This is a genomic window from Nocardiopsis halophila DSM 44494, assembly GCF_000341245.1.
Taxonomy (GTDB): domain Bacteria; phylum Actinomycetota; class Actinomycetes; order Streptosporangiales; family Streptosporangiaceae; genus Nocardiopsis_A; species Nocardiopsis_A halophila.
The window spans coordinates 1-55,142 of sequence record NZ_ANAD01000160.1; the positions used below are offsets into that span (position 1 = coordinate 1).

44 protein-coding genes and 2 pseudogenes are annotated in these 55,142 nt (G+C 71.1%); 16 read left to right on the forward strand and 30 right to left on the reverse strand.

Annotation, left to right across the window (positions count from 1 at the left end; genetic code table 11):
- Positions 1-425: 425 nt before the first annotated feature.
- The 4 genes from D450_RS0118770 to D450_RS0118785 form a co-directional block, all read right to left on the reverse strand.
- Complete coding sequence (locus D450_RS0118770) at positions 426-722, reverse strand: exodeoxyribonuclease VII small subunit (protein ID WP_017540198.1); 297 nt, start codon at positions 720-722, stop codon at positions 426-428.
- A gap of 5 nt (positions 723-727) precedes the next feature.
- Positions 728-1,954, reverse strand: coding sequence for an exodeoxyribonuclease VII large subunit (gene xseA / locus D450_RS0118775; RefSeq protein ID WP_017540199.1), 1,227 nt, complete (start codon positions 1,952-1,954; stop codon positions 728-730).
- Between the two features lie 83 nt (positions 1,955-2,037).
- Positions 2,038-2,871: a patatin-like phospholipase family protein gene (locus D450_RS0118780; RefSeq protein ID WP_017540200.1), complete on the reverse strand. Its 834-nt coding sequence runs from the start codon at positions 2,869-2,871 to the stop codon at positions 2,038-2,040.
- Positions 2,872-3,789: 918 nt separating this feature from the next.
- Positions 3,790-3,996 (reverse strand): hypothetical protein, encoded by a 207-nt coding sequence (locus D450_RS0118785; RefSeq protein ID WP_017540201.1) that lies wholly within the window; start codon positions 3,994-3,996, stop codon positions 3,790-3,792.
- A 155-nt stretch (positions 3,997-4,151) separates the two neighbouring features.
- On the opposite strand from D450_RS0118785, the gene D450_RS0118790 reads away from it, so the two are divergent.
- The 3 genes from D450_RS0118790 (at position 4,152) to D450_RS0118800 (ending at position 6,368) form a co-directional block, all read left to right on the forward strand.
- A complete protein-coding gene (locus D450_RS0118790; protein ID WP_017540202.1) occupies positions 4,152-4,625 on the forward strand; it encodes a hypothetical protein in 474 nt (157 codons plus the stop codon).
- A complete protein-coding gene (locus D450_RS0118795) occupies positions 4,622-4,954 on the forward strand; it encodes a transcriptional regulator (protein ID WP_017540203.1) in 333 nt (110 codons plus the stop codon). Before D450_RS0118790 ends, D450_RS0118795 begins: the two co-directional genes overlap by 4 nt.
- A gap of 493 nt (positions 4,955-5,447) precedes the next feature.
- Positions 5,448-6,368 (forward strand): MerR family transcriptional regulator, encoded by a 921-nt coding sequence (locus tag D450_RS0118800; protein ID WP_017540204.1) that lies wholly within the window; start codon positions 5,448-5,450, stop codon positions 6,366-6,368.
- Positions 6,369-6,392: 24 nt separating this feature from the next.
- Here D450_RS0118800 and D450_RS0118805 read toward each other — a convergent pair whose 3' ends face one another.
- Entirely contained in the window at positions 6,393-7,685 is a 1,293-nt protein-coding gene (locus tag D450_RS0118805; RefSeq protein WP_086003666.1) for a cryptochrome/photolyase family protein, read from the reverse strand.
- A 74-nt stretch (positions 7,686-7,759) separates the two neighbouring features.
- Between D450_RS0118805 and D450_RS0118810 the strand changes: the two genes are divergently transcribed.
- A complete protein-coding gene (locus tag D450_RS0118810; RefSeq protein WP_275041902.1) occupies positions 7,760-8,764 on the forward strand; it encodes a DUF523 and DUF1722 domain-containing protein in 1,005 nt (334 codons plus the stop codon).
- 69 nt (positions 8,765-8,833) lie between these two features.
- Here the strand turns inward: D450_RS0118810 and D450_RS0118815 are convergent, their stop codons facing one another.
- Positions 8,834-9,469, reverse strand: a complete 636-nt coding sequence (locus tag D450_RS0118815; RefSeq protein WP_017540207.1) for a hypothetical protein — start codon at positions 9,467-9,469, stop codon at positions 8,834-8,836.
- A gap of 299 nt (positions 9,470-9,768) precedes the next feature.
- Between D450_RS0118815 and D450_RS0118820 the strand changes: the two genes are divergently transcribed.
- Complete coding sequence (locus tag D450_RS0118820; RefSeq protein ID WP_017540208.1) at positions 9,769-10,734, forward strand: 4-hydroxy-3-methylbut-2-enyl diphosphate reductase; 966 nt, start codon at positions 9,769-9,771, stop codon at positions 10,732-10,734.
- A 145-nt stretch (positions 10,735-10,879) separates the two neighbouring features.
- Here the strand turns inward: D450_RS0118820 and D450_RS0118825 are convergent, their stop codons facing one another.
- The 3 genes from D450_RS0118825 to D450_RS0118835 form a co-directional block, all read right to left on the reverse strand.
- Positions 10,880-11,209: a hypothetical protein gene (locus D450_RS0118825; protein WP_017540209.1), complete on the reverse strand. Its 330-nt coding sequence runs from the start codon at positions 11,207-11,209 to the stop codon at positions 10,880-10,882.
- A 92-nt stretch (positions 11,210-11,301) separates the two neighbouring features.
- Complete coding sequence (locus D450_RS0118830; protein WP_017540210.1) at positions 11,302-11,817, reverse strand: DUF4245 domain-containing protein; 516 nt, start codon at positions 11,815-11,817, stop codon at positions 11,302-11,304.
- Between the two features lie 101 nt (positions 11,818-11,918).
- The gene (locus D450_RS0118835; RefSeq protein WP_017540211.1) at positions 11,919-12,557 is read right to left on the reverse strand and encodes a TetR/AcrR family transcriptional regulator; all 639 of its coding nucleotides are present in this window, start codon (positions 12,555-12,557) and stop codon (positions 11,919-11,921) included.
- Positions 12,558-12,903: 346 nt separating this feature from the next.
- Here D450_RS0118835 and glpX point away from each other — a divergent pair, with 346 nt between their 5' ends.
- Positions 12,904-13,932 carry a class II fructose-bisphosphatase gene (gene glpX, locus D450_RS0118840; RefSeq protein ID WP_017540212.1) on the forward strand — a complete coding sequence of 343 codons (1,029 nt, stop codon included), beginning with the start codon at positions 12,904-12,906 and terminating at the stop codon, positions 13,930-13,932.
- A gap of 319 nt (positions 13,933-14,251) precedes the next feature.
- Entirely contained in the window at positions 14,252-15,730 is a 1,479-nt protein-coding gene (locus D450_RS0118845; RefSeq protein WP_039820663.1) for a hypothetical protein, read from the forward strand.
- Positions 15,731-15,946: 216 nt separating this feature from the next.
- Here the strand turns inward: D450_RS0118845 and D450_RS0118850 are convergent, their stop codons facing one another.
- Positions 15,947-16,783, reverse strand: coding sequence for an ABC transporter permease (locus D450_RS0118850; protein WP_017540213.1), 837 nt, complete (start codon positions 16,781-16,783; stop codon positions 15,947-15,949).
- On the reverse strand, positions 16,780-17,706 hold the full coding sequence (locus D450_RS0118855; protein WP_239647284.1) for an ABC transporter ATP-binding protein: 927 nt from the start codon (positions 17,704-17,706) through the stop codon (positions 16,780-16,782). Before D450_RS0118855 ends, D450_RS0118850 begins: the two co-directional genes overlap by 4 nt.
- Before the next feature lie 193 nt (positions 17,707-17,899).
- Here D450_RS0118855 and D450_RS0118860 point away from each other — a divergent pair, with 193 nt between their 5' ends.
- On the forward strand, positions 17,900-19,288 hold the full coding sequence (locus tag D450_RS0118860; RefSeq protein ID WP_017540215.1) for a class II fumarate hydratase: 1,389 nt from the start codon (positions 17,900-17,902) through the stop codon (positions 19,286-19,288).
- A 174-nt stretch (positions 19,289-19,462) separates the two neighbouring features.
- Here D450_RS0118860 and D450_RS32625 read toward each other — a convergent pair whose 3' ends face one another.
- The 7 genes from D450_RS32625 to D450_RS0118885 all read right to left on the reverse strand — a co-directional run bounded on the left by D450_RS32625 (position 19,463) and on the right by D450_RS0118885 (position 28,478).
- Positions 19,463-19,918 carry a very short patch repair endonuclease gene (locus D450_RS32625; RefSeq protein ID WP_017540216.1) on the reverse strand — a complete coding sequence of 152 codons (456 nt, stop codon included), beginning with the start codon at positions 19,916-19,918 and terminating at the stop codon, positions 19,463-19,465.
- Positions 19,918-21,000, reverse strand: coding sequence for a DNA cytosine methyltransferase (locus D450_RS32630; RefSeq protein WP_026128646.1), 1,083 nt, complete (start codon positions 20,998-21,000; stop codon positions 19,918-19,920). The genes D450_RS32625 and D450_RS32630 overlap by 1 nt, the downstream gene beginning before the upstream one ends.
- Positions 21,001-21,237: 237 nt before the next feature.
- Positions 21,238-21,993, reverse strand: a complete 756-nt coding sequence (locus tag D450_RS0118870; RefSeq protein ID WP_017540218.1) for a DUF6339 family protein — start codon at positions 21,991-21,993, stop codon at positions 21,238-21,240.
- On the reverse strand, positions 21,993-22,412 hold the full coding sequence (locus tag D450_RS30570) for a hypothetical protein (protein WP_017540219.1): 420 nt from the start codon (positions 22,410-22,412) through the stop codon (positions 21,993-21,995). The genes D450_RS0118870 and D450_RS30570 overlap by 1 nt, the downstream gene beginning before the upstream one ends.
- Positions 22,413-22,885: 473 nt before the next feature.
- Entirely contained in the window at positions 22,886-24,868 is a 1,983-nt protein-coding gene (locus D450_RS33440; RefSeq protein ID WP_152520870.1) for a hypothetical protein, read from the reverse strand.
- On the reverse strand, positions 24,865-25,890 hold the full coding sequence (locus tag D450_RS0118880; RefSeq protein WP_083932700.1) for a PD-(D/E)XK motif protein: 1,026 nt from the start codon (positions 25,888-25,890) through the stop codon (positions 24,865-24,867). The genes D450_RS33440 and D450_RS0118880 overlap by 4 nt, the downstream gene beginning before the upstream one ends.
- Positions 25,887-28,478: a Z1 domain-containing protein gene (locus D450_RS0118885; protein ID WP_017540221.1), complete on the reverse strand. Its 2,592-nt coding sequence runs from the start codon at positions 28,476-28,478 to the stop codon at positions 25,887-25,889. Before D450_RS0118885 ends, D450_RS0118880 begins: the two co-directional genes overlap by 4 nt.
- Positions 28,479-29,148: 670 nt before the next feature.
- Between D450_RS0118885 and D450_RS34790 the strand changes: the two genes are divergently transcribed.
- Together D450_RS34790 and D450_RS34795 are read left to right on the forward strand one after the other, a co-directional pair.
- Positions 29,149-29,892, forward strand: coding sequence for a serine/threonine-protein kinase (locus D450_RS34790; protein WP_449289474.1), 744 nt, complete (start codon positions 29,149-29,151; stop codon positions 29,890-29,892).
- Between the two features lie 812 nt (positions 29,893-30,704).
- Positions 30,705-31,118: a hypothetical protein gene (locus tag D450_RS34795; RefSeq protein WP_017540222.1), complete on the forward strand. Its 414-nt coding sequence runs from the start codon at positions 30,705-30,707 to the stop codon at positions 31,116-31,118.
- A gap of 106 nt (positions 31,119-31,224) precedes the next feature.
- On the opposite strand, the gene D450_RS0118895 is transcribed toward D450_RS34795, so the two are convergent.
- From D450_RS0118895 to D450_RS0118920, 6 genes are all read right to left on the reverse strand, one after another.
- Entirely contained in the window at positions 31,225-31,893 is a 669-nt protein-coding gene (locus tag D450_RS0118895) for an aggregation-promoting factor C-terminal-like domain-containing protein (protein ID WP_017540223.1), read from the reverse strand.
- A gap of 314 nt (positions 31,894-32,207) precedes the next feature.
- Positions 32,208-32,825 (reverse strand): transglycosylase family protein, encoded by a 618-nt coding sequence (locus tag D450_RS35245; RefSeq protein ID WP_017540224.1) that lies wholly within the window; start codon positions 32,823-32,825, stop codon positions 32,208-32,210.
- Positions 32,826-33,153: 328 nt separating this feature from the next.
- The gene (locus tag D450_RS0118905) at positions 33,154-34,707 is read right to left on the reverse strand and encodes an alkaline phosphatase D family protein (protein ID WP_017540225.1); all 1,554 of its coding nucleotides are present in this window, start codon (positions 34,705-34,707) and stop codon (positions 33,154-33,156) included.
- A 141-nt stretch (positions 34,708-34,848) separates the two neighbouring features.
- On the reverse strand, positions 34,849-36,129 hold the full coding sequence (locus tag D450_RS0118910; RefSeq protein WP_017540226.1) for a PhoH family protein: 1,281 nt from the start codon (positions 36,127-36,129) through the stop codon (positions 34,849-34,851).
- 369 nt (positions 36,130-36,498) lie between these two features.
- Positions 36,499-37,260, reverse strand: a complete 762-nt coding sequence (locus D450_RS0118915; protein WP_017540227.1) for an isoprenyl transferase — start codon at positions 37,258-37,260, stop codon at positions 36,499-36,501.
- Between the two features lie 126 nt (positions 37,261-37,386).
- A complete protein-coding gene (locus D450_RS0118920; RefSeq protein ID WP_017540228.1) occupies positions 37,387-37,980 on the reverse strand; it encodes an RNA polymerase sigma factor in 594 nt (197 codons plus the stop codon).
- Between the two features lie 187 nt (positions 37,981-38,167).
- Here D450_RS0118920 and D450_RS0118925 point away from each other — a divergent pair, with 187 nt between their 5' ends.
- On the forward strand, positions 38,168-39,550 hold the full coding sequence (locus D450_RS0118925) for a serine/threonine-protein kinase (RefSeq protein ID WP_026128647.1): 1,383 nt from the start codon (positions 38,168-38,170) through the stop codon (positions 39,548-39,550).
- Positions 39,551-39,992: 442 nt separating this feature from the next.
- On the opposite strand, the gene D450_RS0118930 is transcribed toward D450_RS0118925, so the two are convergent.
- On the reverse strand, positions 39,993-40,682 hold the full coding sequence (locus D450_RS0118930; protein WP_017540230.1) for a hypothetical protein: 690 nt from the start codon (positions 40,680-40,682) through the stop codon (positions 39,993-39,995).
- Positions 40,683-40,813: 131 nt separating this feature from the next.
- Positions 40,814-42,788: pseudogene (locus tag D450_RS30585) on the reverse strand (thioredoxin domain-containing protein).
- Between the two features lie 744 nt (positions 42,789-43,532).
- On the opposite strand from D450_RS30585, the gene D450_RS0118940 reads away from it, so the two are divergent.
- A complete protein-coding gene (locus D450_RS0118940) occupies positions 43,533-44,495 on the forward strand; it encodes an AraC family transcriptional regulator (protein ID WP_017540232.1) in 963 nt (320 codons plus the stop codon).
- A 74-nt stretch (positions 44,496-44,569) separates the two neighbouring features.
- On the opposite strand, the gene D450_RS0118945 is transcribed toward D450_RS0118940, so the two are convergent.
- Positions 44,570-44,809 (reverse strand): hypothetical protein, encoded by a 240-nt coding sequence (locus D450_RS0118945; RefSeq protein ID WP_017540233.1) that lies wholly within the window; start codon positions 44,807-44,809, stop codon positions 44,570-44,572.
- Positions 44,810-44,814: 5 nt separating this feature from the next.
- Positions 44,815-45,672: a mycothiol conjugate amidase Mca gene (mca, locus tag D450_RS0118950; RefSeq protein WP_017556546.1), complete on the reverse strand. Its 858-nt coding sequence runs from the start codon at positions 45,670-45,672 to the stop codon at positions 44,815-44,817.
- Positions 45,673-45,872: 200 nt separating this feature from the next.
- On the opposite strand from mca, the gene D450_RS0118955 reads away from it, so the two are divergent.
- Together D450_RS0118955 and greA are read left to right on the forward strand one after the other, a co-directional pair.
- Complete coding sequence (locus D450_RS0118955; protein WP_017540235.1) at positions 45,873-46,325, forward strand: DUF4307 domain-containing protein; 453 nt, start codon at positions 45,873-45,875, stop codon at positions 46,323-46,325.
- Positions 46,326-46,579: 254 nt separating this feature from the next.
- On the forward strand, positions 46,580-47,080 hold the full coding sequence (gene greA / locus D450_RS0118960) for a transcription elongation factor GreA (protein WP_017540236.1): 501 nt from the start codon (positions 46,580-46,582) through the stop codon (positions 47,078-47,080).
- Positions 47,081-47,308: 228 nt separating this feature from the next.
- Here the strand turns inward: greA and D450_RS0118965 are convergent, their stop codons facing one another.
- A complete protein-coding gene (locus D450_RS0118965) occupies positions 47,309-48,592 on the reverse strand; it encodes a hypothetical protein (protein ID WP_017540237.1) in 1,284 nt (427 codons plus the stop codon).
- A 1,309-nt stretch (positions 48,593-49,901) separates the two neighbouring features.
- A complete protein-coding gene (locus D450_RS0118970; protein WP_026128648.1) occupies positions 49,902-51,065 on the reverse strand; it encodes an FIST signal transduction protein in 1,164 nt (387 codons plus the stop codon).
- Between the two features lie 125 nt (positions 51,066-51,190).
- Here D450_RS0118970 and D450_RS30590 point away from each other — a divergent pair.
- Positions 51,191-52,758 (forward strand): annotated as a pseudogene (locus D450_RS30590) (sigma 54-interacting transcriptional regulator).
- Positions 52,759-52,894: 136 nt separating this feature from the next.
- Positions 52,895-54,856 (forward strand): vWA domain-containing protein, encoded by a 1,962-nt coding sequence (locus tag D450_RS0118980; RefSeq protein WP_017540239.1) that lies wholly within the window; start codon positions 52,895-52,897, stop codon positions 54,854-54,856.
- Positions 54,857-55,142: the final 286 nt, after the last annotated feature.

A 55,142-nucleotide genomic window follows, 5' to 3' on the forward strand; every position in this document is an offset into this window, starting at 1 on the left:
AAGGAAAACGCGCCCGGCATGTCCGGAATGCGAAGGCTTTCCCTCCCTCCCGGAGGGGGAACGGCCCTGCAGGCGCGGTTCCAGGGCCGCTTCTCCCGGGACCGGCACGGGAGCGGGCGCAAGCCGCACCACGGCGCCGGACACCCCGACCCCAGGCGGCCCGCCGCCCGGCAAGCGGGCCGGAGCGGGGCACCTGCTGCTCCGTCGTCGCCGCCGCCCACCCCGACCCCAGGCGGCCCGCCACCCGGCAAGCAGGCCCGGGGAAGTGTCCGCCCCCTGTCGTGTGGTCGGTCCATCCCCGCTGGCGCGGGGCTCTCCCTTCGCCGCCTGCAACGCTGCAGGGCGTTATGCATTCGCGATCGAACGCGGACTGATTCCGGCCTCATCCTCGAACGCGCCGCTGTTGAGTTGTGCTCGTGCTCAATCTAGAACGGGGCGTCGCCCTCGTTCTCGGCTCCGTTCTCCGGGGTGTTCTCCTCCATGGCGACCGCCAGCTTCGCCCTCGCCCCCTCGAGCCACTGCTCGCACGTCTTCGCCAGCTGCTCCCCGCGTTCCCACAGGGCCAGCGACTCCTTGAGGGTCAGGCCGCCCGACTCCAATCGGCGGACGACCGAGTCCAGTTCCTCGCGCGCTTCCTCGTAGCTGAGTTCCGGTTCCTCACCCGTCGTCTTCTCGTCCGGCTTCTCCGGCGCCTCAGCCTCGGCGGTGCTCTTCTTCGGCATGTCCCTCACTCGTCCCCGGTCTCGTCCGTCTTCTCGCCCGCGACGGCCGTCAGGCTGTCCTCCGCGAATCGCAGCCGCAGCTCGTCGCCCTGGCCCACCTCGTCGGCCGAGCGGACCACGCCCCCGTCAGGCCCCTGAACGATCGCGTAGCCCCGCGCCAGCGTGGTCGCAGGCGACAGCGCGTGCAAGCGCGCGCGGGTGTGCCTCAAGTCGTCGCCCGCCCGGTCCAGCGACACCGTCACGCACCTGCGCGCGCGGTCCCGCAGCCCCGTCACCTGCTCGGTCAGCCGGTCCATCTCCTGCACCGGGTTGGCCAGCACCGGACGCGACCGCATCCCCTCCAGCCACGACAGCTCCCGGGCGATGCCGCCTTCGATCACCCTGCGCGCGCGGTGGCGCAGCCCCCGGATGAGCTCCAGCTGCTCCCCCACATCCGGGATGGTCTTCTTCGCCGCGTCGGTCGGCGTCGAGGCCCGGACGTCGGCCACGAAGTCCAGCAGCGGCGTGTCCTGCTCGTGCCCGATGGCGCTCACCACCGGCGTGCCCGCCGCCGCCACGGCGCGCACCATCGCCTCGTCAGAGAACGGCAGGAGGTCCTCCAGACTCCCTCCGCCGCGCGCGATGATGATGACGTCGACGCCGGGATGCCCGTCCAGCTCCTTGAGCGCCTCGGTCACCTCGCCCACCGCACGGTCGCCCTGCACCGCCACCTCGCGCACCTCGAAGCGGACCGCCGGCCAGCGGCGGCGCCCGTTCTCCAGCACATCGCGCTCGGCGGCCGAGTCCCGTCCGCAGATCAGCCCCACCGTGCCCGGCAGGAACGGCAGCGCGCGCTTGCGCGCCTCGTCGAAGACGCCTTCTGCGGCCAGGGTCTTGCGCAGCTGCTCCAGACGGGCCAGCAGCTCTCCCAGCCCCACGTGCCTGATCTCCAGCGCCAGCAGGGAGAACGTCCCGCGCGCCACGTAGAAGTCGGGCTTGGCGTGGATGACCACACGGGCGCCCGGCTCCGGCACCGGCGTCGTCGCCTGCAGGACCCGCATCGGGCACACCACGCGCGCCGACACGTTCGCGACGGGGTCACGCAGGGTGATGAACGCGGTGCCGCCTCGGCGGTTCAGCTCGGCGATCTGCCCCTCGACCCAGATCCGGCCGAGGCGCCCGATCCACCCGCCGACGGCCTGCATCACCACGCGCACCGGCTGCGGCGCTTCGGGGGTGCTCTCCATACCCATGCGTCAGAGCCTAGAGGAGCCCGACGACCGTTCCCCGTCCGGCGGGCCGTGGCCCCCGACGCGCTTTCCCCTTCCTGGCATGGTCAGCTGTCCCAGACCTCGCCGACCGCGCGCAGGACGTCCGGGGCCTGGGTCCGTCCCGCGCGCGCTGCCGGCGCGCGGTAGCGCGGGTCCAGGAGGTTGCCGCCGAAGGCCGCCACCGCCTCCCGGTCCGGAGTGATCAGCGCGGTGCGGGGCTGTCCGGGGAGTTCGGCCAGTTGGTCGGCGGGTCCCCGCACGGGGCCCGCGCCGCCGGCGATCGGGGCGAGGACGACCACGCGGTCGTACCCGGCGGCGACGTCGACGTTGGCGGCCGAATGCACGCCGCCGTCCATGTAGACCGAGGCACCGACCGGCACCGGCGGCCATACCCCCGGCACGGCGCAGCTGGCCGTGACCGCGTCCACGATGGGCACCCCGCTGTGGCGGTCGAACACCTTGCGGCCGCCGGTGTGGGCGTCGACGGCGGTGATGCGCAGGTCGCTGTCGGGCCAGGCGTGGGAGACCAGGCGGCCCGCGATGACGGCGCGGCGGTCGGCGATGGAGGCGCTGGACCGGTGGTGGGCGGCGCGGCCGATGCGCGCCCGGGCCCGGTCGGGGTCGCGCTCGGCCAGGTAGTACCAGGCGAAGCGGAGCAGCCGGGCCCGGGAGATGTGTGCGGACCGTTCCCCGTTCGGGGGCGCCAGCTGGCGTTCATAGAGCTTGGCGAGCGGCATGCCGGAGGTGATCTGCGCGCCGACCACCGATCCGGCGGAGGTGCCGACGACGAGGTCCGCGTCGGCGAGGTCCAGCCCGGCCTCCTGGAGCCAGGACAGGATGCCGATCTCCCAGGCGATCCCGGTGATCCCTCCGCCACCGAGCACCAGGGCCTTGCGCATGCCGAGCCTCCTCGCTCTCCGCCCGGACGGGCCGGGCACGACGGGGTCGTCCCGGGCCAGAATATGCCGGTCCGTGACGGCCGCCACGGACTGCGAGGGCGAGCCGCGCGACTCCGCAGGTGGGGACGGGGGACGCGCGCGGCGGTGGCCGGAGTCGGCCGTCGCGGAGGAGACGAGGAGGGCATCCGCTGGAGTGGTGCAACTGTCGGCGGCCGTGCCCGACGTCGGCGGGCGGGGCGCCGGTCAGGCCTCCGAAGGCGGCTCGGGCCCGGCTCAGAGCCGTGACGATGGCGCTGAACCGGTCGGCCGGAGATGACACCACTCCAGCGGAGGCCATCGAGACGAAGAGGATCGTCGGGCACCGGTGGCGACCGGCCGGGGCCGCCGTACGGGACCCTGCCGCGTACGGAGCATGGTGGCTCATCGAGAGTGGTGGATTCACCACGAAATCGCACATCAGGTGGCGATTTCACCACTCTCGATGCCCCCGAGGCGCCCTTGGGGCGAATCCTCGACTCGCCCCGGGCACTTGCCCGCACCACCACCGGCCCGACGGCCGACCAGCGGCCCAGCGGAACCGCCCCGCCCTCTCGTCGCCGCCTACTCCCCTGACCTGCGGGCCCCGCCCCCGGCAGGCAGCCTGGGGCGGGTCACCGGCTACGCCGCCCCTTCCTGGCACGCCGACGCCCTGTCGCCGGAGCGGGCTCCGGAACGGGACACCCTCGGGATTTCCTTCTGCGGCCGAGGGCGTTCACGAGGGCTCGACCGACGCATCACCGCGCATGACCGAAGCGCGGCGCGCTCGGCGTCACTCCGCTACGGGTTCGCTGTGTGCGTCCCTCCCGTCCGGATCGCCGAGCACTGATGCAGGCACCGGGCCGCACGCGACGCCGCGCTTCGGTCCGACCGGCGGCAGGGTCACTTCTTCCTGGCGGTACGGGCATTGCGTCCGAAGATCACGCTCGCGGCGAAGATCGCGACAACGGCGGAGACGATGAGCGCGATCTGCAGGCCCCCATCGAACAGGGAGGACGAGAACAGGGCGACAACGGCCGTGATCAAGAGCGCGGTACCGGTGGCGGGGGCAGGGGACGTCTTGTTCGCAGTGGGGGCGTTCGCGGACACGGTGCTCTCCAGACGTTCAGACGGGGGGCAAGGGGGCGTTGCCGGGCCGCACCGCGCCCCGTCCAGGCCGGCGTTCGAAGGCGAACGCCGGCCAGACGCGGGCGGCCCGTTTCCGTCACTTGACGATCCGGAAAATCAACGCTTCACTTTCTAGCATGGAAACCGATGATCCGCACAGGCCCCGCCCCTCCGCCGACGAGGCCGCCGCGGTCCTCCGCGAGGCAGAGCAGCTCACGTCCGACGTCGCGGCCGTCAAGGTGCCCGCCTGGTACTTCCCTGCGCTCGGCGCCGTCGTCGCCCCCTACGGCCTGATCACCCTGCTGCCCGACACCGCCGTGGGCGTGGGCGCCACGTTCGGCGGGATGGCCGCCTTCCTCGTCGCCATCGCCCTCATCGCGCACTACGGGGTCAAGCAGATGGGCGTCCTGCGCTGGCTCACCTGGCGCGAGACCTGGCCGGTCTTCGTCCCCGCAGGGGTGCTGCTGGTCGCGGCCTCGGCCGTCTACCTCGTGGTCGACTCGGCGTGGGTCTGGGTCGCCCTGAGCGTCGCGGTCGGCGCGCTCATCGCCGCCTTCGGGCCCTACCACCGCCGGACCAGCCCCTTCTACCGCCGGGACACGTCCTCGTGAGCGCCGAGCCCGCGGCAGGGTCCGCCACCGAATCCCCGATCGACGGCTTCAACCCGACCATTCACCCGCCGAACCGGCTGAAGATCTGCGCCGCGCTCGACGCCGCCGGGGCGGCCGGACAGGTGGAATTCGCGACCGTCCAGGAGAAACTCGGCGTCAGCGCCTCGGTCCTGAGCAAACAGGTCAGCGCCTTGATGGACGAGGGCTACGTGCAGCAGACCCGTGCCAAGCGGAACAGCAGGCAGCGGGTCTGGCTGTCGCTCACCAAGGAGGGGCGCGCCGCCTACCGCGCGCACGTCGCCGCCCTCAGGGCCATCGTCGAGGGCTGATCGCAAGTCAGGGCAGGCAGGGACGGCCCGCTTCCCCAAGCGCCATCAATGTCCGCCCCGGGCACCGACGACCCTGCCAAAGCGGCCCTGAACAGTGCGGCCAGAGCGGCCCCTACTTCCCCGACACCATCTGCTCCAGCCACCACCTCGTCCGCTTCTTCGAGCTGGACGACGGGGCGGCGAGCGTCTCTGTCCCAGGGGCCTGACCGGGCCCGGTGTAAGGGTTCCGCGCCGGTGCGGTCGAGACGGGGCGCATCCCAGCGCCGACCGCACCGGCACGGCCTGCCGTCGGGCGAGCGGGGCCCGAGCCGCCACCACGCCGCTCCCCTCCAACTCTCGCGGCGCACTGCGGCGGCTCTCCGGCGGCACTCCGGCCCGAAGCGGCGCAACGGAGGTGCCGCTCCGGACTCCCCGAACCGGATGCCCCCCAGCCTTGTGCGCCCTAGAGTTGCGGGGCAAGGCGCATCGATTCCGCATCGACTCGGGGACCGCCATGGAACCGCTCCTCCCCCCTTCCGCCGTCGCGCACCTGCTGGGCGTCGCACCGCCCACGCTGCGCAGCTGGGACCGCCGGTACGGAATCGGCGCCACCGGCCGCTCGCCCGGGGGCCACCGCCGCTACACCCCTGAGGACCTGCGGCGGCTCACCGACATGTGCCGCATGGTCGCCGAGGGCATGACACCCGCCGATGCCGCCGCCCGGGCCGCATCCGGCCCTGCCTCCGAGCCCGCTGCCGCCCCCGGCGTTCCCGCACAGCGGGGTCCGGCCTCCGGTACGGAGAGGAGCGCCTCAGCGGCGCTGCACGGCGTGACCCACGCCGCCATCCGGATGGACGCCGCAACGGTGGAGGACGTGCTGGAAGACCGCCTCAGGACGCGCGGTGTCGTGGACACCTGGGACGAGGTCGCCCGCCCCGTCCTCTTCGGGATGGGCTCGGCTTGGGCCGCGACTCAGCGGTTCGTGGAGGTCGAGCACATGCTCTCCTGGAGCATCTCCTCGTCCTTGCGGCGGGCGCACCGGAGCCCGAGGATCCCCGACCGGCGTCACGTCCTCCTGGCCTGCACACCCGAGGAGCTGCACACCCTGCCGCTGGAGGCGCTGGCCGCAGCGCTCAGCGAGAACGGCGTGGCCTGGCGCATGATCGGCGCAGCGGCGCCCATCGCCGCGATCGAAGCGGCCGTCCGGCGCACGGCCCCCAAGGCCGTCGTGGTCTGGTCCCACCGGCCGGAGTCGGCCGACCCCGAGGCACTCTGCGCCGTCCGCAGGGCCTCGGCCGGCCCCCGCGAGTCCACCCTGCTCATGACGGCGGGCCTCGGCTGGCGGACGGGGGTCGGCGGCATGTCGGACGCGTGTGCGACCACGCTTCCCGATGCGCTTTCGATCCTCACCAAGGACATCGCAGCCGCCACCTGAACGCCGCGTCCCGAAGGGACCCGGTCAGGCCGGCGTCTCAAGGGGCGGGTGGTAGGCGACGCCGGGGAGCTTCCAGGGCTCGTGGACGTCGCTTCCGGGAACATGGGCGAGTTCGGGGACGTACCGGCGCACGTACTCGCCCTGCGGGTCATAGCGCAGCGCCTGCCGCACCGGGTTGAATCCACGGTTGGGCCGTGTGTCGTTGCCCGTCCCGGCGACCCACTGCCAGTTCCCGTAGTTGTCGGCCAGGTCCCCGTCGGTCAGCAGCGCATGGAAGTGGTCGGCCCCCCGCTTCCAGTGCACGCGCAGGATCCTGGTCAGGTAGCCCGCCGTGATCAGTCGGGCCCGGTTGTGCATGAAGCCTTCATGGAGCAGCTGCCGCATGCCGGCATCGACGATGGGCAGACCGGTGCGCGCCTCGGCCCAAGCCGCGAACGCTTCCTCGTCGTCGTGCCACTCCGCGTTCCGCGGACGGTAGTCGGCGCGGGGGAGGGCAGGAAACGCCTCGAGGACTTGATGATGGAAGTCCCTCCAGGCCAGCTGGCGGACGAAAGCGCCTCCCGCCTCTCCCTGCCGGTGCGCGGCGCGTTCCAGTACGAGCGGGGAGACACGGCCGAACCTGAGATCGGTGCTCAGGCGTGACGTGGCGTCGGCGGCGAGGTCGTCCCTGTGCTTCTCGTACAAGGCGATCCCATCCGCTAGCCAAGCCCGGAGGCGTTCGGCGGAGTCGGCCCCGCCGTGCATCCGCCCCGGCGACAGGACACCGATTCCTTCCCGGGTCGGATCCGGATACAGCGAGCCATCCTCCTCCACGCCGTCGGGCAGGCGGAGGGACGGAGGCGTTGGGGCCTCCGCGCGCCTGTCGGCCACCTCCCAGGCCTTCCAATACGGAGTGAAGACCTTGTAGTGGTCTCCTCCTCCAGACGGCAGAAGGCTTCCGGGAGGGACCACAGTGACCCCTGGGTGACCGACGACCTCGATGCCGGCTTGCGCGGCCTCCTTGGTCAGACGCTGCGCGCGCCGGCCCGCGAAAGCCCCGACGTCCTCGGCCAGGTGGATGCGGTCGGCGCCCGCCGTGTTCGCAGCCCGCAAGGCTTCTGCGACCGTTTCCCCCCGGCGCACGACCAGCCCGCCACCCAGCGCGCGCAATTCCCGGTCCAGTTCGGCGAGCGCTTCGGCCAGGAAGGCGACCCGGTTGCGGGCGCTGCGCTCCAGGATCCAGGGATCGGCGACGAAAAGGGGCAGAACCCGGTCGCTCCGGGCCGCCTCGGCGAGCGCGGGGTTGTCCTCGACCCTCAGGTCGCGTGTGAAGAGCATGACCGACGTGCGCACTGTCCCCCCGAAGCGTCAAGCAGCCGCCCTGCGCAGCCACTCGACGTATTCTGACAACCATGAGCGACCGTTCGGTCACAGACGACCAGAATCAGGCGGAGCTGAACGAGCCCGCGGATCGCCCCAGGATCGGCGTATCGAGCTGTCTCCTGGGCGAACCCGTGCGCTACAACGGCGGCCACTGCCGGGACCGGTTCCTCACCGATCGGCTGGGCGACCACGTGGACTGGGTCCCCGTCTGCCCTGAGGAGGAGATCGGTCTGGGGGTGCCGCGCGAGACGCTTCGCTTGGAGCGTTCCCACGCAGGTCCGCGCGTGGTCGCGTCCAAGAGCGGGACCGACCACACCGATGCGCTGCGCGGGATCGCCGACCGCCGCAGGGAGCAGTTGGAAGGCCTCGACGGATACGTGCTGAAGAACAAGTCGCCCAGCTGCGGCATGTTCGGTCTGCCGGTGTTCAAGGACGGCAAGCGTGTCGACGGGAAGGGGCGCGGAGCCTACGCCGACCGACTGACCACCCTCGTCTCCTGGCTGCCGACCGAGGAGGAGGGCAGGCTTTCCGACGCGGACCTGCGCGACCATTTCGTCGAGAGGGTGTTCGCCCACGCCCGGCTGAGGAACCTGCTCTCCGGGGACTGGCGGCCGAAGGACCTCGTGGAGTTCCACGCCCGCCACAAGCTGCAGATCATGGCGCACTCGCCGGAGGCCTACCGGTCGCTCGGCAGAACGGTCGCGCAGGCGGGCGCCCGCGAGCGGACCGAGCTGGCCCGCGAGTACCGGGAGGGATTCCAGAAGGCTCTGACGCACAAGGCCACGCCCGGACGGCACGTCAACGTCCTGCAGCACGTCTTCGGGATGGTGAGCGACCACCTGGACGACGAACGCAGGCACGACATCCTCGACGCGATCGAGTCCTACCGCCAGGGGCTCGTCCCGTTGACACTTCCCGTCGCTCTGGTCCGCCACCACTGCGCCGCGGAGGGGGTCGCCTGGGCTCGGGAACAGACCTACCTCGCCCCGTTCCCTGCCGACCTCGGCCTGCGCAACGCGCTGGTGAAGCGCTGACGGGACGAACCGGGCCCTGCGGGGCGCCACACGCTCCTGCTCACGCCCCCGTTCGGGAAGAGGGCCGCGCTACTCGGCGTTCTGGAGCTTGGTGATCCGGTTGTCGTACATCTTCACGAACTCCGGGCGCTCCTGGTGGGCGACCTCGTAGGCGCGCAGCTGGCGCACCTCGTCGATGGTGAGCTTGCGCAGGCGCGCGCGGATGGAGGGCAGGGTCAGCTCGTCGTAGCCGGGGACGGGGAGGTCCTCGGCGGTCGGCGCGGACTCCTTGCGGACCTTCTGCAGGACCTCGTCACTGGCGACCTGGGTGTCGTCCTCGTTGGTGGACAGCTCCTCGGCGACCGCCTCGCGCTCCTCCGGCTCGACCAGCTTCTCGGGCTTCGAGGCCTGCTCGGGCTCCTGGCCGCTCACCGAGGACTCCGTGGCCTTCTCATCCGAGGCCTTCTCCGGGGTCTCCTGCGCGCCCGGCCCCTCCTCGGTGCGGGCCTCCTCCTCGGAAGGGGCGGCCTTCGCGGTCGCCGTCTGCTCGGCCGCCTCGGCCTTCGTCTCCGCCGTCTCGGCGGCGGTCGGCTCCGCCGGCTGCTCGGGGGCCGCGGGCTTCTCCGAGGGAGCGGCGGCCGGGGCCGTCGGCTCCGCCTTCTCCTTGCGCCCGAAGATGCCCTTCACCATGGTCACGAGCTTGCTGACGGTCGAGGCGTTCGACATTGGTCTGGGGCTCCTGCCGCTGTCGCCGTGCTGTACGGGGGATGGGCTGCTATCGGGGGTATAGGCGTACGGGGGTACGCAAGTCAACCAGGATAGGGGAGTCAGGCTCCCCTGAACCGGCCCGTAATGGGAACGAATTCGCCATCTCGGGACGGAACCGATCGCTGACCGTTATCCCACCTCCGCCGGTGCTGCACAGCGCTTCCCGTCCGCGGCCCGCGCGCTGCGGGCCGCCGGCCGTCTTGTGGCGATGACGACATCAGGACGCCCATGCGGCCCACGCCCCCTAGGATGGGGTCATGACTGCGACGAATCGCCGCCGTGTCCTGCTCGCCAACCCCCGCGGCTACTGCGCCGGGGTGGACCGCGCTGTCGTCACGGTCGAGAAGGCCCTTGAGCAGTACGGCGCGCCGATCTATGTGCGCAAGCAGATCGTGCACAACACCCACGTGGTCAGCACGCTGGAGAAGCGCGGCGCCATCTTCGTCGAGGAGACCGACGAGGTCCCCGAGGGCGCGATCGTCGTCTTCTCCGCGCACGGTGTCTCGCCCATGGTCCACGAGGAGGCGGAGAAGCGCAGCCTCAAGACCATCGACGCGACCTGCCCCCTGGTGACCAAGGTGCACAAGGAGGCGCAGCGTTTCGCCTCCCAGGACCGCGACATCGTCCTCATCGGCCACATCGGCCACGAGGAGGTCGAAGGCACCAGCGGCGAGGCCCCCGACCACATCCAGATCGTCGAGAGCCCTGACCAGGTCGACCAGGTCGAGGTGCGCAACCCCGACAACGTCTCCTGGCTGTCCCAGACCACCCTCTCGGTGGACGAGACCAACCAGACCGTCGACGCCCTGCGCGAGCGGTTTCCCAACCTGCTGGACCCGCCCAGCGACGACATCTGCTACGCCACCTCCAACCGGCAGGACGCCGTCAAGTCGATGGCGCCCGAGTGCGACCTGGTGATCGTGGTCGGCTCGGACAACTCCTCCAACTCGGTCCGCCTGGTGGAGGTCGCCCTTGAAGCCGGCGCCACCTCCGCCCACCTGATCGACAACGCCTCGATGATGGACGAGTCCTGGCTGGAGGGCGTCTCGACCGTCGGCGTCACCAGCGGCGCGTCGGTCCCCGACATCCTGGTGCGCGAGCTGCTCGACCAGCTCTCCGGCCACGGGTTCGACAACGTGGAGACGGTCACGACCGCCGAAGAGAGCCTGACCTTCTCCCTGCCCAAGGAGCTGCGGCGCGACCTGCGTGCCGAGACCGTCTGACGGCGGGGCCGAGACCCCGCGCCGCTCGGCACGGCCCGAGAGGCCAGGCACGACACGACGATGGGGCCGCTCCCTGAGGGAGCGGCCCCATCACGTGTGTGAAGGCCCGTAACGGTAAGCGCGTCGTGCGCATCGGGCGTTGAGGTCAGCGTTCGCCTTCGGTCCCGTTCCGGAACGCGTCCTCTGCGGCGGCCGTCGGGTCCTGGGCGACGTCCTGAACGGACTCCCCGGCGCTCTGGGCCTGGTCCGTGTACTCCTGCGCCTGGTCCTGCAGGCCGCCCGCGGCCTCCCCGTAGGCGTCCTGCGCCTGGTCCCCCAGGCCTCCCGCAGCGTCCTGGGCCTGCTCGGCGTAGCCCTGCGCCTCTTCGGTGACCTGCTGCCCCTGCTCTTGGGCCGTTCCCTGCAGGGTGTCGACCGCCTCCTGGGCGGAATCGCCGAAGAGTCCCTTAAGCCAGTCGAGTATGCCGTCCATCATGGTGTCCGCTCCGTGCCGGGCGTGTTCGCGCCCTGGTATGTGGCTGTCACCGAAACGCTACCCGCCCGATATAAGCACAGAGTCAAGGGCGATCAGCCCTCTGCCAGGCTCCCGGCCAGCTCCTCGAGTTCGCCGTATCCGCTTCCGCCGCTGACCACGAGGAACGCACCGTCCTCGCCCCGGTGGAGCAGGGCCCGGTCGCCTTCGGAATCCGCGCCGCGGCGCTCCCAGTCGCGCCCGCCGGCCTCCGCGGTCCCGTCGGACTCCCCCGAGGCGGCCGCCATGGCCTCTTCCTCGTCCCCGGTGACCAGGTACTCCGCGTGGCGGTCCTGCGGGGTGGCGAACCCGACCGTCCAGGAGGCCCCGCCGTCTGCGCTCATGTCCGTGCTGGTGGGCACCCACCCCTCGGGCAGGTCCGCCGGCGCGGGGACGGGGAAGTCGGCCTCCTGCTCCATGGCCGCGGCGTGGGGGGCGTAGTCGACGCTGGGGATGTTCTCCCCGCTGCGCCACTTCACCACCAGCGCCATGGGGATCAGGATCGCGAGGATGACGCCCATCGCCACCACCATGGGGCCCAGGGAGGCGTCGGCGCGGTTGTACGTACTCATGATGGTTCCAGCTTGCCGCACCCCGGGCGGTGGCCCGCACCGGGTCCGGTGTGGCCCTCCGCCCTCTTCAGGCCGCTTCAGGCCGCGGCCCGGCCTCCGGCTCAGGCCTCGGTGCCGCCCTGCCCGCGCCGGCGCGGGCGCAGCTCCGACAGCAGCTCGGTGACGTCGTCGGCCAGGCGCCGGGCGTCGTCGTCGGTGCGGTGCACGACCTCCGAGACCGCGAGCAGCATCGCGCCGCTGACGACCATGAGCAGCGCCTCGTCGACCGGCTCGTCGGCCTTGCGGAACAGCGCCACGTTGCGGTCGGTCCACTCGCGCAGGCGCACCCGCAGCTGGGAATCGAAGCCGGGCGGCCCGTCGCCGCTGAAGAAGAGCCGGGTGGTCTCCCGCTCCTCGATGCAGCCGTCGAGGTAGGCGCGGGCCGACGCGTACATCAGCCGGGTCGGGTCGGTCTCGCCCTCCGCGCGCGCCTTGCTGACCGCGGCGTGGGTGCGCTCCTGCTGGCGCTGCTGGAACTCCTCGTACAGGGCGAGGAACAGGTCGGCCTTGCCTCCGAAGTGGTGGTAGAGGCTGCCGACACTCGCCCCGGCCTGCTGGACGACCTCGCTGACGCCCGCCTTGGAGAACCCGACCGTCCGGAAGACGTGCGCAGCGGCCTCCAGCAGGGCGCTCCGGGTCGCCGCGCCACGCGCGGAGCCGCGCTCCGTCCTGCCCTCGGTCTCGGCCTTGTCGACTGTCACGTCAGCGTCCCGTCCTTAATCTCCTTGCGCGCCTCAGGACGAGGCTACCGGTCTGATCCAGAGGTGCCCCGATTCTTCGGGCCGGGGCGCATCAGATTCGGGACACCCGTCCGCCCCTCAGGAGGGGTCGTCCCGGTCCTTGATGTACTGACGGGACACGGAGAACACACCGATCGGCTCCACCAACCGGCGGGTGCCACAGCGTGCTCCGCTCCTACAGCCGCGAGGAACACCCCGGGGCCCACCCCTAGAGAGGACGTCAAGCCAGTTCAATAGAGTTGCCCCGGGCCCACATCCACGGTGGGCACCACCTTCACCAGTTCACGCCCCTTGTGAGAGGCCACCCATGAGCGAGCCGACGCCGCCTACTCCCCGCAATGACTCCGTCCCCGACCGCAACCTCGCCCTCGAACTGGTGCGCGTCACCGAGGCGGCGGCGCTGGCCGCCGCGCGGTGGGTCGGGCGGGGCGACAAGAACGGCGCCGACGGCGTGGCCGTGCACGGGATGCGCCACCTGATCAGCAGCGTGTCCATGAAGGGCACGGTGGTGATCGGTGAGGGCGAGAAGGACAACGCCCCCATGCTCTACAACGGTGAGCAGGTCGGGGACGGCAGCGGGGCCGAGTGCGACGTCGCCGTCGACCCGATCGACGGCACCCGCCTGACCGCGATGGGCATGCCCAACGCGATCTCGGTGATCGCGGTGAGCCCGCGCGGGTCCATGTTCGACCCGTCGGCCGTGTTCTACATGGAGAAGCTGGCCGCGGGCCCTGAGGCGGCCGACGTGGTGGACATCACCGCGCCCGTGTCCGAGAACATCCGCGCGGTCGCGCGCGCGAAGGGCGGCAGCCCTCAGGACGTCACCGTGGTCATCCTGGACCGCCCCCGCCACGAGGGGCTGGTGCGGGAGGTCCGCGAGTCCGGGGCGCGCATCAAGTTCATCACCGACGGCGACGTGGCCGGCGCCATCATGGCGGCCCGCCCGGGCACCGGCGCCGACCTGCTTCTGGGCATCGGCGGCACCCCTGAGGGCATCATCACCGCCTGCGCGATGAAGTGCCTGGGCGGCACCATCCAGGGGCGGCTGTGGCCCAAGGACGAGGAGGAGCGGCGCGCGGCCCTGCACGCCGGACACGACCTGGACCGGGTGCTGACCACCGACGACCTGGTCTCCTCCGACGACGTGTTCTTCGCCGCCACCGGCATCACCGACGGCGAGCTGGTGGGCGGGGTGCGCTACGAGGCCGGCGGCGCCATGACGGACTCGCTGGTGATGCGCGGCCGCAGCGGCACGGTGCGCCAGGTGCACAGCGAGCACCGGATCTCCAAGCTGGACACCTACAGCGGGGTCGACTTCGCGTCGGCCTCCTCCTGACCCCTCCCGGTCCGCCTCCTTGGGGCCGGGTTCGCCGCAATCCGGCCTGATCCGGCCTCAAGGGGCGTATGACCCCTGCTCCGGGGCTTTCGGACCTGTGCGCATTGGTACGGTCTTACAGGCAAAAGCGCACTCCGGAGGTCCGATGTCCTACCCCGATCCCCCCGGCCAGCCGCATTGGCAGCCGTCCGGGCCGCAGTACCCGCCCGGCGCCTCCGCGCCTCCCCCGGCGGGCCACGGGTTCCCGCCGCAGGGGCCGCCGCCCGGACCCCCGTACGGGCCGCCGCAGGGCCCGGCTCCGCGCCGCAACCGCGTGTGGATGATCCCCGTCGCGGCCGGACTGGGCGTGCTGCTGATGGCCTCCGGGGTGTGGGCCGCCAACACGGTGGTCACCCGCCTGTTCGGCGGGCCGCAGCCGGAGACCGTGCTCCCCTCCGACTCGGTCGCCTTCATGCGCCTCGACCTCAAGCCCTCGGGCGCCAAGCTGACGGACTACGCGTCCTTCATGGGCAAGCTGCCGGACTCCGTCAAGGACGAGGTGGGCGACGACGAGGACCCCGGCGCCGCGCTCTTCGACGAGATCATCGAGGCCAGCGAAGCCGACCTGGACTACGAAGAGGACATCGAGCCCTGGCTGGGCGGGCGTTTCGGCGTCGCCCTGTGGAAGTCCGAGACCGAGGGCGGTGAACCCGGGCTCGTCGCGGGCGCCGCCGTCGCGGCGACCGACGAGGCCGCGGCCGAGGATGCGGTCAAGGAGCTCACCGCCGGGGACGGTACCGCGGGCGAGGTGCGCGACGGGTTCGCCTTCTTCGCCGACTCCGGGGACGCCCTCGACGAGATGTACGAGCGGGTCGAGGACGACGGCTCCCTCGCCGAGAACGAGACGTACGCGGCGGACATGGCCGGTGTGGCCGACGACAGCCTGGCGGCCGGCTGGTACGACCTGGGAGCCACCTCCGACCTGCTCCAGGAGGAGCTGTCGTCGGGAGGCTCTTCGTACGGCGGCGACCCGTGGGACGACGGCTACGGCGACTACGGGTCCAGCGGGCCCGACTTCGAGGGCATGGAGTTCGGTGGCCGGGTCGCGGCCGCGGTGTCGATCGAGTCCGACTACGCCGAGCTGCGCGCCGACGTGATCGACTTCACGATGGGCGACTTCGCCCTCGCCGACTACGAGACCACGCAGACCGGGCTCACCGAGATGGCCGAGCTGCCCGACGACACCTCGGTCGCCCTCGGCGGCAGCGGGCTGGACGAGCTGTCGGCGCAGTCCTGGGACGACATGGCCGGCGTCATGCCCGACGAGATGGCCGAGGTCGAGGCCGGCCTGGACGAGATGGGGATCTCCGTCCCCGACGGCTTCGGGGACCTGCTCGGCACGCAGACGGCCGTGGGGCTGAGCGACCTGCAGAGCGGGCTGGACGACCCGTTCTCGGACTTCGACAGCGGCTCGGTGCAGTACAGGGCCGTGGGCGCCGACCAAGGGCTGATCGACGACCTGGTGACGCAGGCCTCCGAGGGGTCCTACTCCAGCCCGCCCGGGGTGGACTCCGATGGGGACACGGTGGTGGTGTCCTCCGGCTCCACCGGTCAGGGCCGCCTCGGCGACGACCCGATCTACCAGCAGGTCATGGAGGGCAGCGACAGCGCCTTCTACGGCATGTACATGGACCTGCGGAGCTTCGCCGAGTCCGGGGGCGAGTCCGACGCCGACCAGTGGGGGGCGTTCGGCATCGCCTCGGCCATCGACGGCGAGCGGGTCACCTCCCACATGCGGTGGGCGCCCAGCGGGGAGTGACCGCAGTGCGGGCCTGAAGGTGCGGACCTGCAGGGTAGGGTCCACACCCTCCGGAGACGCGCAGAAGGCCGCGCCCTGGAGTCCGGTTGGTTTCCGGCTCCAGGGCGCGGCCTCTTCTCTGTTCAGAGGATGTTGACAGCGGCCACCCGTCGGTCGCCGGACGGCCGACGGGTGGCTGACGGGGCCGTCCGGGGGTGAGACGGGGAGCCGGCGTCGTCAGTCGACCAAGCGACGCCGCATCTGGAAGACCGCCAGGCCCCAGACGACCACGACGAAGGCGAACAGCGCCGCCCAGTGGAGGGCCGCGGCCCCCGCGTCGATGCCGAACGCAGCCCCGCGCACCAGTTCCACACAGTGGTACAGCGGGTTGACCTGGGCGATGCCCTGCGCCCACCCGGGCAGCTCGTCGAGCGGGAAGAAGGTCCCCGCCACCAGGAAGATCGGGGTGATGAGCCCCGAGATGATGTAGTCGATGGTCTTGATCGAGGGCACCAAGGCCGACATCCAGATCCCCATCAGCCCGAAGCCGAAACCGGTGACCAGCGCGATCAGCGGAACCGCGAACATCCCCGGTGCGGGCGGCAGGCCGAAGCCGATCGCCACCAGCAGCGGGGCGCAGCCGTAGACCGAGGCGCGCAGGGCGATCCACCCTGCCTCGGCGGTCACCAGCTCCCGCACGTCGACCGGGGCGGCCAGCATGCCGTCGTAGCTGTGCTGGAAGACGCGGCGCACGTAGGTGTCGATCAGGCCGGGGTAGATGGAGGTGAACAGCACCGAGGTGGCGACGATGCCGGTGCCGATGAAGTCCAGGTAGCTGTAGCCGGCGACCACCCCGACCAGGGAGCCCAGGCCGAAACCGAACGCCAGCAGGAAGATGATCGGCTCCACCACGGCGGCGAAGGTGGTCGGCTTCCAGCTGCGACGGTACAGCGCCCACTCGCGGGCCAGCACGCCCCGCACCGGCGCGAGCTCGAAGCGGCCGGGCGGGGGCGCGGACGCCCCTGCGGCCGAGAGGGGCCGCTCAGCGCGCTCAGCGGTCTCCTGCAGGCTCATTCCACACGCTCCCCGGTCAGGGTGACGAACACGTCCTCCAGATTGCTGGCGCGCACCTCGCCGCGGCCCAGCTCGCCGCGGAGCTCCTCGGAGATCTCTTCAGCGCGCATGACGGCCAGCTCCGCGCCGGTGCGGCGGGTGGGGAGGCCGGCCGCCTCGGCGCGGCGCTCCATGGCCTCGTGGCCATCGGTGCCGGCGCGGAACTCCTCGACGGTCTTGCCCGCGTACCGGGCGATGAGATCGGCGGGGGCGCCCCGGGTGACCACCTTCCCCTTCGCCATCAGCGCGACCTCGTCGGAGAGGCGCTCGGCCTCCTCGATGTAGTGCGTGGACATCAGGACCGTGACGCCTTCGTCCCGCAGGGAGGAGACCAGGCCCCACAGCTCCTGGCGCACTTGTGGGTCCAGGCCCACGGTGGGCTCGTCCAGCAGGACGAGGCGGGGGCGGTGGACCAGCCCCCGGGCGATCAGCAGTCGGCGCCTCATGCCGCCGGAGAGCTTGTCGGCGCGGGTGTGCCGTCGGTCCTCGAGGTGGGCGATGCGCAGCGCGCGCTCCACCGCGGCCTCCCTCTCGGCCCGGGGGACACGGTAGAGGTGGGCGAACACCTGGAGGTTCTCTGCGGCGGTCAGTTCCTCGTCGAGGTTGTCGTGCTGGGGCACCACGCCCATGAGTGCACGCGCGCGCTTGGACTCGCGCGGGACGGAGTGCCCGAGGATGGTGATCTCCCCGCCGTCCGCTCGGCTCTGGGCGGTGAGCATGCGCATGGTCGTGGACTTCCCGGCCCCGTTCGGGCCGAGGAGGCCTAAGACGATCCCCGACGGCACTTCCAGGTCGAGCCCGTCCACGGCACGGATCGAACCGTAGGACTTGACCACGCCGCGCAGGGACAGGGCTGAGGGTTCTCCTCGCGTTGATGACGGCATATGGCCACGGTAGGGAAATAGCGTGGTCTGCCCCACTGGTTTTTCCGGGGGGCCGGACGACGCCTCCGGCGGAGGGAGTGACCCCCGCCACGTCGTACGAGGTCACCCCTGCGCTCCGGCGGGGGCAGGCCCACCCGCCACCCCTGCTTCTGGCAATCTTGGGGGCAGGTTTCCCTGGAGGTGTCTTTCAACGATGAGTGAGTTCCGCATCGAGCACGACTCGATGGGCGAGGTTCAGGTCCCCGCTAAGGCCAAGTGGCGGGCCCAGACCCAGCGCGCGGTGGAGAACTTCCCGATCTCCGGCCAGGGGCTGGAGGCCGCGAACATCGAGGCGCTCGGCCACATCAAGGCCGCCGCCGCCAAGGTCAACGCCGAGTTGGGGGTCATCTCCGACGAGCTCGGCAAGGCGATCCGCCAGGCGGCCCTGGAGGTCGCCGAGGGCAAGTGGAACGACGAGTTCCCCATCGACGTGTTCCAGACCGGCTCGGGCACGTCGAGCAACATGAACAGCAACGAGGTCATCGCGACACTCGCCAAGGACGCCACCGGGCTGGACGTGCACCCGAACGACCACGTCAACGCCTCGCAGTCGTCCAACGACGTGTACCCGTCCTCGATCCACATCGCGGCGACGTCGGCGGTCGTGAACGACCTCGTTCCGGCGCTTGAGCACCTGCAGGGCGAGCTCAACCGCAAGGCCGTGGAGTTCGCGGGGGTCGTCAAGAGCGGGCGCACCCACCTGATGGACGCCACCCCGGTCACCCTGGGCCAGGAGTTCTCCGGCTACGCCGCCCAGGTGGGCCACGGGATCGAGCGCCTCAAGGCGGTGCTGCCGCGCGTCGCCGAGCTGCCGCTGGGCGGCACGGCGGTGGGCACCGGCATCAACACCCCCGAGGGCTTCGCCCCGCGGGTCATCGCCGAGATCGCCCAGACCACGGGGCTCCCGGTGAGCGAGGCGCGGGACCACTTCGAGGCCCAGGGGGCGCGCGACGGGCTGGTCGAGCTGTCCGGGCAGCTGCGGACGATCGCGGTGGGCTACGCCAAGATCGCCAACGACATCCGCTGGATGGGCTCGGGGCCGCGCACCGGCCTCAGCGAGATCCGCCTGCCGGACCTGCAGCCGGGCTCCTCGATCATGCCGGGCAAGGTCAACCCGGTGCTGTGCGAGGCGATGCTCCAGGTCTCCTCGCAGGTCGTGGGCAACGACGCGGCGGTGGCCTTCGGCGGCGCCAGCGGCAACTTCGAGCTCAACGTGCAGCTGCCGATGATCGCCCGCAACATCCTGGAGTCGGTCCGCCTGCTGGCCAACGTCTCCCGCGTCTTCGCCGACCGCTGCGTCGCCGGCATCGAGGCCGACGAGGAGCGCTGCCGCGAGTACGCCGAGTCGTCCCCGTCGATCGTGACGCCCCTCAACCGCTACATCGGCTACGAGGAGGCCGCCAAGGTCGCCAAGCAGGCCCTGGCCGAGCGCAAGACCATCCGCCAGGTGGTCCTGGAGCGCGGCTACATCGAGGCGGGCAACCTGACCGAGGCGCAGCTCGACGAGGCCCTCAACGTCCTGAAGATGACGAACGCGCAGTGACGGTTCGCTGAAGCCGTTCGGCCGAAGTCGAGGCTCCGGCCGCCGCCTGGGATTCGCCCGTACACACAGCGACCGATGATCAGGCGGCGGCCTTTGTCATGCCAGGCGAGCGCACCGGGTCCCGCTCTACGGAGGCGGTCCGAATACCCTACGAGGACGGGGAGCACCGTCCCATCAGCTGTCACTCCTCAGGATGAGCTTTCGCCGCTCCGTGACCTTGGCTGCGATCTCCGTGGCAGCAGTGCACGGATCTTCGTGCTCCCAGACACGGATGACACACCATCCTTCCGCCGCCAGCAGACGGTTAGTCTCCGCGTCTCTTTCACGGTTACGTCGAACCTTTTCCGCCCAGTATCCTGCATTCGTGGCCGACACGGTATGGTGCTCCGGGCATCCGTGCCAGAAACACCCGTCCAGAAAAACCGCCACCTTGACCCGGGTGAACACCAGATCCGCCGTCCGACGAAGAGCCGGAAGCGGCCGCCTCGAAACACGGTAGCGAAGGCCCAGCGCATGAACGGAACGGCGAAGTGCGAGCTCCGGCTTGGTGTCGCGCCCCTTGTTCGATCGCATGCTCTTGCGGACACCTGGGCTGGAGGCCTGGGTCGGGCGAAGGTCCGTCATGGGCATCACGTTACGACATGCAGATCAGGTCGGTCCACACGACGACTTTCCACACCCCTCCAGTTCCTCAGCGAATCCAGTTCCTCTTCAGATGGAATCCCCAGACCGATGGCGGCACAGAGAACATGCATCCCCAGCCTCGGAGGGACGGCGTTTCCAATCTGTTGAGCGATGTCGCGGCCAGCCCAGGGATAGTCGACGGGGAACGTTTGAAGCATTCCGGCCTCTGCGACCGAGAAGCGCGGAAGCTCAGTGCCGTCGGACGCGACCACTCGATTTCGCGATATCTTGCCGGTCACCGTGGTCGCAGGTTCGATTGAACTCCGTCTCCCTCTGAGCTTAGGGTCCCCTCCGGTGCCATAGTTCGAGACGACAGAGAAGTCGTACTCGCGATCGAGTGCTTCACCCATGGTCACCCAAGGCTTCAGGCGGAAATCACCGGATGCCCGCGGCACCCCTTTTCTATACGTACGGTGCGTGGGCGCCGGCAGGGAGACACCCTCCTCCCCGGCTCGAGCGACGAGTACAGCCCTCCGGCGTGTTTGCGGCACTCCGAACGCCTCTGTTCTCAGGATCCCACAGTCAACGGAATACCCTTCGGAGACCAGAGCCTCCGCATACGCCTCCCATACCGGAAGCACTGCCGGAACCTGTTCGAGAACGATCACATCGTACGCATCCCCTGGCCCATCTATCGCCTCCAGCACCCAGCGGAGCGGTTCCAGAACCAGACCGGTACGTTCATCCTCCAACTTGAGCAGGTCCGCCTCGATATCCTCCCGTTTCTCGCGGGAGACCACTCTTTTCGCGAATTCGAGTACATCATCGAGCGCCCTGCGTCCCGCACCGCCACCGGCGACGGTGAATGTCTGACAAGGAGGACCCCCTGCGAGCACCGACGCATCGGGGAATATCTCCGGCCCGAATTCTCGAACGTCTCCGGAAACCGTGGCCAGCCCGGCCGCTTTACGAGTTTCACGAGCCGACTCGTCCCATTCGATCCCGACCGTCGGGATGCCGAGTTTCTCCGCCGCCACATCGAGGCCGCCGGGCCCGGCAAACAGGTCGACAATCTGAGCGGGACGCACTTGCTCTCCAGGAGTTCATGACCAACATTGGAAAGTGGCGCGAATCACGCCACTCTGTGATTCAGGTCGGGTTCGGGCGATTATAGACCGACAGGATACCCTGGGACAGGGACGATACGCGACCGTGTTGCAAGGGATTTTGCCTTCGACGCCGACCGCACCGAGTGCCATCGCCTGTCGTCGGTCACTTGACGTCGCCTTGGGAATACTGCAACCGAGGTTCTTCCGTCGCTTTCCTCAACCCTGGCGCTGCGCGGCGAGCGCCTCCTTTGCGACCGCGAACAGCTCTTCGTCCAGCGCATCTTCCTCGATACCGTCGAAGACGACGAACGGGGCGAGTCGGAGGAGACGTTTCAAGAAATCACGGAGAGTCACACGCTCGTTGAATCCGGTCAGATCCAACCGATTCCACACACGCAGAATGGCACGCACAAGGTGCGGGCTGCCACCGAGCGCCGTACGCCGAGCGTAAATCTGGTCGAACGCGGCCTCACCGAGGATCTCGAGCGCCTTGTACGGCTCATCCGAATCGGAGGTGTGCACGAGCTGTGCCCTCCACCAAAGACGGCCGAAGACATGCCTGGTGAGATCCGTCCCCAGGACACGGTCCTTCGGTGGACGTGGGAAACGCCAGAACGCGACGTCCGGAAGCAGCACGAGCGCCAGGAAGGCCCAAACGTCCCGCGATGCGGCCTCCGCCGGCACCATCCCCATCTCGGCATGCAGCAGAGCGGCGAGCCCCAGATCGAAGTCGGCGTTGCGTACGCGGTCGGAGTATCCGGGGAACCCGGCGCGCGTCGCCAGATCGACCACGCCCCTACGCAGCTCCTTCAGTCGCTCTTCGGGAACCCGGTCACCTCCTGTGGCGGAGAACACCGCCGAGTCATGGGAGTAGGAAACACGGGTCTCCAGATCGGCGAACGATAGTTCCCGGTACTCTCCGAAGAGACGATTCGCCTGCGCAGAGAGCAAGCGCGGGTACAAGAAACCCATCATTGCACCTCGAAAATCTTGACCGCCGCCTGGAGATCGGACGAGAAGAGGGTAGGAGACTGCCGTTGTCGCAAACGAATATCGTTCACCGACTGCCCCGGGAAAAGTCGGTCGAACAGACTCAAAAGAGTGCTGCCCAGAGATTCATCCGGGTAATTGGCCTCCTCGTGAAAGTCTTCCATCCCTATGGCGTACTCGATCATCGTACGGGCGACGTCGGCATAAACCGCGGACAAGACCATACGATCGATGGGGCGCGGCTTCGCGGCGTTCTCCAACGCGGCGACGGTCACGGGGTTCCGCTCATTGACGAGCAAGAGAATGGATCCCATCGTTGCACTTTCAAGACTGCCGTCGATCTGGAGATGCCAAGCCGCGCCATCAGGAAAGGAAGTGTGGGCGAAATCGATCACGGCCATCGGGAACTGTGGAGCATCTCCTTGGAGTCGCAATGAGACCCGGTCGCTCCAAAGCACCGACCCCGCCCGTCTCGGCGAAGATGGGCGGGCCTCCCGCCGCCGCTCGGCGAGAACCAGGACGGTGTCCAGAAGAAGGAGCCCACCTAGATCGGAGCCTCTCAACGTGAAATCCAGCCGTATGCTGCACGTACCGCCCCGAGGGAGACGTTGGCGCTGGGCGGGGCCGCTGAGGTTGGAACCGGTCGCCGTCCATGTCGCCGCGAGCATGAGAGCGGCATCGCCTGACAGACCCGACTGGGAACGCGTTCGATCGATGTCGATTCGGACGGTCCTCCGCACGTGGACGTCCATGTGATAATCCCAGTCCGGAAGGGCCTCCGGTAACGGGACTTCTCCGTCCTGAGTGACGAACGACCATGAGTCGGCGGAGACGACGTCCTCGGAAGGTCTGCGATACGGAAGAATTCGTCGGCTCACGGGACCTTCACCGCTCCCACCTTGATTCCGATCTCGGTCATTGTGTCCGGTGCCGGACGCACCAGCGCTCGCCAGAGCGATTCTCCACCATTGAGCACCGCGGAGTCGGCATGAATGACGGCGCCATCGGCATCCTCCCAACCGATCATCGAAGGCATACTCGCCCCGAGCGGCGGATCTGTTTCGCGGCCTGCGCTCCCCGGCAGGGTGACCGACAGCTCGATACGAACTCTCTGGGGCCCGGAGACCGGCAAACGGAACTCCTGCACCAGGACAGTAGCGTCGAAACGATCGTCAAAGTAGGGATCACCGATGTACTGGACCCGAGGCCGTACTCCTCGGGCCCCGCCTCCTGCGCCGTTCGCCCCTTCGAAGGCCGAGTTCGGCCGATCTTCCGAACCGATGTCTCCACGAATGCCCGTGTCTTCGAAAGCGGTGGATCCCGCCCGACTTTGATCCTGCGGAGAACCGGCTGAAGCGGGCTCCTGATCGTTCGCTCCGTTCGATGCTCGCTTTCTCGTGCTCCCAGGTTTGGAGTACGCGGTCGCACCGCCGATTCCCCAAGCGCCTCCAACCAGTCCTGAGAACATTGAACTCGCCGCCCCGAGGGGTACGGTGCCGGCTCCGGGGCGGGCGACCCCTCCGAGACTGAGCAGGCTGCTCAGCGAATCATTGATACGCCGAAACGTTGTCTGGACGAAGGTGCTCTCAGGCCTACCGAGAGACTGTGGATTCCACGCATCATGGGTGGGGGGTTCCGCCTTGGCATAAACGTCGTCCATGCTCTGATCCGCCCTGAAGACCCCCGCGTAGCCCTGATTCTCACTCGGAGGTTTCGGCCCTGGAAGGTATGTGACGACGAGCTCTGCCGGCCGCATCAGGCAGACATGATGAACGATGTCCTCGATTCCGAGCATACGAGAGGCACGACTGTGACCGAATGGAAGCATGATCCGCTTCGTCACCCCCAGGCGCCCCAGAAGACGCTTGGGCTTCTTACATTCGAGGTTCATGCCCTTCGGGCCGATCATCGCTTCGTACGCTTCAGCGAACATGTCGAGCGGCCGTGTGACCCTCGGATCCGGCACCGGCTGTTCGATCCCGTCGCAACTGACGGAAAAGCGCATGGCAGGCGTGTTCGTACCGACCGAGATCATCTTGGGCCACAGATGCCATGCGATGGTGTCCGCCAAGTATTCTGCGGCCTCCTGCGGAGCGAGTTCCTCGAGTTCAGGATCGATCACGACGATCGTCGTACCGGTCTCATCCGGCGCGAACCTGCGAATTCCCAGACGCTGAGCCGTGCTGTCCGCCTCCTCATCGAGTAAAGGCTCGATCACGTCCCCGCTAGCATCGCCCCACCAATGCCGTCCGGTGAACCGACGGTTGCCTCCCGGCTCGTTCGTGATGTAACTCCTCCAGAGCGTGCATCCGATCAGACGGCTCTCGCACCTGCCGCTCGGAAGGCGGCAACGTGAGTAGACCAGGATGGTTCCCGGCCGGGAGAGGAGATAAAAGATCCCCTTGCCGAATCCATAGGTTCCACCCCCGAGCGTGACGTCTCGAGGCTCCCCCATGTTGCGGACGAACGAGACGAAGTCGCGCTCTTGTCCCACCGCATGGTCCGCCCGTGTCGGACCGCCGAGTCCCTGGGTCCCACGGTCAGACACCGCCATCACTCGAACGGTGCCGTTCCTCAAGGTGTCGCGCAGCGGAAAGTTTCGGCTCGGAGGAGCATTATCAAGGAGAAGGTCTCGCCAAGCACCGATATGGGCAGGGCTGACCGTCCACATGGCGATCCGGTAATCGACCGGCTCCTGTGACCGCTCCACTCGTGCGTCCCAGCTGTTCTGAGCCGATTCACGTACCAGGATGGTGAGCAGGTCGAGCTCCGGACGCCCGAGCTGATTACGAACCCCCTCGGCTGCGCTCGCACCTTCGGGGGGAAACGGCTGCGAGAACCAGCGCGGCCTTGTCATGCTGACTCCTGGATCAGGTCATCGATCATCCGGTCGACTCTCGAGCTCGGAAGCGGGGGGGAAAGGTCACCATCAAATTCGATCGTGTACTCGACATCGCTGAACGTAATCGGGAGACCGGCATCCTCGAGCATTCTGCGGGTCAAGCCGGGAAAACTCGAGTCGACTAGGTACCATTTTTCCTCTTCGATCGCGAAGCACACACCATCATAGTGCTCTGATTGCCCATGGAGATAGCCTGCCCTCGCCAGGCGAGAAAGGATAGCACTCTCATCGTCGCAGATTCGTAGCACGCTCTCGACGGCCTCCACGAGTCCAATGCCACCTTCCTGCTCTGCGACGCGCCGCACGCGGATCCAAATCAGAGAAAGTGTACCGCCGCTCGGGGGTTCGAGTTGGTCGATTCCATGAATGCGAGCTCTCCTCCCCTCGGCCCCGGTGCTCGTCTTGACTTCGAACGCGACGTGCCGACCGGCGAAGTCATGGTGATGGCCTTCAGGACCACGCCAGTACCGGTGCGCGCTCGGGTCCCTCTCCAATAGACGTCTGAGGACGGTCAGCTCACCGAACAGGCCGGCGAGCTGATCAGGTCCCAACGGTGCACCTTCGGTGTGGAAAAGCGCCTTCCAACGATCGAGAACCCGGTACAGCCCCTTGACAGGGTTCCGAGGATGCTCGCCGGCAGCCTCCACGATGTCGACGCATAGCACTGTGAACAGGTCGTTCAGGTCATTCCGCCGACAGGCGAGGTCCGCGTAGGCCTGATAGGTGTCCGGGCCTTCGAGCACTCTCCGCCGTAGATGGAGAACCGCTCCCTCCGCTCCGGAACGGACTTTACGATTGGAGGGGATCGGAACCAGTGCGTGCCGATGTCCTTCATAATCGACCGCGACGGCCAAATACCCGTCTTCGACCTCGATGGGCAACTGCCTGGTGCGCATTCGGCGTTCATCTGTGGCCTTCTCGGCCTCGAGAGCGACCCAACTGTCCTCGACGAGTCTGCGAAACCGCTCTTCGATCATGCATCCTCGCCATCGAGTACACTCAAGTCCTCATCTTCGATCCATACGTTCGACAGATCCGCCGAGATGTACTTCTCCACAGTGCTGTCCTCGTTCCGAGGGGCGGGGAAGACCATACCGACACCGATCACATGTTCGTCGGCATTCAACGGTTTCCGCGACTTTTTCGTCTTCGATGCGTCAGAGATCTTGTCGATCGGGTAGAGGACCAGCAGCCCTGTATCCGGCAATTCCTTTTGCCGGGCCTCCATGATCTGCTTTTCCGGAAGCTTCGCCGCATCATCCGTGAGATCCACGGCCGCGTCACGGCGGCTCATCAGGGTCTTGATGTCCACGACATCCTGTGAAGGACTCTCGGAGTCCAGGCGTGCACGATTGACCCGTCCCACCGCCACCTCTTCGGTGAAGTTGAAGTCATCGTCGCCATCGGTGGCCGGATTCCCGACGATCGCGATGTTCCAACGTCCCAACGACCCTGCAGTGAGCACACGCTTCTGGATATAGGCGATGATCAGGTCAGGGTCGATGTCGGGCGACTTGTCGTGGAAGTTGTACTCCCGAAGAAACTCGATCACGTGTTCATGCGGAACATTGAGATAGAGGTGCCGTCCGTGCTCCGGAGAATTCCTCTTTCTGACGGCGACCTCCTCAGAAGCGGCAACAAGGGAACGTGCCGCCTCGATGTTCTTACACAACCACTCCGCGTCGGTGCGAAAGTAGTGGGTCTGGAGGCGTTTCCCACCGTAAGACGAGGCCGCGGTGACCGCATCACGCATTTTTGCGGCAGCAGTCACACGCAGGGCGGGATGGGTGCGCATACGCACCGCGAAAGTGAGCGGTGTGACGTCCTCCGTCATGTAACGTTCGACGTCTCGGCGCATCTCGCTCTCGACCGTGGCCAGGTCGCGGAACCAACCGGCCAATTCGTCGGTCATCCAGATTCGAGGGAGATCGGCATATCCGTTTCGGAAACCGAACCACCGCCCCATCTGGAGCAATGTGTCGTACGCCGAGACCGCACGAACGAAGTAGCTGACCGAGAGCCCCTCAAGTGTCAGTCCTCGCGATAGAGTGTTCCCCCCGACGGCTATGGCGACCACCGGACCGTTCTCGTAATCCAACCGATCTTCGCTGGCATAATTGTCCATGACGATCCGGCAATCCTCGAGTACGCTCGGGAGCTCGCTCTTCAACTCGTCGAACGTCACCTTCCTCTCGCCGAACTCTTCTGCGGACACCCGCTTGCACTCCAGGTCCCAGAGATCCCGCATGCGGGCCATTTCGCCCGGATCTGCCAAGAGCTGCGCCGTCCGCTCTCGCAATCGCTCCAACGGGCGCTTGAAGCTGTTGTGCACCGCCGTCTTCACACTGGTATGGATGAGCATCGTGTTGTGAATGTTGCCGGTCCCTCGCACCCGCCGGGCCGCCGTCGCCATCCAAAAATAGTCGACAGCGTCACGAAGAGTATCCGTGATCACGGGCTCGAAGTTTTCCGTGTCGGCCTTCGACGTCGGGCGCACACACGGTACTTCGTCCTCGGGAATCGACCGGATCATGTCATGACCATCGTCGACCTCTTCGGGATCCTCGCCATCAAGCGGATTACGACCGAACAGGACTTCGGTGCCGAAATGGCCGACCGGCTTCGGTAGATTGACGATGAAGTCCTTCGGGTAGAGGTCGGCGGCGCTCGGATCGATGAGAAGGTTCGCGAACGGGGACGCCGTATACCCGATGTAGGCGCTCTTCGGCAGCTGGTCGATGATCTTCCTGATCAGAGGGTTGATCGACTTCGTTGCAACGGTCGCCTGATCCGCCTCGTCATCGATGATGAGCGCGGGACAGTCCACCAGATAGTCCGACGCCTTCGCCAGCCAGTTGGCGAGTTTGCGGAGTACCGTCGCGTTCTTCTTCACCACGCACAGGACGTGAGTTCGATTGTTCTTCCCGAAGTACGAGGCGGGGTTCTCTTGAGGCTGGAAATCATTTTCTAGCCCCGTGAGTTGCGACCAGGAGGCGGGGTTAGGTTTCACCAACTGCTGTTCCAGCCTGGCCTGGGTCTGCCGGCGCAGTCCATTGTGGACCCCGGCAAGCACGATGAAGAGCTTGTAATCGCGGTCAGCCGCTTTCGCCATCACCGACGTGAAGTTCGTGGTCTTCCCCGACTGCACATAGCCGATGACGAGGCCTCGCGTGGAGAACTTCTTCACCTTGGGGTGGTCCAGGAGAGAGACGATACGCGTGGAGGATTCGTCCAGGGTTCTGATCGCCGGTTCTTCCGGCCATCCGCTCCTACGAAGAATGTTCTCAATCGCAGGCCAGCACTTATCCCATTTTTCGGGGCCGACATACCAGGTTTCTCGATTCCCCTGCACAACGGACTTCGGTTCCTCGAGTTCCTCAATGCGGAGAGTCTCTTGCTGGTGTCGCTCTCGGATCCTCTCCACAACATCGGAGTCGATACCCATTTGCTCCAGCCGCTTGATCGCATCGGCAGGGGTAAATGAACGCACAAGCGCCTTGAAAGTATCGTACTCGTGGTCGATTTCGTCATGCATCGTCGACCGCCCCTCTTCGTCAGCGTCCACCGGCGCGGACCACCATCATGACTCTTCAGCCGCCTCGAGGGCGAGGCATGAGCCTCTACGGGCATGTGGATGGTTCCTTGGCCCACCATACTGGAGAAAGGCGCCCGTTGTTTCCGGCGTAGGCGGTAGGCGCCGTCGACCAACGGGCGCTCGTCGTCCTTCGTCTTTATCCAGAAGTCCGGAGTGGACCCCCGGGATCATCTGTCGCGCCTCAGTGGAGGCGCCCAGAGTCAGTGGGCCGGCGCCTCGCCCCTTCGATAAGAGCCATGACGTGCATGGTGACCCGCATCGTTGCCGATACCCGGCGAGCTGCCGCCCCGAACAGGAAGAGCACTCCCTACGGTTGGAGTCCCCCCGGAACGGCATTGGGGTGGTCATCCCTTGATCCGTCGTTCCTCCACCTGCTCGTCGATGCCGTCCGAGAGGTGTCATCGGCAGATGCCGGTTCTGAGGAGTCGCCGGTATGGGCACGCCCCGAGTAGCCAGAAGGCCCGATCCGGACATGTGGGATGTGGGCCTGTGGGTCCGGGGAGGGTGTGTGCTTAGTAGCCTGCTTGCACACGATCGCATACGTTCCTCCCCCTTGAGAGGCCGCACTATGTCCACGGATGAGGGCGCCCGTGTCGTGCTCGGGCGTTACCGGTTGGACAAGGAGCTGGGCCGCGGCGGTATGGGCATCGTCTGGAAGGCTTGGGACACCCAGCTCCAGCGCGCCGTCGCCGTCAAGGAGATCCTCCTTCCCGCTCACCTGTCCGACGACGAGCGCGCCGAGGCTCGCGCGCGTGTGCTCCGGGAGGCGCAGAGTGCCGCCCGGGTGCCGCATCCCTCCATCGTCACCGTCCACGACGTCTTCGACTTCGAGGACAACCCGTGGGTCGTCATGGAGCTCATCCCGGGGCACTCTCTGGACCAGGAGCTCGAAGAGAACGGCCCCCTTCCGCCCGCGCGGGCGTCCGCGTTGGCCGCGGCGCTGCTGGAAGGGCTCCAGTCGGCCCACGAGTCCGGCGTCGTCCACCGCGACATCAAGCCCGGCAACGTGATGGTCTGCAACAGCGGGCGCGTCGTCATCACCGACTTCGGCATCGCCACCATGGAGGGCGGCGCCTCCATCACCGCGACCGGCGCCCTGATCGGCTCGCCCGAGTACATGCCGCCCGAGCGCCTGATGGGCGAGGCCGCCACCCCCGCCGGCGACCTGTGGAGCGCCGGTGTGACCCTCTTCCAGGCGGTGGAGGGGTCCTCGCCGTTCCGACGGGGCACGGTCACCGCCGCGATCTCGGCGGTGGTCTCCGACCCGCTGCCGCCNATCGCTGGAGCCGCTCATCTCCGGGCTGATGGAGCGCGATCCGGCGCAGCGCCTTGGCGCCGAGAGTGCGCTGGAACTGCTGCGTTCCGCCCCTGGAGGGGGCGGTAGTGGGGAGCCCGCGTCCGGAGCGGGCGGGACCGGGCCCGGAGTGGCGATGGGGTCTGGAACTCCGTCCGGGGGGATGCCCGCCGAGGGAACTCCGAGCGGGGGGATGTCCGCCGCTGGAACGCCGGCCGGGGGGACTCCGGCGCACGGGGGCCCCTCGGGGGCGATGCCCTCTGCCTCCTACTCGGCTTCCGGGCCGGGGGCGCCTTCGGGGCCCCAGCAGCCTCCGCAGGGGCACCAGCAGCCGCCGCAAGGCCCTCAAGGTCCGTCTGGAGGGTGGCCTGCACATGCGGGTGGACCGGGGGGACCCGGCGGGCCCCAGGGACCCTCGGGTGGCTGGCCCGCGCCCATGGGTGGGCCCGGTGGCCCGCCTCCAGGACCGCAGCAAGGGCCACCGCCGGGGCCGCAGCAGCCTCCGCAGGGGCCGTACGGGTATTCGCAGGGTGGGCCTGCCCCGGGGCAGGCCGCGTTCGCGGCGGCCCCTCCCCCGCCGCAGGCGGCGAAGAAGACCAGCAAGACCCCGCTCATCCTGGGCCTCGGCTGCGTGTGCCTCGTCCTGCTCCTTCTGGGCGGCTGCGGCGCGTTCATCGTCCTCGCGAACAACAGCGGGACAACGGAGCAGCCGTCCGGGGGCTACGAGGCCGGGCCCGGTGACGCCGATGGCGGTGCCGACGGCGACGCACGGGGCGATGCCCCGGACTCGGGTGACGCCGAGGGAGGGGAGGCCGAGGAGGAGGACGGCCCTCCCACGGACTACGAGACCTACTACGGCAGCCGCCTNCTACCCCTCGGGCTGGACCCTCGACGACAGCGAGATGGGCTCCGACGGCACCGGCTCGGTCACCATGACCGACGGCACCGGCGAGCGGCGCTTCATGATGGTCGCCTGGGACCTGGAGGACGACACCGGCAGCCTGGAGCGGCTCCAGGCCAACGACGAGTCCTTCAAGGCCTCCGGCGACTACGAGGACTACCGCACCGACGAGATCCGCGAGCTGGAGCCCGACGAGTACCCCTTCCTGTGGGACTCCGAGTACGACGCGGCGATGGTGGTCAACCGCTACACCGGCAATGACTGGGGCGTCCCCGAGCGCTACCTGACCGAGTACACGGTCCAGCACGAGGGCAAGGGCTTCACGCTCTCCCTCAATGTCCCCGAAGAGGACGCCGAGGAGTACGAGCAGGTCCTGCAGGACTCGTTCGACAGCTGGTTCTTCTTGGCGATCTGACGGGCCGGCCCCCGGAGCGGCGAAGAGGAAGAAGACTCAAAGACGAAGAGGCCCCTCCGAGCGGACGCTCGGAGGGGCCTCTCAAGGTCTCAGACAGGAACCGGGGTCAGTACCAGCCGTTGGCCTGGGAGTGCGACCACGCCTCGCACGGCGAGCCGTAGCGGTCCTCGATGTAGCCCAGGCCCCACTTGATCTGGGTGGCGGGGTTGGTCTGCCAGTCCGATCCGGCGCTGGCCATCTTGGAGCCGGGGAGCGCCTGCGGGATGCCGTACGCGCCCGAGCTCGGGTTCTGCGCCGACGGGTTCCAGTTGCTCTCCTTCTCCCAGAGGGGCTCCAGGCAGCCGCTGAACTGGTCCTGGCCCCACCCGAAGTCGCCCATCATGGCCTGAGCGGTGGCCTTGGGGTCTCCGCTGGAGGGCGGGGAGCCGCCCGAGTCGGAGTCGCCGTCGGACCCGTCGTCCTCGGGCTCCTCCTTCTCCTCCTTCTCCTGCTGGGCGGTGCCGGTGGCGCCCGCCCCGGAGGCGGCCTCCTCGATCCGCTTCCTGGTCTCCTCGCGCGCCGCGGCGCGCTGGTCGTCGGAGACCTCCTCGATGTGCCCGAAGAAGTCCCCGTCCTGGGACTGCGCCTCGGGGGTGTCGGGCAGGGCCGCGCTCGCCGCCTGCTCGGGGTCGGCGCCGCTGTCGGCGAACGCGGAGACACCGAAGGCGGCTCCCGCCACCACGGTGGCGCATCCGACCGCGGCGGCCACGCGCAGCGAAATCCGGTTCGTCAGCAAAAATCGCCCTTCCGCCAGTCGCGCGCCGGCGATCGCGCGCGAGCGACTCGTGCCCCGGGCTCAGGTACGGATCGGAAAGGGCGGCGTGGAGGGGTTCTTCGCCGTCCGCCCTCGCCTCTGGGGTCCGCGCGGCGGTTCTTCTCGGGGGCACCGGATCCGCCGGTGCGGTGCCGCGCAGGGCTCCGGGGGCTCATTGTCGGGCGGGGGTCCGGACGGACCGCCCGCATCGTCACGGAACAATAACACCAAATTCCGACATGTCCACCCCTGTTCGCACCGGTACCTCCGGGCACGGGGGACGGGCGGCCGCCCGGTCAGTCGTGCAGGTGGCGGCCGCACTCGGGCCACTGGCTCTGCCAGTTCCCGCCGACCGCGTCGTAGAGCATCTTGGCGCGCATCGTCTGCTCGCTGGCGGGCGCCTCGGCCGGGCTCCCGCTGCCGCCCACGGACTCCCAGGTCGTCATGGAGAACTGGTACAGCCCGTAGTAGCCGCCGGCCGAGTTGACCGCGGTGGGGTCGCCGCCGGACTCGCACTGGGCCAGGGCCGGCCAGTTGAGGGAGTCGGCGTCGGCACTGGTGTCGCCGCCGGAGGCGGAGCCGGACGCCCCCTCGTCGGAGGACTCCTCCTCTTCCTCGGGCTCCTCCTTCTCCGCCGGGCGGGCGGTGCCCGCCGCCCCGGCGGCCCCCTGGGCCTCCTCGGCACGCTTCCGGGCCTCCTCGCGGCGCTGGTCGCGCTCGTCCTCGGAGAGGCCGTCGACACCGGCGAAGAAGTCCTCGCCGCCGGCCTGCGGCGGCTGCTGCACGGCGGCACCGGTGACGTCGCCGGCGTCGGCGCCGCCGAAGTACACGGTGGCGGCGAACACGGCGCCCGCGGTCAGGCCCGCGGCGCCGATCCCTGCGGCGAGGCGGGGGGAGATGCGGTTGAGAAGCACGAGTGGGCCTTCCGTCAGAAATGCGCGCGCCCCGAAAAGGAAAGGGTGCGGGGAGGCCGGGCCTCCTCCGTCGGGCGCGCGCCCGGGGGCTCCTGATTACGATCCGTCCCTAACCCTGCCGTATCCCGCGAACCCCGGACACCGGTTCCAGCATGATCTCCGTCACACTACAACGGGTAACGATTGACCCGGGCACCACCTGGGCAACGTCTCACTGCGTGAGACCCGGCGGTCCCGTGCGGGCCCTGCGCGCCCCGCCGCCCGCCGTCGGCACACCCCTCATCGAGGCGGGCCGGGGGCGGGCGGAAGGCATGTCCGGAACCCCGGGTCACGCCGCCTGGGGGTCGAGCACGGTCGACCACAGGGCGTCGCCGTTGGCGTCGCGCAGGTGCACCGACAGCTCCTTGCTCCGCGGGTCGACCTCGACCTCGCCGAAGTGCTGGAAGCCGTCCAGCGGCGAGGTGTTCGGCTCCGGCGGCGCGTTCACGAACACCGCCTCGGGCCCGAAGGTCGGGTCGAGCACGTTGGGCCCGAACCCCCCGGCGTGCAGCGGCCCGGAGACGAACTCCCAGAAGGGGGTGAAGTCCGAGGAGCTCCCCCGGTCGGGCGAGTAGTGGTGGGCGGCGGTGTAGTGCACGTCGGCGGTGAGCCAGACCGTTCCCGTCACCCCCGCGCGGTGCAGGCGGTGCAGCACCCGGTCGATCTCGGACTCGCGCCCGGCCGGCGCCCCCGGGCGCCCGTTGGCGACCGCCTCGATGTCCTCGCCGTCGGGCACCACCAGCCCCAGCGGCATGTCCGCGGCGATCACCTTCCACACCGCCGTGGACCGGCACACCTCCCGCACCAGCCAGTCGGCCTGGGCCCGCCCCAGGACCTCCTCGTGCCGGGCGGTCCCCGGCGAGTTCGCATCGCGGTAGACGCGCATGTCGACGACGAACACGTCCACGTCCGGTCCGAGCGAGAGGCGGCGGTAGATCCGCCCGTCCACCGCCTCCCGGCGCATGACGGGCTGCCACTCGTGGAACGCGCGGTGGGCGCGGGCCGCCAGCCGGTCGACGGAGGTCACCGTGTAGCGGTCGTCCTCCAGGACCTCCCCCGGGTACCAGTTGTTGGTGACCTCGTGGTCGTCCCACTGCACGATCTGCGGCACCCGCGCGGCGAACGCCCGCAGGTTGTCGTCGAGCAGGTTGTAGGCGAACTGGCCCCGGAACTCCTCCAGGGTCTCGGCGACCTTCGCCTTGGCCTCGGTGGTGACGTTGCGCCAGACGCGCCCGCCGGGCAGTTCCACCCGCTCGGTCAGGGGCCCGTCGGAGTAGCAGACGTCGCCGCTGTGGATGAAGACGTCCGGGTCGCGGTCGGCCATCGCCGCGAAGATCGGCATGCCCCCGATGTCGGGGTTGATGCCGTAGCCCTGCCCGGCGACGTCGCCGCCCCACAGCAGGCGCATCGGGCGCTCCCCGCCCGGTGTGCGGAACGACCCGGTCACCGGCTCGCTGCCGTACTTGCCGCGCTCGGCCCGCACCCGCACGTGCACCTCGCCGCCGGGCTCCAGTCCGTCGATGCGCACCCGCCCGGTGCCGTCCGTGGCCGGTGTGAGCATCGGCCCGCGCACCAGCTCGGCGTCGGAGAAGTCGGGCCGGCGCGCCACCTCCACCATCATCCGGGCGGGCCGGTCGGAGCGGGCCCAGACCACAGCGCCGTCCGGGCGCGGGTCGCCCAGCTGGATGCCGTGGGTCAGCCGCGGACGGTTGCGGCCCTGGGCGTAGGCGGGGGCGCCGAGCAGCGCCCCGCCGAAGGCGGTGCCGCCGAGTACCGCGGCTCCGTGGCCGAGCACCGAGCGGCGGGACGGAGCGGGGTCGGGGGATTCGGGGGATCGGGGCATCGGCACTGCTCCTCGGACTCGGGGACGGGCAAGGGCGTTCCTACCGGGCCGCCGCGTCCCGCGCCCGAACGCGCGCGAAAGCCGGGATGAACACGGCCGTGCCCGCCGGAGCGGTGCTCCGGCGGGCACGGGCGGGCGGGATCAGCCCTCCAGCATCTCGGTGACCAGCGCCGCTATCGGGGAGCGCTCGGAGCGGTTCAGGGTGGTGTGCGAGAACAGGGGGTGCCCCTTGAGCTTCTCGATCACCGCGACCACGCCGTCGTAGCGGCCCACCCGCAGGTTGTCGCGCTGGCCGATGTCGTGGGTGAGGACCACCCGGGAGTTCTCCCCCAGCCGGGAGAGCACGGTGAGCAGCACCCCGCGCTCCAGCGACTGCGCCTCGTCGACGATCACGAACGCGTCGTGCAGCGAGCGGCCGCGGATGTGGGTGAGCGGCAGCACCTCGAGCATGCCGCGGTCGGCCACCTCGTCGACGACGTCCTGGGTGGTGACCGCCGAGAGGGTGTCGTGCACCGCCTGGCCCCAGGGGGTCATCTTCTCGTTCTCGGTCCCGGGCAGGTAGCCCAGCTCCTGGCCGCCGACCGCGTAGACCGGGCGGAAGACCATGACCTTGCGGTACTGGCCGCGCTCCAGGACCGCCTCCAGGCCCGCGCACAGCGCCAGCGCCGACTTGCCGGTGCCGGCCCGGCCGCCCAGCGAGACGATGCCCACCGAGGGGTCGCTCAGCAGGTCGAGGGCGATGCGCTGCTCGGCGCTGCGCCCGTGCAGGCCGAAGACCTCGCGGTCGCCGCGCACGACCTTGACCGACTTGTCGGGCAGCACCCGGCCCAGCGCCTTGCCGCGCTCGGAGACCAGGACCAGGCCCGTGTGGCAGGGGAGGTCGCGGGCGGCCTCGATGTCGGCGGTCCCGCTCTCGAAGAGCGCGGCGACCTCGTGCCCGGGCACCTCCAGCTCGGCCATGCCCGTCCAGCCGTGCTCGATGGCGAGCTCGGCCCGGTACTCGTCGGCGCTCAGGCCGATCGAGGAGGCCTTGATCCGCATCGGCAGGTCCTTGCTGACCAGCACGGTGGCCCCGGTTCCGGCGGCGCCGGACTCCTCGTCGAGGTTGCGGGCCACGGTGAGGATGCGGGTGTCGTTGTCGCCGAGCCGGAACCCGGCCGGGAGCACCGCCGGGTCGCTGTGGTTGAGCTCCACACGCAGGGTTCCGCCCGCGTCGTTGACCGGGACGTCGGTGTCCAGCCGGCCGTACTCCACGCGCAGGTCGTCCAGGCGGCGCAGGGCCTCGCGGGCGAAGTAGCCGAGTTCGGGGTGGTGCCGCTTGCTCTCCAGTTCGGAGATCACCACGACGGGAAGCACCACTTCGTGCTCGGCGAAACGGGTGATCGCCGCGGGGTCCGCCAGCAGGACGCTGGTGTCGAGCACGTAGGTGCGCCGCTCCCCCGCTGCGCCGGTGGCGACGACAGGGGCGCCGGGACCGAGGCGGGTGGTCGAGGAACTAGCCACTCGTTCTCCCCTTGGGCGCCGCGTGGGCGCCCGTCTCTCACGGGATTCCTGGGACCGGGACCGACCCCCGCACCGGGCCGGGACCGGCCCGCGTCGGTGTGTGCTCCCCGTGGGAACAGGACCTCGGACAGCAGGGGCCTCCCGCAGCGGACGGATGCGCATCGTCCGCTGACTCCGACGGTACCCGGCGCGCTGCAAAGAGCAAGGCCCCCAGGTGGCACGGCATGTGAACACCCGGTGAAGCGGCTTCTCCCCTCGTTCGGTGGCGGGGTGGGGGCGGGGGCCGGCTCAGCCGCCGAACCGTCGGTTCCGCGCGCCGAAGGCACGGAGCGCGCGCAGGAAGTCCACTCTGCGGAAGGCAGGCCAGAAGACCTCGCAGAAGTAGAACTCCGAGTGCGCGCTCTGCCAGAGCAGGAAGCCGGAGAGGCGCTGCTCTCCCGAGGTCCGGATGAGCAGGTCCGGGTCGGGCTGGCCGCGGGTGTAGAGATGCTCGGCGATGTGGTCCAGATCGAGTCGCTCGGCGAGCTCCTCGATCGTGGTGCCCTTGGCGGCCTCCTCGTGGAGGAGGGACCGCACCGCATCGGCGATCTCACGCCTCCCTCCATACCCGACGGCCACATTCACAATCAGGCCGTGGTTGCCGGATGTGGCCGCTCCCGCCTCTTTGATCACACGGGCGGTCGAATCGGGCAGCAGGTCGAGGGCGCCGAGCGGGTTGACCCGCCACCCCTCGCGCTGCAGGCGCTCCACCGTGTCCTCGATGATGCGCAGCAGCGGTTCGAGCTCCTCGCGCGCGCGGCCCAGGTTGTCGGTGGAGAGCATCCACAGGGTGACCACCTGGACGCCGCGCTCGCTGCACCAGCCCAGCAGTTCGAAGATCTTCTCGGCCCCGGCCTCGTGGCCGCGCGCGACGTCGCCGAGTTTGCTGATCTTGGCCCACCTGCGGTTGCCGTCCAGGATGACGCCGACGTGGCGGGGGGTATCGCGGTCGCCGAGCTTGCGCTCCAGACGCCGCTCGTAGAGCCAGTAGAGGGGATCACGGAACCCCATGGGACGCAACCTTTCACCGCGGACAGACGAGGCGGGCAGAGAGAACGCCCCGCGGCACCGGCGGCGCCTTCGGGCAGGGCCCGGTGCGCGGGGGGATTGCCTCCCAGGGTAGAGCGCTTTACCCGCTCACGTCACAGCGAGCGCCCTGCGCACGTGCTTGCGCCCCTCGTGGATCCGGGACTTGACGGTTCCCAGGGCGATGTCGAGCTCGCCGGCGATCTCGTTGTAGTCCATTTGGCACAGGTCCCGCAGGACCAGCGGCGCCACCAGGTTGGGACGCTCCTTCTCCAGCCGGTCCAGCGCCTCCAGCAGGTCGATGCGCGATCCGGCGATGACGCTGGTGGTGCGCGGGTCCCGCTGGTGGGGGATGCGGTCGGCCTCGGTCGGAAGCTCCCCTGCGCGGCGCTTCATCGACCGGTAGGTCTGCCGGGCGGAGTTGGAGACCACGGTGTACAGCCAGGTGGTGAAGAGCGAGTCGCCCTTGAATCCGGAGATGTTGCGCGCGACCCGCAGCAGCGCGTCCTGGCAGGCCTCCTCGGCGTCCTGGCGGTAGGGCAGGAAGCGCGCGCAGCGGCGCAGGACCTCCGGCTGGATGCGCCGCAGCAGCTCCTCCAGCGCGGCCTCCTCCCCGTCGCGGGCGCGGCGGGCCAGCTCCTCGACGGCGTCGTCGACCTTGGCTGCGCTCCGCCTGGGGGCGGTGCCCTTGTCGGTGTTCCCCACGGCTCTCAGCTCCTTGCTCCGAGGCGGCGCTCCGGGCGGTGCGCCGTCCCCTGCTACTCCGTTACACGCGCACCCCCCGATAAGAGGTTCACATCCGGGTCCGACGCGTAGGTGCCCGGTTCGGATCCCGCCGAAGCGGGCCGGGCGCGCCAGGTTTGCCGGGATGCCGTCTGGTAAGGCAGTAGCTGTGGCGCAACCGGACACCTTCGGCCGATATCGGGTCGTTCGCAGACTGGGTTCCGGCTCGTTCGCGACCGTGTGGCTGGCCCACGACGACCTGCTCGACACCCCTGTCGCGGTGAAGGTCCTGGCCGAGAACTGGGCGCACCAGTTGGACGTGCACCAGCGCTTCATGGAGGAGGCGCGGATCCTGCGCCAGGCCGATTCGGCCTGGCTGGTGCGGGTGCACGACCTCGACGTGCTGCCCGACGAGCGGCCGTTCATGGTCATGACCTACGCCGACCAGGGCAGCGTGGCCGACCTGGTGGCCCGTGGGCCCCTCCCGCTGGACGAGGCCCTGCGGCTGCTGACCGAGATCGGCCAGGGCGTGACCGCCCTGCACCGGCACGGCACCATCCACCGCGACATCAAGCCCTCCAACGTGCTGCTGCAGTCCTCCCCCGTGGGCCAGCGGGTGCTCGTGGCCGACCTGGGGTTCGCCAAGAGCATCGACGGGGCCTCGGGGTTCACCGCGGCGGCCGGCACCCCCGGCTACATGTCGCCCGAGCAGTCCCGGCCCGGCGGCGACATCGACGTGCGCGCCGACGTGTACTCGCTGGGCGCGGTCGCCTACGAGCTGGTCACCGGGCGGCGGCCGCCGGCACCGCCGGTGCGGGTGCCGCCGCGCCGGGTGCGCCCGGGCACCCCGCGCGCGCTGGACGAGCTGATCATGGCAGCGCTGGCCGAGGACCGGTCGGCGCGCCCGGACGACGCCCAGTCCTTCACCGACCGGGTGCGCGCCATCCGCATGGAGCGGGAGCTGCCCGCCGGGGTGCCGTGGCGGCTGCGGCACGGCGCGGCGCTGCGCCGTACGGCGGGGGCGGCGCTGGTGGCCGCGGCGCTGACCGCGTGCAGCCCGGCGGCGGCCGGCTCCCCCGGCCTGACGTTCGCCCGGGTGAACGACGCCACCGGGTCGGTGAGCGTGGCGGTGCCCGCGGTGTGGGCCGCCGAGCTGCAGCCCAACGGGTGGTCGCCGCGGGAGATGGGGCTGGTCGGCGGGCACGAGCCGGGGCTGCTGGCGGCCACCGANACCGCCGCCTGGCGGGACGCCGGGCAGGCCCCGGCGGGGGTGTTCGCCGGGCTGCTGACGCGCTCGGCGCCGGGGCCGGACCTGGAGGCCATCATCGACGGCGGGCCGTGCACGGGCGAGCCGCGGCGGCGCGCCTACTCCGACCCCCACTGGGGAGGCGAGGTGTGGGAGTGGGACCAGTGCCCCGACGGCTCCTCGTTCTCGGCCGCGGCGGTCCGCCCGCACGCCGGAGGCCCGGTGCTCTACCTGGAGGTGCGCCAGCCGGGCCCGCGCCCGGACATCGTCGACCGGGTGATCTCCGGGGCCCGCACCCCGACCTGAGGGGACGCCGGGACGGCGCGGTGGACCGGGCAGCGCTCCGGGGGGGGATCGGGAGGGGGAATCCGGGCGGCTCGGTGAATCCACCGCTCTCGATCGCCGGTCCTGCTCTCCACCAGGGCCCGCCCCAAGGCGGTGGCCCCGGGGAGCCCATGGACGGCTCAGCGCTCGGATCCTCGGAGGCGCTCAGAGGGCAGGGCGGATCGGTGTCAGGGCTGACGGTCGCCTGTATGGCCCGTGGACCTGCGCACTGCTCCGACCCTTGTGCGGCGAAGGATCGTGCCGGATTCCGGCGTTCGGCCATGGCTCGGCGCGGGCCGGGAGCGGGCAGTGCCCCGGCGTCCGGACGGACGCGGAGCGCGCGCGGGCGGGTCCGCGACACCGGACCTCCGTCATGAGCGCCCCGCCGCACCCGCAGGCGGTCCAGCGAACCCCGTCGACGCTCTCAGGGGGTGTAGCGGGACAGGTCCATGGAGCGGGCGATGCGGTCGTAGGCCCCGGGCGGCGCGCCCGGGTCGACGATCGCGACGTCGAGGGCCACGTCCGCCTCGGGGACCAGCCAGAGCCGGGTCTCGAAGGGGGCCTCGTCCTTGCACTCCAGCCGCCAGGCCGCCTCTTCCACCCTCTCCCCGCTGACCAGCCGGAACGAGGTCCGCTCCCCCTGCTCCACCAGGGAGGGCACGGCCGAGCCCACCTGGCCCACCGACCCCGGGCAGACCACGTTGGGGCGCTTCCAGCCGTCGCCGGCGTCCAGGTCCTTCCGGGTGATCCGGTCGCCCTCGCTCACGTTGAACCGCAGGCGCGCCGCCGACGGCGGGCAGGCCGGCGCCCCGCCGTCCTGCGTCCCGGGCACCCCGTCGGTCAGGTCCTCGGCGGCGGCCGGCGGGGCCAGGCAGCCGTCCGACCCCAGGGCGCGCCACCCCTCGGGCAGGACCAGGTTGATGTCGTTGACCGCGTGCAGTGCGTCGCCCCGGCGCAGCGGGAACCCCTCGTCGGAGGAGGCCGCCGGGCGGGCCGGCCCCGGCCGCAGGTGCACCTGGCCGGTGCACCCGGCCAGCGCCGCCGCTGCCACCACCACGGCCGACAGCGCGGCGGCGCGCGGCGCCCACCGGCTCCGCACCCCCCGTCCGCCCATCGCGCTCCCCTCGCGCCTCCCCGCGGCGGGCCGCCGACCGGCCCCCTATCGACTGTGGATGCCCGATGTCACGGCACGGCCGCCCGCCCGACGCGGCGGATGGCCGGATCCGGTCACGCGTGCGGCCGCGCTCAGGGAGCGAGCCGCTCGCGCAGCGCCTGCGCGTCGCGCACCGGGAGGTCGCAGGTGAATCCGCGGCACACGTAGGCGGCCGGCCCGCCCTCGATCAGCGGGCGCCCGGCCAGCAGCGGCACCGCGGCCCGCGCCGGGTCGTCGGGGGCGTCCCCGGTCCCCGGGGCGACGGCGGTGCCGAACGGGGCGGCCATCAGCGCCTCGCGGTGCAGCCGGCGGGTGTCCTCACCGCCCTGCGGACCCACCACCGCCACCTCCAGGGGGCCGCTGAGCAGGGTCTCGGTGACCGCCAGCCCCCACCCGGCGAAGCGCGGGGCCTTGTCCGCCAGCGGCACCACCGGGCCCAGCGCGCTCTCGGCGGCGCGCCGGTGCCGCTCGGAGCCGGTGAGGCCGGAATAGGTCAGCAGGGCTCCGGCGGCGGCGAAGCGACCGGAGGGGACGGCGTTGTCGGTGGGGTCCTGGGGGCGGTTGATGAGCGCCTCGGCGTCGTCCGCGGTGTCGTAGAACGCCCCGGAACCGTCGGTGAAGCGGTCCAGCACGGTGTCGAGCAGCCGCCCGGCCGCCCCGGTCCACTCCGGTTCGCCGGTGACCGCGAACAGCGCGAGGAACCCCTCGGCCGCGTCGGCGTAGTCCTCCAGCACGCCGGCGCTCGGTCCGGCCGCCCCGTCGCGGGAGGTGCGGGCGATGCGGCCGCCGTCCATGTGCACCTCGACCAGCAGCCGGGCGGCCGTGCGGGCCCGCTCCACCAGGTCGGGCCGGTCCAGCAGGGCCCCGGCCTCGGCGAGCGCGGCCACCGCCAGCCCGTTCCAGGCGGCCACCACCTTGTCGTCGCGGGCCGGGGGCACCCGCCGCGCGCGCTCGGCCAGCAGCGCCGTGCGCACCCGTTCGAACCGCTCGGGGTCGTCGGGGTCCTCGGGCAGGCGCAGCACCGAGGTGCCGTGCTCGAAGGTGCCTTCGGGGGTGACGCCGAAGAGCCCCGCGGCCCACGCCCCGTCCTCGGGGCCCAGCACGCGCTCCAGTTCGGCGGGGGTCCACACGTAGTAGCGGCCCTCCTCGCCCTCGCTGTCGGCGTCCAGGGCGGAGGCGAAGCCGCCTTCGGGGGTGAGCAGGCCGGCGACCATCCAGTCGGCGGTGCCCAGGGCGGTGCGCCGGGCCAGGGGGTCGCCGGTCTCGCGCCACAGCCGCAGGTAGGCCCGCAGCAGCAGGGCGTTGTCGTAGAGCATCTTCTCGAAGTGCGGCACGGTCCACGAGGCGTCGACGGAGTAGCGGGGGGACCCGCCNGCGGGCCATGGCCTCGGCGGTGGTGCGGGCCATCAGCAGCGCCCGCTCGTCGCCGGTGCGGCGGTGGTGCGCCAGCAGGAAGGTGAACAGCATGGACGGCGGGAACTTGGGGGCGCCGCCGAACCCGCCGCGGCGGGCGTCGAAGTCGCGGGCCAGGCCCTCCACGGCGGCCGCCGCCTCATCGGCGCCCGGCAGCGCGCCCTCGCCGAGGGTGCGCGGGGCCGCCAGCGCGTCGACCACCCGGCGGCCCTGGTCGAGGACGCCGTCGCGCTCCTCGCGCCAGGCCCGGGACACGCCGTCGAGCAGCCGGTTGAAGTGCTCGCGCGGGAAGTAGGTGCCGCAGTAGAACGGTGCGCCGTCGGGGGTGAGGAAGGCGGTCATCGGCCAGCCGCCCTGGCCGGTCATGGCCTGGGTCGCCTCCATGTAGACGGTGTCGACGTCGGGCCGCTCCTCGCGGTCGACCTTGACGTTGACGAAGCCGGCGTTCATCCGTTCGGCCGTGGCAGGGTCCTCGAAGGACTCGTGCGCCATGACGTGGCACCAGTGGCAGGCGGCGTAGCCCACCGACAGCAGCACCGGCACATCGCGCCGGCGCGCCTCGGCGAAGGCCTCCTCACCCCAGGGACGCCAGTCCACGGGGTTGTCGGCGTGCTGCAGCAGGTAGGGGCTGGTGGCGTCGGCCAAGCGGTTCATACGGGCATCGTCGCACGGGCCGGAGCACCCGGCCCAGCCGACCGCGGGAGACGACCCTGTCTTCGTGCCGGTGCCCATGGCGGGGATGCGCACCGGACCGTGCGCCCCGACCGGCGGGGCTCCGGGCGCACACTTCCCGGAGCCCCTTCTTCCCGGGCACTCCAGCGGGGACTGGACCATTCCGCCCAGGTGACCGACTGCTCCCTTTGCAGCCGATTCGACCTTCCTCCACGGGCGAACCGCTTGTCAGCACTCCGGGCGAAGCCGTCAACGCCCAGCTCCGGACGGAGGACGTCCGAGAGGCGAAGCCTCACCCCGCCTACGGGCGGCTCGGCCGCACCCGACGACGACCGGGGCCGTCCCCGATCGCGGCCGACGGCTTTGCGATCGTCCCGGCGTACCGTCCGGCCCGCGCAGTACGATGAATGCAAGGAACCATCGGCGGCAGGAAGGCCGATCTCCGCGAGGAGCGTTCATGGCAACGTTCATCAGGCGGACCGGGCACCGGCCCCCCTGCGAGCCGACCCCGGATGCGTCCCGCCCGGACCATCACTGCGGGTGGGATGGGCCTCTCCCGCCGACAACGCCGGGACCGTGGCATTCGAGTCGCACCACGCGGCCGGCAGGATGCGCGTCGACGGCTTCCCTGTGCTCCGCCGCGACCCCCGTGCGAGCGTGCGCGCCGGACCCGCGCCCCCTTCCGGAGAGGCCGCCGGCCACCGCCCCCCTAGGAACGCGGCCAGGATGGACACACTGACATTCGAAAGCGACGACCTCGACCACACAGAGGAGTTCCTCAGCAAGGCCTACACGAAGGTGAAGATCAGCGGCTCCCCCGAACGCCCCAAGACGCAGATCTGGCGGAAGAGCGTGGGATCCACCTGTGTGGACAGGCTCGTGTTCGACTACGACATGCACCACGACGCGCGGCCGATCGGCAAGGTCTGCCTGTGCACCGTGCAGTCCGGCTCCATCGTGCGCCGGTACGAGGGCGGAGCCGAAGGCGTCTTCGGGCCTGGGGACGCGTTCCTGTACGCCCCGCACGACCGCCCCTACAAGGGGGTCATCCAACGCTCCCGGTTCACCATCGTCCTGCTCGACCCGCTCGTGCTGAACCGGGTGGCCACCGCGCTGCCCGGCCACGGGCCCACCGAGCTCCGGTTGACCGGCGACCGCCCCGTCTCCCCGGGCGCCGCCCGGCACCTGAAGCGCACCATCGCCCACCTCCGCGACCACGTGCTGGCGGAACCGGCGGTGCGCGACGCCCCGCTGATCGCCTCCGCCGCCTCCGACCTGCTGGCGGCGAGCGTGCTGAACACCTTCCCCAACAACGCGCTCACCGACCTCGGGGTCCAGGAGGGCCGCGACGCCCACCCGGCCACGCTGCGGCGCGCCGTCGCCTACATCGAGGACCACGCCGACACCGACATCAGCGCCGCCGAGATCGCCGCCGCGGCCCGCGTGAGCCTCCGCGCCCTCCAGCACACGTTCCGGCGCCACCTGGGCAGCACGCCCGTCAACTACCTGCGCCGCGTCCGCCTCGCCCACGCCCATGCCGACCTGGTGGCCGCCGTTCCCGGGAGCGGTGCCACCGTGACCGCCACCGCGGCCCGGTGGGGGTTCCTCCACCCCGGCCGGTTCGCCGCCGCCTACCGCCGCGCCTACGGCCGGCCTCCCGGGGAGACCCTCCGCCGGCTTCCGCCCTGACCGGCGGCCGGGCAGGCAGAGCCGCCTGCGCGGGCGAGCCGCGGACCGCGGCGCGGGGCGCCGCGGTCCGGGCGTCAGTCCCCGGGCGCCTGCTCCGCCCGGCCCCCGTCGGTGCCGGCGGGGGCTTCGGGACCCGCCTCGACCGCCTGGTCGAAGCCCCCCTCGCGCACGTGCGCCAGTTTGTCCTTCATGCTGCGCATGAGGAAGTAGAGGACGCCGCCGATCGCGGCGACCACGAGGAAGCCCAGGACACCGGGGGTGATGGTGTACTTGTCGACCTCGGTCTGCTGAGCCAGCATGAGTACGGTCTGCATACCGCTCATGTTCCCACCGTCTCGCGGACGCCCGCGAACAGGTCCGTCTCCGGCATCTCGGTGTCGACCAGCGAGCGGGCCAGGTGGTAGTCCTCCCAGGGCCAGGCCGCGCGCTGGACGTCCATCGGAACCGCGAACCAGAAGCTGTTCGGGTCGATCTGGGTGGCGTGCGCGATGAGGGCGCGGTCGCGCGTCTCGAAGTGCTCGTCACAGGTGATCTGAGTGGTGATCTCCCACTCCTTGCGCTCCCGCTCCTCGAGGCGCTTGATCCAGTCGGCGTAGGGGTTGTCCAGCCCGCGCTCCTCAAGGGCGGCGGAGATGGCCTCGAACCGGGTGCGCGGGAAGGAGACGTGGTAGTAGAGCTTGAGCGGCTGCCAGGGGTCGCCCGTGCCCGGGTAGCGCTCCGGGTCCCCCGCGGCCTCGAAGGCCTCGACCGAGACCCGGTTGGTCATGATGTGGTCGGGGTGGGGGTAGCCGCCCTCGTCGTCGTAGGTGAGGATCACGTGCGGGCGGAAGGAGCGCACCGACCGCACCAGCGGCTCGGAGGCGGTCTCCAGCGGCTGCACCGCGAAGCACCCCTCGGGCAGCGGCGGCAGCGGGTCGCCCTCGGGCAGGCCGGAGTCGACGAAGCCCGAGAACTCCTGGTGCACGCCCAGGATCCGGCGGGCCTCGGCCATCTCCTTGCGGCGGACCTCGCCGATGTTCTCGCGGACCTCGGGCCGGTCCATGGCCGGGTTCAGGATGGAGCCGCGCTCGCCACCGGTGAGTGTGACGACCAGCACTTCTGCGCCCTCGGCCACATAGCGCGCCATGGTGGCGGCGCCCTTGCTGGATTCGTCGTCGGGGTGGGCATGCACGGCCATCAGCCGCAAACGCTCGGACAACGGAGTTACCCCTCGGGTAGTCGCGGAAGCTTCCTCGAAAAACCCCGGCCGACGGCGTCGTCCGGCCGGGGGCCCACCGCGCTGCCCGTACGGGGACATGCGGGGGCGGGGGTGGAACGGGGGCCCCATCGGGCGGGGCTATCTTAGACAACGCAGACCTTACGTTCGGAGATTCCCGCATGCCCGAGAGCCCCTCTGACCTCACGCCCGACGGCGCCGAGAACAGCGGCGCCGCCCGCGGCGACGACGGCGGCGACGGCGCCCCGCGCGCGTTCGGGAGGCGGCACGGCGCCCGGCCCGTCTTCTTCGTCCTCGGCCTCATCGCCGCGGGCGTGTTCACCGTCGGGTGGGGTTTCGCCCTGATGAGCTACGGGGACCACACCGGCGTGGCCAACCAGACCATCGCCTGGAGCATCGACTCCGGCGACGAGGCCACCATCACCTTCGAGACCAACAGCGGCGGGCCCGCGGTGTGCGTGGTGCGCGCCACCGACGCCCAGCACGTGGAGGTGGGCCAGCGCAGTGTCGAGGTGGAGGCGGGGACCCAGGAGTCGACCGCGACGATCGAGACGGTTCGTCGTGCGGCGATGGTAGAAGTGGCGTCCTGCAGGGAACAAGGAACGGCAAAGTGAACGCCATGACCGCCCTGTCCACCCTGTTCGCCCTGCCCGCCCCTACGAGCCCTCGGCCCCGCCGGAAGGCACCGCCGCCCATCGCCCGAGCCCTTCCCGCCCATTCCTGAGCACCGTTGTCCGGCATCCGCCTTACGGTGCACAAACGGCGGGATTCAGCGGTTCTTCCACGATGATCACGCGGTGATAACCTCGTAAGTTCAGCTGCGGCCGATGGTGGACCGCAGTAGTTGAGACGCACCAAGGGAGTTCCCGTGACCGAGACCCGCGATGACAACGTCACCTGGCTGACCCAGGAGGCGTATGACCGGCTCAAGGCGGAGCTGGAGCACCTTTCGGGGCCTGGTCGCATCGAGATCGCCGACAAGATCGAAGCCGCCCGCGAAGAGGGCGACCTGAAGGAGAACGGCGGCTACCACGCCGCCAAGGAGGAGCAGGGCAAGATCGAGGCCCGCATCTCCCAGCTCCAGGGCATCCTCCGCAACGCGCGCGTCGGCAGCGCCCCGCTCAAGGAGGGCGAGGTCGGTCCCGGTATGACCGTCACCATCAAGTTCGAGGGCGACGACGAGGAGGTCACCTTCCTCCTCGCCTCCCGGGAGGAGAGCGGCGCACCGATCGACGTGTACTCCCCCAAGTCCCCTCTGGGCGCCGCGATCAACGGCAAGCGGATCGGCGAGACGGTGAGCTACACGCTCCCCAACGGCAAGAGCCTCTCGGTGGAGATCATCGACGCCGTCCCCTACGGCGGAGCCTAGCCTCCCGCGGACATTGCGGAAGGGGTGGCCGAGAGCCACCCCTTCCGCTTTGTGGGGCCTGTCGTCCGGGGCCGCCGTTCCGCGCCCCGTGTGCAGGGGCGTGTCCGCCGGGGCAGTGTCGGCAAGTAGGCCGTCGGGTCCACGGGACGCGCAACCGCCTCAACGGCCGCGCCCCGTGTGCAGGGCCTCGCGCAGAGGCCCCGCGTCCACGCCCCCTGTGCCGGCCCCTTACTGCAGGGCGCACTCGGGGGCGCTCGACCCGCCCTCGGCGAAGGCCGCCGGCAGGAAGTCCCCCTCGCCGATGCGCAGCCACTCCCGGGCTTCGCCCGAGGGGCCGGCGACCCGGTCCCCGGCGGCGCGGCACTGGACCGGCACCCTCGCTTGGTCGGCCGCCATCCCGGTCACGGGGTGGTCCAGCCCGGGGCCGGACCGCACGATCACCGGGTCGCCGCGGTCCGCGGTGGCCACCTGGGCCCGCACCCGCCGGTCGCCCGTCCACAGGTAGTCCACCTGGACCCAGGCGTTGGTGGGCAGCTTCAGCGCCTCCCGGAAGGTGCCGTCGGCCAGGTCGATGCCGGCCGGGTTGCGCACGGTCCGGCCGAAGCCGTCCCGGCCGCCGTTGTAGCCGTCGGTGTAGGCGGCCTGCGCCTGCGGGGTGCCGTGCGGCAGGTCCCGCCACATCTGCCGGTCGGTGTTCCAGTGGTCGTCCTTGATGTTCCACGGGCCCACGTCCCAGACCGGGGCGTAGGCGCAGCGGCGCGACTCGGACTCGGTGCACACCCGCACCGTGTAATCGCCGGTGCCGCGCGGCGCGAGCGCGCGCCGGGACGGCAGCGCCACGAAGTGGTCCTCGCGGCGGACGGTGTGGCCGTTGGCGGTGGTCGCGCCGACCAGGCCGATCCGGGTGGCGAACAGGCGCGCGGAGAACGGGTCCCCCGGCAGGGGCTCCCCGTCGGCCTCGGCCGTGCCGACCGGGCGCAGGCGCACCTCCTCCAGGACCGTCCCGCCCTCGGCCGCCCCGCCGTCCAGGCCGACCCGCACCTGCACGCGGTCGGACGGGTGGGGCAGGCGCACGCGCACGCCCTGGTCCTCGGTGACGGCGGCGGGCGAGGAGCCCGCGACCGGCGCCCACTCGCCCCAGACCCCTTCGGCGCGCTCGCCGCGCACCTCGACCAGCAGGCCCTCGGCCGGTCCGGAGACGGCGACGGCGACGTCGATCTCCTCCACCGGGCGGTCGAGGTCGCGGGCCGGGAAGGTGGCCAGGGCCACCGGGCCCTCGTCGGCCCCGGGCTCCACCGAGGCGCCGAGCGGCGCCTGGTGGGCGCCGGTGTCCACGCGCAGGCCCGCGCCCTGGTGGCCGGCTCCGGAGAGCTCGGCGGCGGAGGGGTCCTCCTCGATCCACCCCTGGGCGGCCGGTCGCGGCGCCGCCTCGGCGTGGGCGGCGGGCAGCAGGGACGCGCCGAGGAGCCCCGCGGCGGCGAGGGCCCCGGTGCGTAACCAGATACGCGGCATGTCTCCCCCATCTCGGTCGGCCCCCGGAAGGCGCGCCGTGGACCGCGGGCGCCCGGAAACACCGGGGATCCCACAAGTAAGCAATCAATGACAGGTAGCGACAAAAGCGGCGCGCCGAACGGAGAAGGCGCGGGGGGTAAAAGGAGGACAAGGAGCGAATTCCGCCGGAGCGGATGAATTCCTCACCCACCCCATTCGCCCCATACGAACCCTTCGGGTGGATAAGGGGCGGACATTGTCGGCCTTGTCGGACCGGCCCCGTCGGCCTTCTCGGCCTTCGGCATGCGGAAGGTGGCATGCGGCCGGCGGCTCGAGGCCTATGGGGCGCGGCCTCCGGGGGCGGGCCGCGGGAGGACCCGCCCGGCCGTCCTCCCGGCACACCGCCGGACAGCCGCGATGGGTCGCATCCGCCGGAACGGCGGGGCACCTCCGCCAGCGCACTGCAATGTGCCGCGACCGCTCTCGCCAAGCGGCCGTAGGCCGCCCGAAGGGACGCGCGCCCTGCCCCGGTCGGTGCGCTCAGCGGTCGGAGATGCCGGTCGTGTCCGCCAGCGTGGTGGAACTCTGCGGGCCCCGGCCGCCCCCGGGAGCACTGCCTGCCGCCCGCATCGACACCCCCGTTGATCTCGGGAGAGTCGGGGCAATACCGGCGAGTATTACCCCGACTCTCCCGAGATCAACGGCAAGAAGTGAGGGGGCGCGCACCCGGGGCGGGGTCGCCGATCGCGCTGCAGCGGTGGCACCGATCACAAGGACGCGGCCGAAAGTTCCACCACGCCGACGGACACGGCCGAGACGGCCCCGCCGCATCCTTGACCGCCCTTCCCTGGACGGCAGACGGGAAACGATGCCCGACTCCGGGCACGGCTCCGTTGCCGGCCCCTGCACCGAGAGGCCGCCGTCCCCACCACAGGTCACGGTCGGGAACGAGAGCTGGGACGGGCCCCGCGGCCCTCGGGGCCACAGGGCGGGACAGCCCCGGGAGCCGGACCTCCGCACCGGAAGCGCCCAGCAGGGCGAGGAGCATCGACGGCGAGGCGGTCGGCGGCCGCGTCCCTTTCACCGGTCCAAGTTCCGCGCGCGTTCCGGAGGCGCGCTTCCTGAGGTCTTCGGAGGTCCGACGGGGGCTTGGATCGTCGACGGGGCCTGTCCAGGCCCGTGGACGCCGACATGCGCAGACACGGCCGCCGCGCCGATGCGGAGTCGGACCCGGGAGAACGCCCCGCCGTCCGCACGGGCGCCGGAGAGGCGCGGAGGGGCGGCCCGGCCCCGGCCCCGCACAAGACTCGGGGCCGGAGCCGGGCCGTGCTCAGGCGCCGAAGGCCAGCAGGCAGGCCGTGAAGCTGTGCACGTGGTTGCGGCCGGCGACCGGGCCGACCTCACCGGCGGCGAAGAACCCGGTCACCGCCTCCACCCCGAGCGCCCGGCGGACCGCGCGCACGTCGTGGTCGGCGGTGCCGAACATGGAGGCGCCCCTCCCGTTGCAGGAGAAGAGCAGCACGCCCGCCGAGCGGCCTCCGGTGTCCTCGCCGAACACGCCCAGCCGCTCCAGCAGGTCGGTGTCGGCGGTGTCGCGGTCGCGGACCTGGAACCGCACGGTCTGGCCCACGTCCACGGTGTCGCCGATGGTCAGGCTGTTCTCGTCGGGGTCGGCGCCCACCACCGAGCGGATCAGGAAGTCGCCCTGCTCGTGCCGGTCGGCGTACTCGTCCATGGCGATGCCGATGTGCAGGCCGCCCCCGGCCGCCAGCTCCTGCTCCTCCGGCGGCAGGGCGTTGATGAGCTGCTCCAGCCGGTCGTAGGCGGGCACCCCGGCCAGCCCGGTGACCACGTTGCCCTCGGAGCCGGTGACCGCCATCGCCGGGCCCACCGGGCGGCAGCCCTGGCTGACCATGGTGCCCACGACGCCCTCGCCGCCCAGCAGCAGGCCGATGGCGCCGGCGTCGACCACCTCGCCCTCGAAGAACAACCGCACCGAGCCCTGCCCGCCCATGCCGTCGGCCAGCCCGCCGACCAGCGGCAGGCCGCCCAGCGCGTCGGTGGAGCGCTCCACGAACGACTGGGCGGGGAAGCGGTAGGGGTCGGCGAGCAGCAGGGCCGCCCGGTCCGAGTCGGAGGGTTCGCGCATGCCGATGACCGCCAGGTGGTCGCCCTCGGGGACCACGTCCAGCTGGAAGGGGGTCATCTCGACGTCGGGCAGGCGCGCCGCCCACACGCTCACCGCGCCCTGCTCCTCCACGCCGCGGCCGCCGCCGATCACCCCGGCCGAGGTGCAGCCGATGCTCACCGATCCGGGCGCCATGCCCATCACGCGTTCACCGGCGAGGACGACCTCCTCGGTGTCGGTGCCGCACACCGAGAAGAAGATCAGGTCCGGGGGGCCGTCGAGCGACCGCACCGCCTCCTGCACCGCTCTCTCGGCCGCGCTCACCAGATCGGCGCCCGACGCAAGCGCATCACCGAACCTGGCCACTGGTCGCACCCCATATCGTTCGTCGGTCCGTTCCGAGGCCGGGGCGCCGGCCCGGGGGACCATCCTTGCAGCCCCTGGACGTGAAACCTTCCCCCGAGCCTCCTTATTTCACCGAACCCCCCCCGATGAGGGCGATCCCGCACACCCGGCGCCCCGCTAATAGACTCGCCTGCGTGTCCGCCCTCACACCCCCCGACGCATCGAGCACACCACCGACCGGCGCACCGGCCGGCACGCCCCCCGAGGCACTGCCCGCCACCCTGGGCGCCCTGCGGGACTCCGGCCGCGTGCCGCTGCCCGTCAAGGAGGAGGTCCGCCACGCGCTGCTGGAGCGCATGCGCGCCGGACGGCCCCGCCTTCCCGGGCTGGTCGGGTTCGGTTCCACCGTGCTGCCACAGGTGGAACGGGCGCTGCTGGCCCGCCACGACATCGTGCTGCTGGGCGAGCGCGGGCAGGGCAAGACGCGGCTGCAGCGCGCTGTCGCCGCGCTGCTGGACGACTGGTCGCCGGCGGTGGAGGGGTGCCCGGTCAACGACGACCCGTTCGCGCCGGTGTGCCCGCGCTGCCGGGAGGCGGCGGGGCGCCTGGGCGCGGACCTCCCGGTGGTCTGGCGCCACCGGGGCGAGCGGTACCGGGAGAAGCTCGCCACCCCCGACACCTCCGTGGCCGACCTGATCGGGGACGTCGACCCGGTGCGGCTGGCGCAGGGCGCGGGCCTGGACGACCCGGCGTCGATGCACTACGGGCTGGTGCCGCGGGCCAACCGCGGCGTGCTGGGCCTGGACGAGCTGCCCGACCTGGCCGCCCGGGTGCAGGTGGCGCTGTTCGGGGTGCTGGAGGAGCGGGAGGTGCAGGTGCGCGGGTACACCCTCCGGCTCCCGCTGGACCTGCTGGTGGTGGCCACCGCCAACCCGGAGGACTACACCGACCGGGGGCGGATCGTCACCCCGCTCAAGGACCGCTTCGGCGCGGAGGTGCGCACCCACTACCCGCTGACGGTCGACGACGAGGAGGCGCTGGTGCGCCAGGAGGCCGCCCCGGCGGGCCGGGTCCTGGTGCCCGGGCACCTGGTGGCGGCGGTGGCGCGGTTCGCCCGGCTGGTGCGGGCCTCGCCGTCGGTGGACGCCCGGTCGGGGGTCTCGGCCCGGTTCGCGCTCGCCGCGGTCGAGGCGAGGCGGCCGCCGCGTCGGCCGAGCGGCGGGCGGCGCTGGCCGGGGAGAAGGCCGCGGTGGCCCGGGTGGCCGACCTGGCCCCGGCGGTCCCGGCGCTGCGCGGCAAGGCCGAGTTCGCGCCCGGTGAGGAGGGGCGCGAGGCCGAGGTGCTGGAGCACCTGCTGCGGCGCGCGGCGGCGGAGGTGTTCCGGGAGCGGTTCGGCGAGGAGGACCTGGAGCCGCTGAAGGCGCACTTCGCCTCCGGGGGGACCGCCGAGGCGGGTTCCGGGGTGCCGGCGGCGGACCTGCTCGCCTCGGTGGGCCCGCTGGAGGGCCTGGGGGCGCTGACCGAGCGCGCCGCCGGGCGGGACGGCGACCTGCACGGGACCGGCGGTGCGCCGGAGGGCGCGGAGGCGGCCGCGGGGGTGACGGCGGCGGCGCTGGAGCTGGCCATGGAGGGGCTGTACCTGACCCGGAGGCTGTCCAAGGACGAGGCCGCCGGACAGGACGGTCCGGAAGAGCGGTCGGTGTACCGGACGTGAGGCGGGACCGGCCAGGGCACGCCTCACAGACCACCGTCGCCTCGGCACAGGCGGTCCGGCCGGGTTCGCTCTGTCCGCAGGCGTGCCGACCGCTGCCGGGCGGGCGGGTGCCGTTCGGCTTCGCTGAGGACGAGGGGTGGGCGCGGTGACGGGTGAGGCCGACGCGGGGCACGGGGACGAGCGGGTCCGCTACCGCGCCTACCGGCCCGGGCCCGATCCGCTCGCGCCGCCGTTCGACACCGCGCGCGCCCTGCGCGACCTCGGGCGGGAGGTGTTCGCCGGGAAGCGGCCGCACGAGGCCCTGCGGACGATGCTGCGGGAGGGCGCGCAGGGGGTTCCGGGCCTGAACCGGCTTCTGGAGCAGGTGCGGGCGATGCGCCGGGCCCGCGGCGAACTGGACCGGGCGATCGGCCTCGAACTCAGGGAGCTGGCCGACGACCCCTCCGATACGGCGCGGATCCGGGAGAGCGAGCTGGCCTCCCTGCCCGAGGACACCGCCGCCGCCCTGCGCCACCTGATGGCCGAGCCCTACCCCTGGAGGTCGGCCGAGGCGCGGCGGACGGTCGAGAGCCTTCTGCAGGATCTGTGGCGCGCCGCCGCCCTTCCGGCCCCGGAGCGGATCGCGGCCATGGCCGACGCGCTGAGCGGGCTGCTGGAAGCCGAGGCCCGGGGCGAGCGGGCCGACTTCGCAGGTTTCATGGCCGAGCACGGCGCCTTCTTCCCGGAGGGGCCGCGCGACCTGGACGAGCTGGTCGAGGTGCTGGCCCGGAGGGCGGCGGCCGCGCAGGGCCCCGAGGCGTCCGCTGAGTCCGCTGAGTCAGCTGAGTTCGCGGAGTCCGGGCGCGCCGGGCCGGACGGGCTGCTGGACCTGGCGGCCCGGCAGGGCGGCCTGGCCGCCTCCCTCGACCGGTTGGCCGCGGCCCTGCTGCGGCGCCGCCCCGACCTGGTCCGCGGGCTGACGGTGCCGACCGGCCCGGACGGGCCCGGCGGCCCGGCGTTCGCCGAGGCGGTCGGCCTGGCCGCGGACCCGGCGTGGCCCGCCGGGACCGCCGACACCGTCGGGGCCGAGGATCTGGAGGAGTTGGAGGGGCTGCTGGACCGCGCCGCGCAGGGCGGCGGGCTCCCGGTGGACGGGCCCGCCCGCGCCCTGGTGGAGCGGGCGCTGGGCCCCAGGGCCGCCGAGGCGGTCGACCGGCTGGCGGGAATCGAGCCGCGCCTGCGCGCGGAGGGCCTGTTGGCGGGCGGCCGGTCGCGGCCCGGGCTGACCCCCCGGGCGGTGCACCGGCTCGGCGAGGCGGCGCTGCGCGGTTCGGCCTCCGCCCGCCGGCCGCGCGGGGGCGGCGGGCACGGTCCCGCCCGCGGCCACGCGCTCCGGCCGGACGCCGAACCGATCGGCACGGCGCCGTGGGAGCCGGGGACCCAGGCGCCCCTGGACGCGGTGGCCACGGTCCGGGCCGCAGCCGCGCGCCGGGCGGCCGCGCCGTCGTCACCGCCGCCGGCGCCGCTGTCCCCCGAGGACCTGCGGGTGGTGGAGGGCGAGGACCGGGTCGCGGCCGCGGTGTGCCTGCTGGTGGACCTGTCCTCCTCGATGGTGCGCGGCGGCCTGTTCGGTCCGGCGCGGGAGGCGGCCATGGCGCTGTACACACTGGCCCGCCGCAGGTACCCGCAGGACGCCGTGCGGGTGGCGGGCTTCGACTCCTCGGCGCGGTGGCTGTCGCCGACGGACCTGGTGGCCCCGGCCGGGCCCCGGGTCCAGGGCAGCAACGTGCAGCACGCGCTGCGCCTGGCCCGGGAGCACTTCGCCCGGCACCGGGGGATGGCCCCGGCCGTGGTGCTGGTGACCGACGGGGAGCCGACGGCCCACCTGGGCCCCGACGGTGACCCGGAGTTCGCCTGGCCGCCCCGCCCTGAGACGGCGGAGCGGACCCGCGCCGAGCTGGACGCGCTGGCGGCGGCCCGGGCGGCGGTGACCCTGGTCGTCCCCGGGGGCGGGGAGGCGGCCCGGTCCTTCGCCGGGGAGGTCGCCGCCCGGGGAGGCCGCGTCCTGCGCATCGACGGCCGAGACCTGGGCCCCGCCGTCATCGGCGCCTACCGCTGACCTGGCTGTCGTCACCGGCGCGGTCCTACCCGCGCGCGGTGCGCTGGCCTCCGGCCTGAGAGGGCGGGGTGGGGACGGCGAAGCCGGGCGGGATCCGCGGGGTAGGGCTGTCGTCGGGTGCCGGGCGTGCAAATGGTCAAGGAAGCGGCGGCGACGGGGCAGGTGGTCCCGCGCTCACGGTCCCCGGCCGGGCGGCGGGCCGCCGGGGTGCCAGGGAGGGGGCAGCGACGACGAAGCGGGGTCGTTCCCTGGGGCCGCCGGTCGGCCGCCGGGCCCCTCGCGGTCC

Bases quoted from the DNA above. Each gene is read 5' to 3' on its own strand.
- D450_RS0118770 (WP_017540198.1), bottom strand. From the start codon at position 722: ATGCCGAAGAAGAGCACCGCCGAGGCTGAGGCGCCGGAGAAGCCGGAC.
- xseA (WP_017540199.1), bottom strand. From the start codon at position 1,954: ATGGGTATGGAGAGCACCCCCGAAGCGCCGCAGCCGGTGCGCGTGGTG.
- D450_RS0118780 (WP_017540200.1), bottom strand. From the start codon at position 2,871: ATGCGCAAGGCCCTGGTGCTCGGTGGCGGAGGGATCACCGGGATCGCC.
- D450_RS0118790 (WP_017540202.1), top strand. From the start codon at position 4,152: ATGGAAACCGATGATCCGCACAGGCCCCGCCCCTCCGCCGACGAGGCC.
- D450_RS0118800 (WP_017540204.1), top strand. From the start codon at position 5,448: ATGGAACCGCTCCTCCCCCCTTCCGCCGTCGCGCACCTGCTGGGCGTC.
- D450_RS0118805 (WP_086003666.1), bottom strand. From the start codon at position 7,685: ATGCTCTTCACACGCGACCTGAGGGTCGAGGACAACCCCGCGCTCGCC.
- D450_RS0118810 (WP_275041902.1), top strand. From the start codon at position 7,760: ATGAGCGACCGTTCGGTCACAGACGACCAGAATCAGGCGGAGCTGAAC.
- D450_RS0118815 (WP_017540207.1), bottom strand. From the start codon at position 9,469: ATGTCGAACGCCTCGACCGTCAGCAAGCTCGTGACCATGGTGAAGGGC.
- D450_RS0118820 (WP_017540208.1), top strand. From the start codon at position 9,769: ATGACTGCGACGAATCGCCGCCGTGTCCTGCTCGCCAACCCCCGCGGC.
- D450_RS0118825 (WP_017540209.1), bottom strand. From the start codon at position 11,209: ATGATGGACGGCATACTCGACTGGCTTAAGGGACTCTTCGGCGATTCC.
- D450_RS0118830 (WP_017540210.1), bottom strand. From the start codon at position 11,817: ATGAGTACGTACAACCGCGCCGACGCCTCCCTGGGCCCCATGGTGGTG.
- glpX (WP_017540212.1), top strand. From the start codon at position 12,904: ATGAGCGAGCCGACGCCGCCTACTCCCCGCAATGACTCCGTCCCCGAC.
- D450_RS0118845 (WP_039820663.1), top strand. From the start codon at position 14,252: ATGATCCCCGTCGCGGCCGGACTGGGCGTGCTGCTGATGGCCTCCGGG.
- D450_RS0118850 (WP_017540213.1), bottom strand. From the start codon at position 16,783: ATGAGCCTGCAGGAGACCGCTGAGCGCGCTGAGCGGCCCCTCTCGGCC.
- D450_RS0118855 (WP_239647284.1), bottom strand. From the start codon at position 17,706: ATGCCGTCATCAACGCGAGGAGAACCCTCAGCCCTGTCCCTGCGCGGC.
- D450_RS0118860 (WP_017540215.1), top strand. From the start codon at position 17,900: ATGAGTGAGTTCCGCATCGAGCACGACTCGATGGGCGAGGTTCAGGTC.
- D450_RS32625 (WP_017540216.1), bottom strand. From the start codon at position 19,918: ATGCCCATGACGGACCTTCGCCCGACCCAGGCCTCCAGCCCAGGTGTC.
- D450_RS0118870 (WP_017540218.1), bottom strand. From the start codon at position 21,993: ATGGGTTTCTTGTACCCGCGCTTGCTCTCTGCGCAGGCGAATCGTCTC.
- D450_RS30570 (WP_017540219.1), bottom strand. From the start codon at position 22,412: ATGGCCGTGATCGATTTCGCCCACACTTCCTTTCCTGATGGCGCGGCT.
- D450_RS33440 (WP_152520870.1), bottom strand. From the start codon at position 24,868: ATGACAAGGCCGCGCTGGTTCTCGCAGCCGTTTCCCCCCGAAGGTGCG.
- D450_RS0118880 (WP_083932700.1), bottom strand. From the start codon at position 25,890: ATGATCGAAGAGCGGTTTCGCAGACTCGTCGAGGACAGTTGGGTCGCT.
- D450_RS34795 (WP_017540222.1), top strand. From the start codon at position 30,705: ATGGGCTCCGACGGCACCGGCTCGGTCACCATGACCGACGGCACCGGC.
- D450_RS0118905 (WP_017540225.1), bottom strand. From the start codon at position 34,707: ATGCCCCGATCCCCCGAATCCCCCGACCCCGCTCCGTCCCGCCGCTCG.
- D450_RS0118915 (WP_017540227.1), bottom strand. From the start codon at position 37,260: ATGGGGTTCCGTGATCCCCTCTACTGGCTCTACGAGCGGCGTCTGGAG.
- D450_RS0118930 (WP_017540230.1), bottom strand. From the start codon at position 40,682: ATGGGCGGACGGGGGGTGCGGAGCCGGTGGGCGCCGCGCGCCGCCGCG.
- D450_RS0118940 (WP_017540232.1), top strand. From the start codon at position 43,533: ATGGACACACTGACATTCGAAAGCGACGACCTCGACCACACAGAGGAG.
- D450_RS0118945 (WP_017540233.1), bottom strand. From the start codon at position 44,809: ATGCAGACCGTACTCATGCTGGCTCAGCAGACCGAGGTCGACAAGTAC.
- mca (WP_017556546.1), bottom strand. From the start codon at position 45,672: ATGGCCGTGCATGCCCACCCCGACGACGAATCCAGCAAGGGCGCCGCC.
- D450_RS0118955 (WP_017540235.1), top strand. From the start codon at position 45,873: ATGCCCGAGAGCCCCTCTGACCTCACGCCCGACGGCGCCGAGAACAGC.
- D450_RS0118965 (WP_017540237.1), bottom strand. From the start codon at position 48,592: ATGCCGCGTATCTGGTTACGCACCGGGGCCCTCGCCGCCGCGGGGCTC.